This is a genomic window from Duganella alba, from assembly GCF_009674495.1.
GTDB classification, from domain to species: domain Bacteria; phylum Pseudomonadota; class Gammaproteobacteria; order Burkholderiales; family Burkholderiaceae_D; genus Rugamonas; species Rugamonas alba.
In genome coordinates, this window is the sequence record NZ_WKJN01000004.1 from 112,677 (window position 1) to 169,979 (window position 57,303).

General features: G+C 63.1%; 50 protein-coding genes and 1 tRNA gene (2 of these 51 running past the window's edge). 19 read left to right on the plus strand and 32 right to left on the minus strand.

Annotated features, from left to right (window positions below; genetic code table 11):
• Positions 1 to 139: the end of a class I adenylate-forming enzyme family protein gene (locus GJ695_RS05320; protein ID WP_154362632.1), read on the plus strand. It extends 1,403 nt beyond the left edge of the window; the window shows 139 of its 1,542 coding nt (coding positions 1,404-1,542); its start codon lies beyond the left edge, outside the window; it ends in the stop codon at positions 137 to 139.
• On the opposite strand, the gene GJ695_RS05325 is transcribed toward GJ695_RS05320, so the two are convergent.
• From GJ695_RS05325 to GJ695_RS05330, 3 genes are all read right to left on the minus strand, one after another.
• On the minus strand, positions 90 to 401 hold the full coding sequence (locus GJ695_RS05325; protein WP_166455168.1) for a transporter substrate-binding domain-containing protein: 312 nt from the start codon (positions 399 to 401) through the stop codon (positions 90 to 92). The two genes, GJ695_RS05320 and GJ695_RS05325, sit on opposite strands and share 50 nt — an antisense overlap.
• Positions 388 to 720 carry a transporter substrate-binding domain-containing protein gene (locus GJ695_RS29575; protein ID WP_166455167.1) on the minus strand — a complete coding sequence of 111 codons (333 nt, stop codon included), beginning with the start codon at positions 718 to 720 and terminating at the stop codon, positions 388 to 390. Before GJ695_RS29575 ends, GJ695_RS05325 begins: the two co-directional genes overlap by 14 nt.
• A gap of 83 nt (positions 721 to 803) precedes the next feature.
• Positions 804 to 1,787 carry an Lnb N-terminal periplasmic domain-containing protein gene (locus GJ695_RS05330; RefSeq protein ID WP_154362637.1) on the minus strand — a complete coding sequence of 328 codons (984 nt, stop codon included), beginning with the start codon at positions 1,785 to 1,787 and terminating at the stop codon, positions 804 to 806.
• Between the two features lie 26 nt (positions 1,788 to 1,813).
• Here GJ695_RS05330 and GJ695_RS05335 point away from each other — a divergent pair, with 26 nt between their 5' ends.
• The 4 genes from GJ695_RS05335 to GJ695_RS05350 all read left to right on the plus strand — a co-directional run bounded on the left by GJ695_RS05335 (position 1,814) and on the right by GJ695_RS05350 (position 4,789).
• Entirely contained in the window at positions 1,814 to 2,020 is a 207-nt protein-coding gene (locus GJ695_RS05335) for a hypothetical protein (RefSeq protein ID WP_154362639.1), read from the plus strand.
• 2 nt (positions 2,021 to 2,022) lie between these two features.
• Positions 2,023 to 2,922 carry a LysR family transcriptional regulator gene (locus GJ695_RS05340; protein ID WP_166455166.1) on the plus strand — a complete coding sequence of 300 codons (900 nt, stop codon included), beginning with the start codon at positions 2,023 to 2,025 and terminating at the stop codon, positions 2,920 to 2,922.
• Positions 2,923 to 2,985: 63 nt separating this feature from the next.
• On the plus strand, positions 2,986 to 3,975 hold the full coding sequence (locus GJ695_RS05345) for a gamma-glutamyl-gamma-aminobutyrate hydrolase family protein (RefSeq protein WP_154362641.1): 990 nt from the start codon (positions 2,986 to 2,988) through the stop codon (positions 3,973 to 3,975).
• Between the two features lie 88 nt (positions 3,976 to 4,063).
• On the plus strand, positions 4,064 to 4,789 hold the full coding sequence (locus GJ695_RS05350; protein ID WP_154362643.1) for a substrate-binding periplasmic protein: 726 nt from the start codon (positions 4,064 to 4,066) through the stop codon (positions 4,787 to 4,789).
• Here the strand turns inward: GJ695_RS05350 and GJ695_RS05355 are convergent, their stop codons facing one another.
• Together GJ695_RS05355 and GJ695_RS05360 are read right to left on the minus strand one after the other, a co-directional pair.
• Complete coding sequence (locus GJ695_RS05355; protein ID WP_154362644.1) at positions 4,790 to 5,908, minus strand: YbdK family carboxylate-amine ligase; 1,119 nt, start codon at positions 5,906 to 5,908, stop codon at positions 4,790 to 4,792. It abuts the gene before it with no gap.
• Positions 5,909 to 7,096: a cation:proton antiporter gene (locus tag GJ695_RS05360; RefSeq protein ID WP_154362646.1), complete on the minus strand. Its 1,188-nt coding sequence runs from the start codon at positions 7,094 to 7,096 to the stop codon at positions 5,909 to 5,911. It abuts the gene before it with no gap.
• Positions 7,097 to 7,182: 86 nt separating this feature from the next.
• Here GJ695_RS05360 and fghA point away from each other — a divergent pair, with 86 nt between their 5' ends.
• A complete protein-coding gene (gene fghA / locus GJ695_RS05365; RefSeq protein ID WP_154362648.1) occupies positions 7,183 to 8,025 on the plus strand; it encodes an S-formylglutathione hydrolase in 843 nt (280 codons plus the stop codon).
• A 2-nt stretch (positions 8,026 to 8,027) separates the two neighbouring features.
• Here fghA and GJ695_RS05370 read toward each other — a convergent pair whose 3' ends face one another.
• Complete coding sequence (locus GJ695_RS05370) at positions 8,028 to 8,609, minus strand: DJ-1/PfpI family protein (protein ID WP_166455165.1); 582 nt, start codon at positions 8,607 to 8,609, stop codon at positions 8,028 to 8,030.
• Between the two features lie 109 nt (positions 8,610 to 8,718).
• On the opposite strand from GJ695_RS05370, the gene GJ695_RS29580 reads away from it, so the two are divergent.
• A complete protein-coding gene (locus GJ695_RS29580) occupies positions 8,719 to 9,048 on the plus strand; it encodes a hypothetical protein (protein WP_154387889.1) in 330 nt (109 codons plus the stop codon).
• Positions 8,979 to 9,128 carry a DUF4351 domain-containing protein gene (locus GJ695_RS30610; RefSeq protein WP_154362650.1) on the plus strand — a complete coding sequence of 50 codons (150 nt, stop codon included), beginning with the start codon at positions 8,979 to 8,981 and terminating at the stop codon, positions 9,126 to 9,128. The genes GJ695_RS29580 and GJ695_RS30610 overlap by 70 nt, the downstream gene beginning before the upstream one ends.
• A gap of 43 nt (positions 9,129 to 9,171) precedes the next feature.
• Here GJ695_RS30610 and GJ695_RS05380 read toward each other — a convergent pair whose 3' ends face one another.
• Together GJ695_RS05380 and GJ695_RS05385 are read right to left on the minus strand one after the other, a co-directional pair.
• On the minus strand, positions 9,172 to 10,140 hold the full coding sequence (locus tag GJ695_RS05380; RefSeq protein WP_154362652.1) for a chemotaxis protein: 969 nt from the start codon (positions 10,138 to 10,140) through the stop codon (positions 9,172 to 9,174).
• A gap of 159 nt (positions 10,141 to 10,299) precedes the next feature.
• Positions 10,300 to 10,375 (minus strand) — tRNA-Gly (locus tag GJ695_RS05385).
• A gap of 126 nt (positions 10,376 to 10,501) precedes the next feature.
• Between GJ695_RS05385 and GJ695_RS05390 the strand changes: the two genes are divergently transcribed.
• The 4 genes from GJ695_RS05390 (at position 10,502) to GJ695_RS05405 (ending at position 14,906) form a co-directional block, all read left to right on the plus strand.
• The gene (locus GJ695_RS05390) at positions 10,502 to 12,136 is read left to right on the plus strand and encodes a Na+/H+ antiporter (protein WP_154362654.1); all 1,635 of its coding nucleotides are present in this window, start codon (positions 10,502 to 10,504) and stop codon (positions 12,134 to 12,136) included.
• Positions 12,137 to 12,140: 4 nt separating this feature from the next.
• Positions 12,141 to 13,196, plus strand: a complete 1,056-nt coding sequence (locus GJ695_RS05395) for a sensor histidine kinase (protein ID WP_154362656.1) — start codon at positions 12,141 to 12,143, stop codon at positions 13,194 to 13,196.
• Positions 13,184 to 13,915 (plus strand): LytR/AlgR family response regulator transcription factor, encoded by a 732-nt coding sequence (locus GJ695_RS05400; protein ID WP_154362658.1) that lies wholly within the window; start codon positions 13,184 to 13,186, stop codon positions 13,913 to 13,915. The genes GJ695_RS05395 and GJ695_RS05400 overlap by 13 nt, the downstream gene beginning before the upstream one ends.
• A 109-nt stretch (positions 13,916 to 14,024) precedes the next feature.
• On the plus strand, positions 14,025 to 14,906 hold the full coding sequence (locus tag GJ695_RS05405) for a GNAT family N-acetyltransferase (RefSeq protein ID WP_229261280.1): 882 nt from the start codon (positions 14,025 to 14,027) through the stop codon (positions 14,904 to 14,906).
• Here the strand turns inward: GJ695_RS05405 and GJ695_RS05410 are convergent.
• Together GJ695_RS05410 and motA are read right to left on the minus strand one after the other, a co-directional pair.
• On the minus strand, positions 14,863 to 15,381 hold the full coding sequence (locus GJ695_RS05410; protein WP_371866490.1) for a GNAT family N-acetyltransferase: 519 nt from the start codon (positions 15,379 to 15,381) through the stop codon (positions 14,863 to 14,865). The two genes, GJ695_RS05405 and GJ695_RS05410, sit on opposite strands and share 44 nt — an antisense overlap.
• Positions 15,378 to 16,238, minus strand: a complete 861-nt coding sequence (motA, locus tag GJ695_RS05415; protein ID WP_154362660.1) for a flagellar motor stator protein MotA — start codon at positions 16,236 to 16,238, stop codon at positions 15,378 to 15,380. The genes GJ695_RS05410 and motA overlap by 4 nt, the downstream gene beginning before the upstream one ends.
• Before the next feature lie 168 nt (positions 16,239 to 16,406).
• Here motA and GJ695_RS05420 point away from each other — a divergent pair, with 168 nt between their 5' ends.
• Together GJ695_RS05420 and GJ695_RS05425 are read left to right on the plus strand one after the other, a co-directional pair.
• On the plus strand, positions 16,407 to 17,612 hold the full coding sequence (locus tag GJ695_RS05420) for an acyltransferase family protein (protein ID WP_154362662.1): 1,206 nt from the start codon (positions 16,407 to 16,409) through the stop codon (positions 17,610 to 17,612).
• A gap of 149 nt (positions 17,613 to 17,761) precedes the next feature.
• Positions 17,762 to 19,423: a methyl-accepting chemotaxis protein gene (locus GJ695_RS05425; protein ID WP_229260469.1), complete on the plus strand. Its 1,662-nt coding sequence runs from the start codon at positions 17,762 to 17,764 to the stop codon at positions 19,421 to 19,423.
• 16 nt (positions 19,424 to 19,439) lie between these two features.
• Here GJ695_RS05425 and GJ695_RS05430 read toward each other — a convergent pair whose 3' ends face one another.
• Together GJ695_RS05430 and GJ695_RS05435 are read right to left on the minus strand one after the other, a co-directional pair.
• Entirely contained in the window at positions 19,440 to 21,848 is a 2,409-nt protein-coding gene (locus GJ695_RS05430) for a penicillin acylase family protein (RefSeq protein WP_154362664.1), read from the minus strand.
• Between the two features lie 48 nt (positions 21,849 to 21,896).
• Positions 21,897 to 22,838, minus strand: coding sequence for a bifunctional helix-turn-helix transcriptional regulator/GNAT family N-acetyltransferase (locus GJ695_RS05435; RefSeq protein WP_154362666.1), 942 nt, complete (start codon positions 22,836 to 22,838; stop codon positions 21,897 to 21,899).
• 149 nt (positions 22,839 to 22,987) lie between these two features.
• On the opposite strand from GJ695_RS05435, the gene GJ695_RS05440 reads away from it, so the two are divergent.
• The 3 genes from GJ695_RS05440 (at position 22,988) to GJ695_RS05450 (ending at position 24,291) form a co-directional block, all read left to right on the plus strand.
• Positions 22,988 to 23,491, plus strand: coding sequence for a GAF domain-containing protein (locus GJ695_RS05440; RefSeq protein WP_154362668.1), 504 nt, complete (start codon positions 22,988 to 22,990; stop codon positions 23,489 to 23,491).
• Positions 23,484 to 23,891, plus strand: coding sequence for a DNA-binding transcriptional response regulator (locus GJ695_RS05445; RefSeq protein WP_154362670.1), 408 nt, complete (start codon positions 23,484 to 23,486; stop codon positions 23,889 to 23,891). Before GJ695_RS05440 ends, GJ695_RS05445 begins: the two co-directional genes overlap by 8 nt.
• A 70-nt stretch (positions 23,892 to 23,961) precedes the next feature.
• A complete protein-coding gene (locus tag GJ695_RS05450; protein ID WP_154362672.1) occupies positions 23,962 to 24,291 on the plus strand; it encodes a four-helix bundle copper-binding protein in 330 nt (109 codons plus the stop codon).
• Here the strand turns inward: GJ695_RS05450 and GJ695_RS05455 are convergent, their stop codons facing one another.
• The 20 genes from GJ695_RS05455 to GJ695_RS05550 all read right to left on the minus strand — a co-directional run bounded on the left by GJ695_RS05455 (position 24,292) and on the right by GJ695_RS05550 (position 52,556).
• Positions 24,292 to 25,230, minus strand: coding sequence for a LysR family transcriptional regulator (locus tag GJ695_RS05455; RefSeq protein WP_154362674.1), 939 nt, complete (start codon positions 25,228 to 25,230; stop codon positions 24,292 to 24,294).
• A gap of 56 nt (positions 25,231 to 25,286) precedes the next feature.
• The gene (locus tag GJ695_RS05460) at positions 25,287 to 26,228 is read right to left on the minus strand and encodes a glycoside hydrolase family 43 protein (protein ID WP_154362943.1); all 942 of its coding nucleotides are present in this window, start codon (positions 26,226 to 26,228) and stop codon (positions 25,287 to 25,289) included.
• Between the two features lie 37 nt (positions 26,229 to 26,265).
• Complete coding sequence (yjfF, locus tag GJ695_RS05465; protein ID WP_154362676.1) at positions 26,266 to 27,228, minus strand: galactofuranose ABC transporter, permease protein YjfF; 963 nt, start codon at positions 27,226 to 27,228, stop codon at positions 26,266 to 26,268.
• Positions 27,228 to 28,253 (minus strand): ABC transporter permease, encoded by a 1,026-nt coding sequence (locus tag GJ695_RS05470; RefSeq protein WP_308492202.1) that lies wholly within the window; start codon positions 28,251 to 28,253, stop codon positions 27,228 to 27,230. Before GJ695_RS05470 ends, yjfF begins: the two co-directional genes overlap by 1 nt.
• A complete protein-coding gene (locus GJ695_RS05475; RefSeq protein WP_154362680.1) occupies positions 28,246 to 29,784 on the minus strand; it encodes a sugar ABC transporter ATP-binding protein in 1,539 nt (512 codons plus the stop codon). The genes GJ695_RS05470 and GJ695_RS05475 overlap by 8 nt, the downstream gene beginning before the upstream one ends.
• A gap of 4 nt (positions 29,785 to 29,788) precedes the next feature.
• Positions 29,789 to 30,754 (minus strand): ABC transporter substrate-binding protein, encoded by a 966-nt coding sequence (locus tag GJ695_RS05480; protein ID WP_154362682.1) that lies wholly within the window; start codon positions 30,752 to 30,754, stop codon positions 29,789 to 29,791.
• Positions 30,755 to 30,864: 110 nt separating this feature from the next.
• On the minus strand, positions 30,865 to 33,363 hold the full coding sequence (locus tag GJ695_RS05485; protein ID WP_229260468.1) for a glycoside hydrolase family 127 protein: 2,499 nt from the start codon (positions 33,361 to 33,363) through the stop codon (positions 30,865 to 30,867).
• On the minus strand, positions 33,363 to 34,376 hold the full coding sequence (locus tag GJ695_RS05490; protein WP_154362684.1) for an arabinan endo-1,5-alpha-L-arabinosidase: 1,014 nt from the start codon (positions 34,374 to 34,376) through the stop codon (positions 33,363 to 33,365). Before GJ695_RS05490 ends, GJ695_RS05485 begins: the two co-directional genes overlap by 1 nt.
• Positions 34,377 to 34,388: 12 nt before the next feature.
• Positions 34,389 to 35,912 (minus strand): glycoside hydrolase family 43 protein, encoded by a 1,524-nt coding sequence (locus GJ695_RS05495; protein ID WP_371866491.1) that lies wholly within the window; start codon positions 35,910 to 35,912, stop codon positions 34,389 to 34,391.
• Between the two features lie 4 nt (positions 35,913 to 35,916).
• Positions 35,917 to 37,467, minus strand: coding sequence for an alpha-N-arabinofuranosidase (locus GJ695_RS05500; RefSeq protein ID WP_154362686.1), 1,551 nt, complete (start codon positions 37,465 to 37,467; stop codon positions 35,917 to 35,919).
• Positions 37,468 to 37,485: 18 nt separating this feature from the next.
• A complete protein-coding gene (locus GJ695_RS05505) occupies positions 37,486 to 39,423 on the minus strand; it encodes a glycoside hydrolase family 97 protein (RefSeq protein WP_154362687.1) in 1,938 nt (645 codons plus the stop codon).
• A gap of 83 nt (positions 39,424 to 39,506) precedes the next feature.
• Positions 39,507 to 40,274, minus strand: coding sequence for an SDR family NAD(P)-dependent oxidoreductase (locus tag GJ695_RS05510; protein WP_154362689.1), 768 nt, complete (start codon positions 40,272 to 40,274; stop codon positions 39,507 to 39,509).
• Positions 40,275 to 40,299: 25 nt separating this feature from the next.
• Positions 40,300 to 41,868 carry an aldehyde dehydrogenase (NADP(+)) gene (locus GJ695_RS05515; RefSeq protein ID WP_154362691.1) on the minus strand — a complete coding sequence of 523 codons (1,569 nt, stop codon included), beginning with the start codon at positions 41,866 to 41,868 and terminating at the stop codon, positions 40,300 to 40,302.
• Positions 41,865 to 42,857 (minus strand): AraD1 family protein, encoded by a 993-nt coding sequence (araD1, locus tag GJ695_RS05520; RefSeq protein ID WP_154362693.1) that lies wholly within the window; start codon positions 42,855 to 42,857, stop codon positions 41,865 to 41,867. Before araD1 ends, GJ695_RS05515 begins: the two co-directional genes overlap by 4 nt.
• 14 nt (positions 42,858 to 42,871) lie before the next feature.
• A complete protein-coding gene (locus GJ695_RS05525) occupies positions 42,872 to 44,614 on the minus strand; it encodes an IlvD/Edd family dehydratase (protein ID WP_154362950.1) in 1,743 nt (580 codons plus the stop codon).
• A gap of 130 nt (positions 44,615 to 44,744) precedes the next feature.
• Positions 44,745 to 45,803, minus strand: a complete 1,059-nt coding sequence (locus GJ695_RS05530; protein ID WP_154362695.1) for an aldose epimerase family protein — start codon at positions 45,801 to 45,803, stop codon at positions 44,745 to 44,747.
• Between the two features lie 83 nt (positions 45,804 to 45,886).
• On the minus strand, positions 45,887 to 46,834 hold the full coding sequence (locus GJ695_RS05535) for a glycoside hydrolase family 43 protein (RefSeq protein WP_154362697.1): 948 nt from the start codon (positions 46,832 to 46,834) through the stop codon (positions 45,887 to 45,889).
• Positions 46,835 to 46,850: 16 nt separating this feature from the next.
• On the minus strand, positions 46,851 to 48,203 hold the full coding sequence (locus GJ695_RS05540) for an MFS transporter (protein WP_154362699.1): 1,353 nt from the start codon (positions 48,201 to 48,203) through the stop codon (positions 46,851 to 46,853).
• A 68-nt stretch (positions 48,204 to 48,271) separates the two neighbouring features.
• Positions 48,272 to 50,902 carry a TonB-dependent receptor gene (locus GJ695_RS05545; RefSeq protein WP_154362701.1) on the minus strand — a complete coding sequence of 877 codons (2,631 nt, stop codon included), beginning with the start codon at positions 50,900 to 50,902 and terminating at the stop codon, positions 48,272 to 48,274.
• A gap of 151 nt (positions 50,903 to 51,053) precedes the next feature.
• Positions 51,054 to 52,556 carry an AMP nucleosidase gene (locus GJ695_RS05550; protein ID WP_154362703.1) on the minus strand — a complete coding sequence of 501 codons (1,503 nt, stop codon included), beginning with the start codon at positions 52,554 to 52,556 and terminating at the stop codon, positions 51,054 to 51,056.
• A gap of 126 nt (positions 52,557 to 52,682) precedes the next feature.
• On the opposite strand from GJ695_RS05550, the gene GJ695_RS05555 reads away from it, so the two are divergent.
• Positions 52,683 to 56,783, plus strand: a complete 4,101-nt coding sequence (locus GJ695_RS05555) for a Pls/PosA family non-ribosomal peptide synthetase (RefSeq protein ID WP_154362705.1) — start codon at positions 52,683 to 52,685, stop codon at positions 56,781 to 56,783.
• On the plus strand, positions 56,780 to 57,303 hold the 5' portion of the coding sequence (locus GJ695_RS05560; protein WP_154362707.1) for a 4'-phosphopantetheinyl transferase superfamily protein. 142 nt of this gene lie beyond the right edge of the window; the window shows 524 of its 666 coding nt (coding positions 1-524); the start codon lies at positions 56,780 to 56,782; its stop codon lies beyond the right edge, outside the window. Before GJ695_RS05555 ends, GJ695_RS05560 begins: the two co-directional genes overlap by 4 nt.

Sequence of the window (57,303 nt, forward strand, 5' to 3'; positions counted from 1 at the left end):
CTACCTGGCCGAACGTCTGGCGCCCTACAAGCGCCCGTCCGCCATCATCGCCATGGCCGCCCTGCCCGCTGCGGCCACCGGCAAAATCCTCAAGAACCAGCTGCGCCAGATGGCATCAGCACCAACCTGCGGCGATTGACAATCGCGTCATAAGCGCCGCTTTTACGCAACCGTTCCAGGGAGTGGTTGAACCGCGCCAGCAGCTCGGCGTTGGCCGGCTCACGGTGCATCATCATGACGTTCTCGGAGCGGAAGTAAGGCGTATCAAGGCTGTGGAAGCTGCCGGCCTGCTGCGCGAACTGGCTGCGCGCGATGTAGTTGCCGACATTTTCATCGACAATCACGAGGTCGAAGCGCGCCACCTGCAGTTTGCGGAAGTTGATCTGGTCATTGTTCGCCATGCCAGCTGCGGCTTCCATGATCGTAGTAGAAGAATTTGGCCCTGCGCGCATACAGCGTATCGGACAACAGATAGCGCGCCACCCGCTCCGGCGTGGGCACGAACGGCACCACCGCCCATACCTCATGCGCGTCCAGCGCCGCCAGGCAGCGCTTCCATGGCATGAAGCGGAAGGTGAACCTGACGTCCATGTCCTTGCCGATCAAGTCAAACAATTCGGTCATGAAGCTTTGCCGGGGATTGGCGCTGATGTAGGGAGGATACTCGTTGGTGGCCACCACCAGTTCAAGCGTGGCGGCCCACGCGGTGGTACACCACATAACCAGCCATGCTGCGATCAGGTGCCGCATCGGTTCCCCTTCTCCAGAACTGGCATCAGTTATACGCGAGATCCGCGCAAATGTCAGTGACGGATGCGCTCGGAGAAATCGGCGGCCTGGCCGGCGGCGCGCGCACGCGCAGTGATGTGGGCGTTTTGCCGCAGTGCGTCGAAACCGCCCGGGCCTTGCAGCGCGCCGAGATCGTACAGATAGCGGTCCAGGTAGCCGGAAGCCAGCAGCCGCCAGTCGAGCGGCAGGCCGGGCGTGATGCGGCGCGCCATCTGGTAGATGATGGTGGTGCAGTTGCCGGTCAGGGTGTTGTAAAAGCGCGGCGTGGCCTTCAGCTGCTCGCCTTCGTCCAGATACGCCAGGAACAGCGAGCGCATCATTTCCGGCGGCATCTTCAGGCGATACAGCCACATGTCCTCGTCGCGCACATTGGTGCGCACGCGCAGGATGTCGCGTTCGTCGGCGGCGATCAGCACCGTTTCGTATTTCTTGAAGAAGCCGGCCAGGCCGTCGAAACTCTCGCCGCGTTCCTTGCGGATCTCGATCGAAAAGGTCAGGTAGCGGCCGTCGCTGAAGCCAAACGACACCAGCGTATGCGCGATGGCTGGCCCCATCCAGTAGGACATCGCCACATCGACCGAGCGCAGTTGGTTCAGATCGTACTGCCGCTGCTCCCAGCGCACGGTGTAATCGGTATCGCTGCGCCAGTCGAAGTTGCGCACCAGGTCCAGCGTGACGACGCTGCCGTCCACCTTGCCGGTGACCATGCGCGCCACATCGTCGGCCCACACGCGGTCGTGCGACGGCTTGATGGTGCTCCACCACGCCATCAGCGCGAGCAGCAGCACCAGCCACACGGCCGGCGCGACATAGCTGCGGCGCCACAGGCACACCAGCGCCGCGATGCTGAGCACCAGCCAGGCGGCCAGCGCCAGCTTGCGGACGATATCGGCGGCCGGCAGCTGGAACCACAGTGCGCCTGCGCCCCATGCCGCCAGCGCAACCAGCAGCAGAGAGGCGATGAGCATGGCGGCGAAAACGAGGATACGTTTAGTCATGCCCCGATTATGGGGCCTAATCCTCCTTGTCGTCGACTCCGCTGGCGCACCCGATCTGGACGCAGATCAGTTTTACTGCAATACTCAGCACCACGCCGATGACGCCTATCAGTTCCAACATGGCAGGTTCCGTTAAAAAATTTAAAAGCGAAGAAGAGACGCTTCACTTTAACGGCCTGGCCGGATTTGATCCAATATCAAAAACGGCGGCCAACTATCTCGAAACGGCATAACGGTGATTTCGCTCAAACAGTTTAAATATTTTATAGAGATCGTGGAGGCCGGCAGCTATTCGCGCGCCGCCGAAAAATTGTTCATCGCGCAGTCGGCACTGAGCCGGCAGATCAAGGAACTGGAGGACGAGCTGCAAACGCCGCTGCTCACGCGCGACGCGCGCCAGTTCGAGCTGACGCCGGCCGGCCGGCTGTTCTTCGAACGCGGCAAGCGCATCCTGGAAGACATCGACGACACGCTGGTGCAGGCGCGCCACGTCGGCCAGGGTGCGCAGGGTGTGATCCGCCTGCAGCATTCCAGCTCGGTGATCCTGACGCCGCGCATCAGCAACGCGCTGGCGCACGCGCTGGCGCAGCATCCGGGCGTGACGCTGGACGTGTCGATGCTGCCGTCGGAAAACCAGACCATGGAAATCGAGGAAGGCCGGGTCGACATCGGCCTGCTGCGGCTGCCGACCTTGCGCCGCCATCCGCACATCCAGGTGCGCGAGATCGGCAGCGAGCCGCTGATGGTGGCGGTGGCGCGCGATTCGCCGCTGGCGGCGCTGGACAATGTCGAACTGGCGGACCTGAGCGCGCAGGCGTTCATCTCGATTCCGCACAAGGACCGTGGCGGCTTGAGCTACCTGGTGGCCAACCTGTGCCTGGAACAGGGCTTCTTTCCGAAGCCGGCGCGGGCCCTGTCGCGCAAGTCCTCGCAGCTGAACCTGATCGAAGCGGGCCTCGGCATCGCCATCGTGCCCGAATGCATGCGGCTGACGGCGCCGGCCGGCGTCCACTTCGTCAGGCTGTCGCACGGCCGCCTGCTCTCCAGCGTCGGCCTGGCCACGCGCCGCGAAGCGGACCCGCTGGTGGCCGCCTTCACCGACACCCTGGTCGCGCGGCTGGCGCCATCTTCCTAACCGGGCGACTGATGACTCCGACGTATGGCACACTATAGCCATGCGAGACAGACAGGAATCAGCATGAGCGCCGGCCCCGAAGACCAAGATCAGCAATCAAACAATCCACAACGCCGCGCCAGCGACCATGGCGAACGGCGGCAAGACCAGCGCCAGCACCGCGAAACCGGCACGCCGCGCTACCTCGATCCGGGCGACACCGTGTTCAGCCTGTGGGGCCGGGTGATCATGGCGCGCTACCGGCGCATCGCGGCGGCGGCCACGCGGCACATCATCCAGCGGCCGCTGCACATCGGCGTTTCGGCGCGCATCTTCCACCCGGAACCGGGCGCGACCGGACTGCGCAGCAAGAACCTGCAATACCTGGAAGAGTCGATCGCACAGTGGGTGATGTCGCGCGACGTGCTGGTGTTTATGATCCCGACCGTCAATACCGATGGCCTGCTCCATCCTTCCAACATCCGCCTGCGCGACTACGCCAAGCATCTGGACGGCCTGGTGCTGCAAGGCGGCGCCGACGTGTCGCCGCAGAGCTATTCCGAAATGCCGACGCGCCCCGAATGGAGCGGCGACCGTGCGCGCGACATGTACGAGCTGGAACTGCTGCATGAATTTGTCGAGGCCGGCAAACCGGTGCTGGGCATCTGCCGGGGCTGCCAGCTGATCAACGTCGCCTTCGGCGGCACGCTGTACCAGGACATCGCCACCGACGTGCCGGAATCGCTGGCCCACGTCAACGACGACTACGACCGCAACCGCCACGAAATCGCCTTCCCTGCCGGCTCGTCGCTGGCGCGCATGTTCAAGGGCAAGCCGACCGGGCTGGTCAACTCGATCCACCATCAGGCGGTGAAGACCTTGGGGCGCGACATGTCGGTCGAAGCGCTGTCGGTGCCGGACAATATGGTCGAAGCGATCCGCTACCGCAAGGCGCCGTTCGTCATGGGCCTACAATGGCACCCGGAATTCCACCGCGCCGGCGGCGTCGAACTGCTGGATTGCACCGGCATTCTCGACAACTTCCTGCGCGTGGCGCGCGAAACACGGTTTTAGGACGGCGAATTGATGCATCAGGCAAATGTCTTTTGATTGTTTGCCATCCCCGGAGTAGACTGGCGGCTTCCCAATCCGGATCTATTTCATGAGACTGCGTAGCACCGCTGTAATCGCCGCCAACCTGCTGTTCGCCGCACAATCGTGCCCGGCCCAGGATGTCATCCACGTGGCCTACAGCGAACGTCCGCCGTACATGATCACGCAGGCCGACGGTACGCCGGCCGGCCTGACCGGCGCGCCGGCCGCCGCCGCGTTCAGGAACGCCCACATCCCGGTGCAATGGCACAAGGTGCCGACCAACCGTCAGCTGATGATGGTGAAGGATCAGACCAGCCCCAGCTGCGCGATCGGATGGTTCAACACGCCGGAGCGCCGCCAGTACGGCAAGTTCACCAAGCCGATTTACCGCGACCGCACCTGGGTCGTATTGACCAACGCCAGCTTCGCCGCGCGCGGCGTCGCCTCGCTGGCCGAACTGGCGCAGCTGCACGATACCCGTGTCCTGGTGAAGGACAATTATTCCTTCGGCGAGCTGGACGCGTTTATCGCACACTGGCAGCCGGTGGTCGCCGTCTCCACCGCGCCCACACTCAAGATGGTGCAGTCGGTAAGCAAGGGCGTGGTCGATATGATGTTTGTCTCGGAAGACGAGGGCAACTACATCATCCAGCATGCGGGCGAGCTCGCGCCCACCTTGCGTCTGCTGCAATTCAAGGACATGCCGCACGGCGCCGAGCGCTATATCATGTGCGGCAAATCGGTATCCGATGAGGTGATCGCCCGCCTCAACAAGGCGATCACCTTCAAGTAATCAGCGCCCGCGGAAACGCTGGATCGCCGCATCCACCACGCCTTCGACACTGCCGCTGCTGTCGAACTGCTGGCGCAGGTAATGCGCGTCGCTGCCCTCGTGCGTGACTTGCACCAGATGTTGCAGGCCGGCCGTCGCCCCCAGCGCGGCGCCGTAGGGCTCCATCTTGCGCAGCGTGGTCAGGATGTCTTCGCGCAGCGACAGGCTTTCGTAGGTTTTCGGATGCACCACCGTGCCGTCCAGGCCGAAGCGGCAGGCCTGGAAGCGGTTGTAGTTGTAGACCAGGTAGTCATCCTCTTCCGGCGCCGCCTCGCGCCGTTCCAGCAGATAGCTGCACAGCGATTGCAGGTACACCGCCAGCGCGGCCGCCCGCTCCACCGTCAGCGGCGTGTCGCACACGCGCAGCTCGATGGTGCCGAATTCCGGCTTCGGCCGGATATCCCAGTAGAAGTCCTTCATGCTCTTGATCACGCCGGTGTGTTCCATCTTGGCGAAATACTCGTGCTCGAAGGTATGCCAGCTTTGCGTGAACGGCGCGCGGCCGCTCATCGGGAAGGCAAACACGGAATTCAGCCGCGCCGAGTTGAACAGCGTGTCATTCCCCTGCACATACGGCGACGACGACGACAGCGCGATGAAGTGCGGCACGTAGCGGCTCAGCGCATGCAGCAGGAACAGCGCATCGTCGCCCGAGGCGCAGCCGATGTGCACGTGCTGGCCGAAAATGGTGAACTGCTTGGCCAGATAGCCGTACAGCTCCGACACTTCCTTGAAGCGCGGCTTGGAGAAGATGCGGCGGTCCGACCATTTCTGGAACGGGTGCGTGCCGCCGCCGCAGATGCCGATGTTGAGCTGTTCGCCCGCCTGCACCAGCGTATCGCGGATCACCTGCAACTGCGCCAGCAACTCGGTATGGTTGGTGTGCACGTCGCTGTTAATCTCGATCATGCTCTCGGTGATTTCCGGCGTCACGTTGCCGGGGAAAGGCTTGCGGCTCAACAGGTGCAGCAGGTCCGGGCTGGACGCGGTCAGGTCATAATCCGACAGGCTGACCAGTTGCAGCTCCAGCTCCACGCCCATGGTGAGCGGTTTCGATGTTTGAAATTCTTCCAACGCCATTTATCGTTCCTCCTTGGCAGGGGTTTCGTTGGCCCAGATCAGCGCGCGTTGCGTGATGACCGGACCGATCACTTCGAGCAGCAGCGTCATGGCCGTCAACGCGGCCAGTTCGTCGACCAGCACGATCCCCATGTATTTAGTCTGTTCCAGCAGCAGCGTGACAAACACCGACATCGGCGACAGCGCGATCCCGGTCAGCAAGCCCTTGCGCCACGAAATGCCGCCCACGTGCGCGAACGCCGCCACGCTGAACGTCTTGACCACGAAGCGCGCCAGCAGCAGCACGGCCGCCAGGCCGGCGCCATCGACCACGCGTTCCCATTCCAGCGTCGACACGGCAAACACGAACAGCAGCACGGTCAGCAGTTCGCCGATGCCGCCGAAGTTACGCTCGGTGCGGCTGAACGCCACGCGCTTGTGGCGCGCCGCCAGGCCGAAGGTCAGCGTCGCCAGCACCGGCGACACGTCGAACGCGCGCGATGCGGCCACCAGCAGGATCACGCCCAGCGCGAACGCCATGGTGCCGTCCTGCGCCAGCGCGCCGAGGCGGCGCAGCAGCGCCGGTACGACGAAGCCCATCACCACGCCCATCGCGGCCGACACCAGCAGCTCGATGCCGCTGTGCGATACCGCCTGCGTCAGGCTGCCGGAGGTCTGGAACACCCAGAAGCCCACCACCACCTTGAACACAAACAGCGCCACCACGCTGTTGATCGCCACCAGGTGCAGCACGCGCTCGGTGACCTGGCCGGAACTGTCTTCCTCGTTAATCACGCGCAGCACGCCGGCCGGCGAAGACGACATGGCCAGCGAGGCCAGCAGCAACGAGGTGAGCGGCGGCATGCCGGTGAGATGCGAGATCAGGTAGACCACGCCGAAGGTCGCCGCCGATTCCACCAGGCCGCTGACCGCAATCCAGGGATTAATCCGCAGCCAGTGCAGATTGATGCGATAACCAAATTCAAACAGGATCAGACCGAAGGCCATATTGGCCAGGATGGTCACATTGCTTGAGGCGCCACTACTGAGCGCGTCAGGGAATGCCTGGGCGAGTAAAAATCCAACCAAACCGTAAACACTGATGCGCGGCAGGCGCGTCCAGCGATGCACGAATTCTCCCGAGAGCCAAGCCAAGGCAATCGCCAGTGGCCAGCCCATGTCGGCCAAAATGACCTGAATATCCGGCATGTACTTCTCCTTTTTAACAATACTTGTACAATTCTGCGCTAAGACCGCCGCTTTCACTGTGCGCTGGGGAACATAAGGAAACAAATATGCTAGAAATTGTCAGTGAACACGCCTGCTTCGGCGGCGTTCAACGCTTTTACCGTCACGATGCACGCGAGATCGGTCTGCCGATGCGTTTTTCAGTCTTCATTCCGCCGCAGGCGGAGCACGGACCGGTGCCGGCCCTGTTCTATCTCGCCGGCCTGACCTGCACCGAAGAGACCTTCATGATCAAGGCTGGCGCGCAGCGTGTCGCCGCCGAGCTGGGCCTGATGCTGATCACGCCCGACACCAGTCCACGCGGCGCCCATGTGGAAGGCGAAAGCGAGAGCTGGGATTTCGGCGTGGGCGCCGGCTTTTATCTCGATGCCACGGAAGCGAAGTGGTCCAAGCACTATCGCATGTACAGCTATATTCACGAACTGCGTGAACTGGTTGAGAAAGAGTTGCCCGTCGATGCACAGCGCATCGGCATCTTCGGCCACTCGATGGGTGGCCATGGTGCATTGACCATGGCACTGAAACGGCCGGATGTGTTCCGTTCGGTGTCCGCTTTTGCGCCGATTGCCGCGCCTTCTCAATGCCCTTGGGGCAAGAAGGCGTTCACCGGTTATCTCGGCGCGGACACGACCGCATGGGCGCAGTATGACGCCACCGCGCTGATGACGCAAGCCCATGCGCCCTTCCCGGCCGGCATCCTGATCGATCAGGGCCTGGGCGACAAGTTCCTGGCGGAGCAGCTGTATCCGGAAGCGTTCGAGGCCGCGTGCGTGACCGCGGCGCAGCCGCTGACCTTGCGTCGGCATGCTGGCTACGATCACGGCTACTACTTCATTTCGACGTTCGTGGAAGACCATCTGCGCTTCCACGCGAAGAATCTCGCAGCTTGACGCTATAGCTTGATCTCCGTGCCCAGTTTCTGCAGGAACTGGGCGATCCACGCGGGATGCGCCGGCCACGCCGGCGCGGTGACGAAGATGCCGTCGGTGACCGCCTGGTCGACCGGAATGTCGGCATAGGTGGCGCCGGCCAGCTTGACTTCCGGCGCGCAGGCCGGATAGGCCGAGATGCGTTTGCCTTGTATGACCTCGGCGGCGGCCAGCAGTTGCGCGCCGTGGCATACGGCGGCGATCGGCTTGCTGGCGGCGGCGAACTGCCGCACCAGTTCGATCACGCGCGGATTCAGGCGCAGGTATTCCGGCGCGCGGCCGCCGGCGATCATCAGGCCGTCGTAGTTGGCGACATCGGCGTCGGCGAAGGACGCGTTCAACTTGAACAGGTGGCCGGGTTTCTCGGTGTAGGTCTGGTCGCCTTCGAAATCGTGAATGGCGGTCTTGATGGTGTCGCCGGCTTGCTTGTCCGGGCACACGGCGTGCACCGTGTGGCCGACGGCCTGGAGTGCCTGGAACGGCACCATGGTCTCGTAGTCTTCGGCAAAATCACCGGTCAAAAACAGTATCTTCTTGGCTGCCACGGTAGTTCCTTTCCTGAAAGTGAATCAAACAAGGATCGCAACGCCATCGATACTACCGCGTTTACTTTCACCGCGCATTTGCACTTCATCAAAAAGGTAAGCCCTCGTCGTGCTGGCCGACACCGATCCAGGCTGGCGTTCTCACGCTTTCCACAATCGGGTTCTGGGCACGGTGATGGGCATTTCCTTCACCACCGCCAAGCTGCTGGACTATGCCGCAAAAAGTGATGCGTTAATGAATTCGCACAATCCGTTTGCCTGGATTACGCTGGCTCATTTACGCACACAGCAAAGCCGCCACGACCCGGATCAGCTCTACGCAGCGAAGTGGAAACTGACCAAACTACTGTATCAACATGGGAAGGAGCAATGGCGCTGCTGGAACGACAGCTCGTCAGACGCTTCGGGCCGCTGCCGCAAAGAATCCGGAACAAGCTGACCAAGGCCAATGAAGAACAATTAGGCGCCTGGGGCGATGCGCTGCCGGAGGCGGAATCGCTCAAGCAGCTGTTTGGATAAAAAAAACCGCAGCGTCGCTGCGGTTTTGCTGAAGCGCTTGTACTCAGGCGGCCGTGGCAGCCTTGCCCAGCACGCTGCGAATGGTGCCGGCCAGATCCTCGGCCGAGAACTTGGCCACATACGCATCCGCACCAACACCCTTGACGTGATCCTCGTTGGTCTTGCCGGACAGCGAAGAATGTATCACCACAGGAATCTTGCCGAAGCGCGGATCCTGCTTGATCAGACGGGTCAGCGTAAAGCCATCCATCTCCGGCATTTCCAGGTCAGTCAGCACCATGGCCACGCGATCGGTGATCGGCAGGCCTTCGGCCTTGGCGCCATCCGCGATCGACTGCAGACGGTCCCAGGCTTCCTTGCCCGACTTGGTCATGATGAAGTGCACGCCCATCGCTTCCAGACCTTTTTCGATCAGGTTGCGCGCGACAACCGAATCGTCGGCGGCCAGCACCACGGAACCCGGTTTCAGCAGCACTTTCGGGCCGATGGTTTCCGGATCGATATCATCACGCTCCGGCGGCACCAGGTCGCGCAGAATGGTTTCCACGTCCAGCACCTGCGCCAGGCGGGTGTTTTGCGTGTCGCCATCGACGCGGGCGATACTGGTGACCTTGCCGCCGGCAGTGCCTTCGGCGGTCAGCACCTGGCTCCAGTCCAGGCGCACGATTTCTTCCACCGACTCGACCGCGAACGCTTGCGTGGTACGCGCGAATTCAGTGACCAACATAATATTCAGACCGGTTTTTGGGGTCACACCGACGATGCCTGGCAAATCCAGCACCGTGATGATTTGTCCGCGCAGATTCACAACGCCCAGCATGTGTGGCGGGGATCCGGCCACAGCAGTCACTTCAGGCATTGCGACGATTTCGCGGATTTTGAAGACGTTAATACCGAACAGCTCGGAATGTTCGCCATTGGCGTCGCCGCCGAGACGGAACAGGAGGAGTTCGAATTTGTTGGAGTTGGTTAAGTTACTACGCTCATCAACTTCCTGTTGAACAGATTTCATGGATTTCGTCTCCCTTCGGTGGTCCTATCCCAGTATAACGTTTTGCAACAGTCCGCCGTCACATTTTGACGGTAAGAAGTTGTTTTGGAGCACGATAAACAACAAAAAAGGAAGCCCGTGGGCTTCCTTTGTGTTTGCTACTGATTTGCTACTGAATTCTGGAGCGGGAGAAGAGTCTCGAACTCTCGACCTCAACCTTGGCAAGGTTGCGCTCTACCAACTGAGCTACTCCCGCAGAAGGCATGCATTATGACAGAAAGATTTCCATTTCGCCAGTGCCATAGCTCAACTTTTTACCGGACAGGCGATAGTGTAAGCTACCCCTGTTTAGCTATAGCAATCAAGTAGGAAAAGGAAGGGAATGGATTCAATCGAAGTCGTACTGGTCATGATGCTGGCGGTAGTCGCCAGCGCCTACATCCGCCGGGTGCTGCCCGGCTCCATCCCATTGCCGCTGGTGCAGATCGGCCTGGGCGCGCTGATCGCCGCGCAATCGAGCCATGGCGTGGACCTGGAACCGGACTTGTTCTTCCTGGTGTTCCTGCCGCCGCTGCTGTTCCTCGACGGCTGGCGCATCCCCAAGAGCGGCCTGCTGCGCGACAAGGGCACGATACTGGAACTGGCGTTCGGACTGGTGGTGTTCACCGTCATCGGCGCCGGCTACCTGATACACTGGATGATACCGGCCATGCCGCTGCCGGTGGCGTTCGCGCTGGCCGCCATCGTCTCGCCGACCGATCCGATCGCGGTCAGCTCGATCGCCTCCAGCGCGCCGATTCCCAAACGGCTGATGCACATCCTGGAAGGCGAATCGCTGCTGAACGACGCCTCCGGCCTGGTGTGCTTCCGCTTTGCGGTGGCGGCCGCGCTGACCGGCACCTTCTCGCTGCAAACCGCCGCCCTCACCTTCGCCTGGCTGGTGGCGGCCGGCATCGGCGCCGGCGTCGCCGTGACCATGCTGATCACCTGGATGCAGCGCTGGCTGACGCGCCACTTCGGCGAACCGCCAGGCTCGCCGATCCTGGTCAACCTGCTGATTCCGTTCGGCGCCTACCTGGTGGCCGAACGCCTGCACGCCTCCGGCATCCTGGCGGCGGTGGCGGCCGGCGTCACCATGAGCTACGTGGAACTGAGCGGCCACGCCATGGCCAGCACCCGCATCCAGCGCTCGGCCGTGTGGGACACGGTGCAGTTCTCCCTGAACGGCGTGATGTTCGTGCTGCTCGGCGAACAGCTGCCGGACATCTTCCACTCGGCCGGTATGTCGCTGGAAGAAAGCGGCCATATCAACCGCTGGTGGCTGCTGGCCTACGCGCTGGCGATCACCGCCGGCCTGCTGGCGCTGCGCATGGCGTGGGTATGGGCCTCGCTGCGCCTGACCATCTTCAAGCAGAAGTTCCGCCACCAGCCGCGCCAGAAAATCAATCCGCGCCTGCTGCTGGCCACCACGCTGGCCGGCGCGCGCGGCACCATCACGCTGGCCGGTGTGCTGACGCTGCCGCTGCTGCTGCCGGACGGGCGGCCGTTCCCGGCCCGCGCGCTGACCATTTTCCTGGCCTGTTCGGTGATCCTGATCTCGCTGCTGGTGGCCAGCGTCGCCCTGCCGCGCCTGCTGGCCGGCATGACCTTCCCGGCCGAGCCGGAAGAGCGGCAGGAGGAAGACCTGGCGCGCCGCGCGGCCGCCAACGCCGCCATCTCCGCCATCGAGAAAACCCAGGTGGAACTGATGGAGTCCGACGCCTGCATCGATCCCGAAGTCTATCCGCAGGCGGCGGCGCGCGTCATCGCCTTCTACGAGCACAAGCTGAAGGAGGTCGATCCGGAGAGCGAGCAGTCGTGGCGCAAGACCGACTCCGCCGAGAAGGAGCTGCGGCTGGCGGCGCTGGCGGCCGAACGCCGCACGGTGTTCGACCTGGCGCGGCACAACCACATTTCCGACGAAACCTCGCGCAAGCTGGTGCGCGAGATCGATCTGATGGAAGCGCGCTACCGCTAATCTCATGCAAAGAACCCGCACCGTCATTGCGATCGCCTGGGTCCTGTTCTGGATGCTGATGATCAGCACCGCGATCCAGGAATACCTGCGCGATCACCATCACGGTCTGTGGAAGCCGATACTGTGGGAAGGCTCGTCGGCGGTGACGGCCACCCTGCTGCTGCTGGCGCAACGGCGCTTCACACGCAAGCATGACCATCTGCTGCATGCGCCGCTGCGCTGGTTCGGACGGCAGCTGGTGTGGCTGCCGGTCTATTGGGTGGCGTTCGTGCCGCTGGCCTTCGGCATGCGGCACGCCATCTATCCGCTGGCCGGCGACACCTACACGCACGGCGGCTGGGCCGAGATCTTCCTCTACGAAGACATCAAGATGACGGTGTTCTTCTTCATCTTCTCGACCATCACCTTCGGCGTCCTGTCGTTTCACGCCATGCTGGACGAAAAGCTGCGCGTCGAACGCGCCAACGTCGCGCTGCGCGAGGCGCAGCTGCTGCGTTTGAGCCAGCAGATGCAGCCGCACTTCCTGTTCAATGCGCTGAACACGATATCGTCGCTGATGTACAGCGACGTGCAGCGCGCCGACGCCATGCTGATCCAGCTGTCCGACGTGCTGCGCGCGACGCTGGATGTCGGCGAACGCCACCTGGTGCCGCTGGAGACCGAGCTGCGCATCCTGCGCGGCTACGCCGCCCTGATGGCCGAGCGCTTCTCGGACCGCGTCAGCATTGTCTGGCATGTCGACGATGCGCTGCTGGCCTGCCCGGTGCCGGTGATGAGCATGCAGCCGCTGCTGGAAAACATCTTCAAGCACACCGTTGAAAAACGCCGCCAACCGGTGACCATCACCATCTCCGCCCAGCGCCAGCACGACATGCTGATGCTGCGGCTGGAAGACGACGCCGGCGTGCTGCCCGCCGCAGCCACGCCGGACGCCGGCATCGGCGTGCGCAACCTGCGCGAGCGTCTGGCAGCGTTATACGGCGAGCGCGCCAGCTTCGACCTGGTCCAGCTATCGCCTGCCGGCGTGCGCGCGGAAGTGAGGCTGCCATGCGCATCCTGATCGTCGACGACGAGCGCCCGGCGCGCGACAAGCTGCGCCGCATGCTGGCGGCCGAGCCGGACATCAGCGCCATCGAAGAGGCGCGCGACGGCGTGGAAGCGCTGGAGCTGTTGCCGTCGTTTGCGCCGGACGTGCTGCTGCTCGACATCCAGATGCCCGAGATCACCGGCCTCGATGTCGCCGCCTCGCTGCCAACGCCCGCGCCGCTGATCATCTTCGTCACCGCCTACGACGAATACGCGATCAAGGCGTTCGACGCCAACGCCATCGACTACCTGCTCAAGCCCTTCGACCAGCCACGCCTGCAACGCGCATTGCAGCGTGCGCGCGAACGGCTGGCCGTGCCGCGCACAGCCAGCGCGCCGCTGCCGTCCGTGACGCAGCTGCTGGTCCCGGAACGCAACGGCACGCGCATCGTCAAGGTCGAAGCGATTCAATGGATTGAAACCGCCGACAATTACGTCGTCCTGCACACCGCCGACGGCGAGCCGCTGATGCGCCAGACGCTGGCCGGCCTGCTGGACAAGCTCGGCCCGCGCTTCATCCGCTGCCACCGCCGCGCGGCGGTGCAATTGAGCTGGATCGCCGGCATCACCAACCTCGAAAAAGGCGATGGCGAACTGCTGCTGCACGGCGGCGCCCGCGTTCCACTCAGCCGGCAATACCGCGCCGACGTCATCCCGCACCTGGAAGGGCAACATGCATCTCACCGTCACTAGCTGCTGCTCCGAAGAGGCCCATGCCAGGCTCGTCGACTTTTCCAATTCGCTTCAAGATGCACTCAATCCCCTCATTGTCGACGAGTCCTACGGCAGCACCGAACGGCTGATGATCGTCATCGTGGCGGTCAATGCTACGCGCGAGGAAAATCTTGCGTTCTGCAAGGGCTACAACAAGGCCGGCACCTACACGGCCCTGATCACCAAGGAGAAGGTCAAGTATTGCAGCCTGGCCGTGCCCTTCGGCTCCGACGACGTGGTGAACACGCCTGAAGGCATGCTGCGCCGCCAGTTGATCGATGAGATCATTCGCGTCATGGCACATCCTGTGACGAAGATTCCCAAGGCGTTCGAATTCGCGCGGCTGGCGGAGCGCCTGAGACTTCCGCTGGAACTGTATGCACAGGCCACCTACGGCCACCACAACCTGACGACCGAACGCCTCCGTCTACGGCCGCCAGTCATCGACGACCAGAAGCGGGTGCTGGCCTATCGGCTCGCCAACCGCGAGCACCTGCAACCGTGGGAGCCGGAACGCGATGCGTCCTACTACACGCTGGAAACCGTGGAGGCGCAGCTCACGCAAATAGAGCTGGACATGGAAGCAAAGTCCGCGCTGCATTGGCTGATACAGCCGCAGGACAGCGAGGAAGTGCTGGGCATGTGCAGCTTCACCAACATCGTGCGCGGCGCCTTCCAGGCCTGCCATCTCGGCTTCTCGCTGGCCGGCGCGCAGCAGGGCAAAGGCTATATGCAGGAAGCGCTGACGGCGGCGCTCGCGCACGTATTCGAAGTGCAAAAACTCCACCGCGTCATGGCGAACCACCAGCCGGACAACCTCGCCAGCGAAAAGCTGCTGCAACGGCTAGGCTTCGAGCGCGAAGGCTACGCCAGACAGTACCTGCACATCAACGGCGCCTGGGCAGACCATGTGCTGACGTCCCTGGTCAGCCCAGGCGCAGGCACATATGCACCTCATCATAAAACGTGACACCGACTCTCATGCAGCGCGGCTCCAGGCCGAACGCCTGAAATCCCAGCAACTCGTAAAGATTTTTAGCGCGATGATTTTCGGCGTTGACGGACAGGTGGATTTGCAGCACGCCCATCTCGACAGCCTGCGCCCTGATGCGCATGAACAGCTGCCGGGCAATGCCTTCCTTTCGCCACGCCGGGTGCACGAAGACGCCCCACACGCTCGCCTTGTGCGCGACCTGTGCCAGCGTCTCCCGCCGTAAGCCGGCAATGCCGACCAGTTCTGCGCCATGGAACGCGCCAAACACCGCCTGGCTGGCAGTCTGCGCTATCCTGGCCCGCACCGCGTCCGGCGTGCGCGCTGCCTCTTCCTCGGCGGTAGGCCATATGGCGGTGGGGGACTCGGCAATCGCCGTCAGCCGCAGCGCCTTGAACGCCGCGCCATCATCCTCGTCCAGCGGCCGGATAAAAAATTCCCGTTTTGTCGTCACTTGTTTTTTTGCTGCTTGAAGTGGTTTTCCATCGAGGCGAAAGAAGGCCGTTGAACCGCCGAGATGACTTTGCGGCCAAACTCCACCGCCAGCGTCGGCGCGTATCCATTAAGACTGGCGATCATGGTGACTTTGACGCATTGATAGATTTTGGTCGATTCCTGCAGCTTTCGTTCCAGCAGACTGGCGATCGGGCCGAATACGCCATATGACAGCAGAATCCCCAGGAACGTCCCCACCAGCGCGGCGGCGATCAGATTCCCCAGTTCCGCCGGCGGCGCGCCGACCGATCCCATGGTGTGCACCACGCCCATCACCGCCGCCACAATGCCGAACGCCGGCAAGCCGTCCGCAAGCTTGGTGATGGCGTGGATGGGAATTTCACCGTCCTGGTGATGGACGTCGATTTCGTTATCCATCAGGTTCTCGATTTGATAGGGGTCCATATTCCCGGAGACTATCAATCGCAGGTAGTCCGTAATGAACTCCGTGAGGTGATGGTCGGCCAGAATGGCCGGAAACCTGGTGAACAAGGCGCTCTGCTCCGGCGCATCGATATCCGACTCGACCGACATCAGCCCTTCCTTGCGGATCTTGGTCAGGATGTCGTACAGCAAAGACAGCAGATCGAGGTACAGCGCATTGGTCTGTTTCGCGGTCTGAAACAGCGTCGGAATCGCGGCGACGGTTGCGCGCATCGACTTGCCGTCGTTGGAGATGACGAAGGCGCCCAGCGCGCCGCCCGCGATCATCATTAACTCATACGGCTGATAAAGGGGGCCGAGATGTCCGCCCTCCAGCACAAAGCCGCCGAATATCCCGGCCAGCACAATGGCGATCCCCAATAAAACGGACATGCGCACCTCGGACGTATTTAGTTGTAAAGAATTCTACTTTATCACATGCAACTAAAACCGCCGTCGCAGTTTCGCCGGCTGGCCCCACGATCCGCCCAATTCGCCCCACGGCGCTGGACGCCGCATCCCGGCCTGCTTAATCTGATTACATCAAACAAGGAGCCGACAATGACCACGCAGCGCCACTACTTCCTCGACTGGATACGCATCTTTGCCTTCTTCGTGCTGATCTTCTATCACACCGGCATGTACTACGTGACCTGGGACTGGCACGTGAAAAGTCCCTACGCCAGCACCGCCATCGAACCGCTGATGATCCTGTCATCGCCCTGGCGCCTCGGCCTGCTGTTCATGATTTCCGGCGTCGCCACCGCCTTCATGCTGAAGAAGATCCGCATCGGCGCCCTGCTCAAGCAGCGCAGCTGGCGGCTGCTGGTGCCGCTGGTCTTCGGCATGTTCGTCATCGTGCCGCCGCAATCGTATTTCGAGGTCGTGGAAAAAGTCGCCTACCAGGGCGGCTATACGGAATTCATGCGCCTCTACGTCAGCGGCTACCACGGTTTCTGCCGCGGCGACGACTGCCTCCGCGTGCCGACCTGGAACCACCTGTGGTTTGTGGCCTACCTGTGGGTCTACACCATGATCGGCGGCTTGATCGTCTGGCTGCTGGGTGCGCGCTTCCAGCGTATCGCCGACGCACTGGGCAAGCTGCTCGCCGGCTGGCGCATCATCGTGCTGCCGACGATCGCACTGGCGGCGGCGCGCTACCTGCTGGCCGACAGTTTCCCCGCCACCCACGCACTGACCAACGACTGGTACAACCACGCGCAATATTTCTACCTGTTCGCGCTGGGCGCCTTGCTGGCCATGCAGAACAATTTCTGGGCCCGCATCGAAGCGCTGCGCTGGACCAGCCTGGCGCTATGGCTGGCCAGCTGGGCGCTGATCGTCTGCTACTGGTCGATCCCGGACGCGCTGGCCTCCGCGCCCGAAGTCACGCGATGGAAGCCGGCGATGCGCGCCGTGTACAGCCTGTGCCAATGGGTGCCGATCCTGACCGTGTGCGGCTTCGGCCACCGCCACCTGAACTTCGACAGCGCCAAGCGCCGCTACCTGACCGAAGCCGTGTTCCCGGTCTACATCCTGCACCAGACGCTGATCGTCGCCATGGCGCACTGGATGAAGCCGCTGAAGCTGGCGCCGGTCACCGAAGGCATGTTCCTGATCGTGCTGACCTTCACCATCAGCCTCGGCGTGTTTGAAGTGGTGCGCCGCATCGCCGTGCTGCGCCCGTTCTTCGGGCTGGGCAGGCTTGCGGCGCCCCTATCGGCAGAAGCGCCGGAAAACTCCCTGCGGGCGCGGTCCGCCGCCTGAAAAGTCAGCGGGGCAAAGCAGAAATAATTGCCTTATGTTACTATTGGTTTCCCTTGAGAAATATCACACATTCTCACTATTGACCTCTAATAACACACAAGGGCGTCGCCGGAACGCGCGTCGCCCACTGCTGCACAAGGAATTGTTTTATGAATTTGTTACGTAATTTGAAGCTGGCCACCAAGCTCGGGCTGGCTTTTGCGCTGGTATTGACGCTGGCTGCCGCAGTGGCTATTTTTGCCATCATCAAACTGGCGCAGGTGAATGGCGCCTCCACCGAGCTGTCTTCCCGCTGGATGCCGGCCATGCGCGTGGTGCAGGATCTGAAGTCGCAAATCGCCCGCGTCCGCACCCGTGAATTCCAATACATCATTTCCAACGACGCGGCCCAGATGGACCAGTACGACAAAGTCATCGCCAACGATCTGGTCGAACTGGGCAAGATGCAGGACACCTACGCCAAGCTGATTTCCACGCCCGAGGAGAAGGCGCTGTATGCCGACTTCCAGTCGATGTGGGAGCGCTACATGGTCGAAGACGGCAAGATCCGCGCCGCTTCCCGCCGCAACGACGACGAGGCCGCCAAACAGCTGATCCGCGGCGAATCGAACAAGCTGATCGTGGCCCTGCGCGGCCAGGTCGACAAGCTCGTCAAGCTGTACGGTGACGGCGGCGACGCCGCCTCCCAGCGCGGCGACGCGCTTTACGCCTCGGCACGTTTCTGGATCATCACGCTGCTGATCGGCTCCGTGGTGCTGGGCGCCCTGTGCGCCACGCTGATTACCCGCTGGCTGGTGCAGCGCCTGGGCGGCGAGCCGGATTACGCCGTCGCGATTGCCGGCAAGATCGCCGACGGCGACCTGACGGTGGCCATCGACACCCGCGACGGCGATCATAACAGCCTGCTGTTCGCGATGAAATCGATGCGCGACAGCCTGGCCGGCCTGGTCCACCAGGTCCGCGCCGGCACCGACACCATCGCCAGCGCGTCGCAGCAGATCGCCGCCGGCAATGTCGACCTGTCGGCGCGCACCGAGCAGCAGGCCGCGTCGCTGGAGGAAACCGCCGCCTCGATGGAAGAGCTGACCACGACCGTGAAGCAGAACTCGGCCAGCGCCAGCGAGGCCAACGAACTGGCGCTGAACGCGTCGGCGGTGGCGCAGAAAGGCGGCGCCGTGGTGTCGCAGGTGGTCGAGACCATGGGCTCGATCAACCAGTCCTCGCGCAAGATCGTCGACATCATCGGCGTGATCGACGGCATCGCCTTCCAGACCAACATCCTGGCGCTGAACGCCGCGGTGGAAGCCGCCCGTGCCGGCGAGCAGGGACGCGGCTTTGCCGTGGTGGCCACCGAGGTGCGCAGCCTGGCCCAGCGTTCGGCGGCGGCGGCCAAGGAAATCAAGGAGCTGATCAGCGACTCGGTGCAGCAGGTCGAGAGTGGCAGCAAGCTGGTCGAAGAGGCTGGCGTCACCATGGAGGACGTGGTGGTCAGCGTGCGCCGTGTCACCAATATCATGGGCGAAATCAGCGCGGCCGGCGAGGAACAGCGCGCCGGCATCGAGCAGGTGAATACCGCCATCGCCGGCATGGACGCCGTCACGCAGCAGAACGCCGCGCTGGTGGAGGAAGCCACGGCCGCCTCGCAAACCATGCAGAACCAGGCGGCGGCGCTGAGCGAACTGGTATCGGTGTTCCAGCTGACCCAGCAACCGACTGGCGCCGCAGGCCGCCATCAGCTGCACGCGGTGCAAGCGACCGCGCGCCAGCCAGCCGCGCCGGTCGCGGCCCTGCCAATGCGCCGCCGCGCTTGAGCGCAGCGCCCAAGGCCTAGCGCACAAACGTCAGCGTGTGCTGCGCAGGCCCCGGCAACAGCGGCGACTCGCGCCCGGTAAGCCAGTCGATGCGGCCGTCGAGGAAGTACGGCGACAGCGGATGGCCGCTCTGACCGCCCGGCATATTGAAGATGCCCTGCTCTTCGTGGCCAGGCGAAACGGTCAGCCGCTCGGACTGGCCGAAGGTCGGTCCGGCCACGCGCGGCATGTGCTGGTCGCCCGGCAGCATGTCCGGCGCCACCTTCAGGTATTTGCCCAGCAGTGGAATCGCCGACGCCATCGGATGCGCGCTGGCCGCCGTGTTGCGCTGGCCCCAAGTGGCGGCCGCCAGCGGCTGGCCATCCTTGGTCAGCTCGGCGATCACGCGGTCCAGCGCCGCCAGTTCCAACGCCTGCCAGTCGGGATACTGCGACGGCAGCCAGCCGGCGGGCTGCTGATCCAGCAAGCGCGCCAGCACCACCGGCCAGCGCGCGCTGACCGCGCCCATGGTGGCCTTCGGATCGATCTTCGCCAGTTCCGTATTGGCGCCGCCGTACAGGAGGTCGTACACCGCGTACATGAAACCGCGCGTGATGCGGTAACCGGCAGAATCCACGCTGGCCTTGCCGCTCCAGCCGTCCTTCAACAACGCCCGCGCTTCGGTGCGCCGCGCATTGCCGGCGATGGCCCTGGCGTCCAGCGCACCGATGGCCCGTTCGCGCCACGCGGTCAGGAACAGGGCGCGATCATCGAGGCCGATGGCGTAGACTTTTTTCACATCCGTCTTCGGTCCCAGCGAGGCCAGGTCGTCGCGCACCTGATGCGTGCGTGCGCCAAGGTCATAACCGCCGTCGCCGATCAGGGCCGCGCCCTCGCCCGCCAGCTGGCGGCTGTTGGCGGTGGCCAGGTGGCCCTCGGCGGGATTGACCACTTTCGGGTACGCTTCCGGCGCCAGCCAGCCCTGCCATTTGCCCGCAGCGTCGTCCGCCGTCAGCGGGTAAGTCGATACGAGACCGTGCGCCTCGCGGCGCGGCAGCGGGCCGGCCACCGTCCAGCCGATGTTGCCCTTGTCATCGCCAGCGACAAAATTCTGCGCCGGGATGCCCAGCGTCGGCGCAATCGCCAGCGCCTGCTCCAGCGTATCGGCCGATTCCAGCTTGCCCGCATTGAAGTTGACCGCGCCCGGCAGATGCGCGGTCCAGTGCACCGCATAGCTGTGCCCATCGACATCGCGAATCGGACCGAGCGAAGTTTCGCGCACCACCAGCCTGGCGGCAGGCGCGCCCTTGACCAGAATGGTTTCCTCATGCGCCACCGGTGTTTCCCATCCGGCCTGGGTGCGCACCTGGCCCGGCCTGGCGGGATCGCTGTCAAGCGCGATCAGGTCCAGGTAATCGCCATAGCTGTTGGTGAAGCCCCACGCCACATGGCCGTTGCTGCCCACCACCACGAACGGCGCACCGGGCAGCGTGACGCCGACCATGCGCCGCTGTCCGCCCTTCCCGTCCGGGAACTGCAATGCCGCCCGATACCAGATGGCCGGCAGCTGTATGCCGAGGTGCATATCGTCAGCCACGATGGCGGCGCCGGTGTCGCTGCGCGTGCCCGCCACGGCCCAGTTGTTGCTGCCGACCGTATTGAAGAATTCCGCCTGCGCCACCTTGGCCGGCGCCGGCGTGCCGGCGGCTTGCGGCTGGCCCCACCACGCCGGCGGCGCGGCGGGAATCACCACGTCGCCGGTGGCGATGCCTTGCGCATCGAGTGGCGCATCCCACGGCGTGGCTTCGGGCGACAGGAAGGCGCGCTGCTCTTCGGTTGCATGCTCGCGGAACCAGCCGCGCGCCAGCTCGCGCGATTCCAGGTTGCCCTGCAAATCGAAGTACATGGCCCAGATCACCAGCAGCGTATCGGCCGGCGACCATGCGCGCGGCGCCAGGCCGACCAGCGCATACTCGAACGGCCTGGCGCCAAGCGCATTCAGGCCGTCATTGACGCCGGCCACATAGCGGTCCAGCAGCGCGCGATCCGCCGCCGGCATGGTCTTGAGCGCCAGCTCGCCGCGCGCGCGGAAGCGGTGCATCCGGTGCGATTTATCGAGCGGCAGCGCGCGGTCGCCAAACAGTTCGGACAATTCACCGGCCGCCACGCGGCGCAGCAGATCCATCTGGAAGAAACGCTCCTGCGCATGCACAAAACCGGTGGCGTAGGCGACGTCGCCGCGACTGCCGCCGCTGATGACCGGCACGCCATGCGCATCGCGCGCGATGCTGGCCGTGGTTTCCAGACCCGCCGCCCGGTGCGTGCCGTCCAGCTGCGCGAGGCTGCCGCGCAAATACAGCCAGCCGGCGGCAATCGCCAGCACCAATAATCCCACTGCGATAATCAGTACACGTCTGGACCACACCAACAGCCGGTTGTTACGCATAGCTCCCCCGTTGTTATAAGCATCACTTTGCCCATAGTGCCAGAGAGCTTAGTCGAGGTCCAGTTCCCACGTTTCGTTGACCATGTCCTTGCCGAAGGCATGAACTGGCTCCTCGGCCACCAGCCGGTAGCCCTTGCTCTGGTAGATGTGGCGCGCTTCCTTCTGTTGGTCCGTGGTCCACAGGCGCATCTTGCGGTAGCCGGCTTCGCGCGCGAAGCGGTGGCATTCGTCCACCAGCCGCGAACCGAGGCCGTAACCGCGTGCCTGCTCTTCCACCAGCAGCAGCCGCAGTTTGGCCACGCCTTCCTCGCCGCTGCGCGCCAGTGCGATCGAGCCGACCGGCTGGCCGTTCATTTCGGCGATCCAGCAATGTTCCAGCGCCGGGTCGAAATCGCGTTCGAAGTCGGCGCAGATCTGGCCGACCAGCGCCTCAAAGCTGCGGTCCCATCCCTGCAGCGTCGCATACAGCTCGCCGTGACGGCGCGTGATCCACGCCATGTCGCCGGACCGGTGCGCGCGCAGCACGAACGGCTGGGCGTATTTGAGGCCGGCCTGCGCCTCCAGCAGTTCGCGGATGGTGCGCATCGCATCCAGCATGCGCAGCTGGTCGGCTTCTTCAAAGCGCGCCAGCATGTCGCCGACCTCGTCGCGCGAACGGCGGTCCAGCGGTTCGTAGACGGCGCGGCCCTGCTCCGTCAGGTGCAGCAGCTTGGAGCGGCCGTCGGTGGCGGATGGCACTTTGCTGACCAGGCCAGCGCTTTCAAACTTGGCAACGATGCGGCTCAGGTATCCGCGATCCAGCCCCAGGTCGCGGCACAGCGAGGACGACGGCTGATCTCCCTGATGCGCCAGTTCGTACAGCACGCGCATCTCGGTCAGCGTGAATTCGCTGTGCAGCAGGCCTTCGCGCAGCACGCCGATCTGGCGCGTGAAAAATCGGTTGAACGAGCGGACTGCGGCAACGCGGTCATTAAAAACGGGGACAGGCATGGAAACTCCGGCAAATCGATACGCGCCGATTGTGCGATAATTTGCTGACTCAGTCAACAATGTCGCACCGCTGCACTGAAACATGCCTGACGCCACCGTTGATGTTAGAGTAAGGACAACACGACTACACGGCCACCGCCGTCTTCGCCATGTTAGCTGCGCCGATTCCAATCTACGACAGCGAGCGCCTCGCCGCCCTGCGCGAGATGCTCATCCTCGACACGCCGCCCGAAGAACGCTTCGACAAGGTGGTGCAATTCGCGGCGCACGAGTTCGATGTGCCGATTGCACTGATCTCCCTCATCGACGAGAACCGCCAGTGGTTCAAGGCACGCGTGGGACTGGACGCCTGCGAGACCGGCCGCGATATCTCCTTCTGCGGCCATGCGATACTTCAGCCGGACATTTTCGTGATCCCCGACTCCCGCGCCGACGAGCGTTTTGCCGATAACCCGCTGGTCACCGGCGAACCGCACGTCATCTTCTACGCAGGGGCGCCGCTGCCGATGCCGTCCGGCTTCGTCATCGGCACGCTCTGCCTGATCGACCACAAGCCGCGCGACCTGGACGCCACCGAACTGGCCATCTTCGCGTCGCTGCGCGATCTGCTGGTGGAAGAACTGGCCAACCGCGAGGAGGCTTCCCATGAATGACGCGTCCAGGAATCTGAACATGCTGCTGGTGGAAGAGCAAACGCTGTTGCGCAAAACCGTGTCGATGACGGCGCGCTCGCTGGGCATCGGAACCGTGCACGAAGCGGCAACCATGCAGGCCGCCGAGCGCATGCTGCGCGAACGCGCATTCCAGGGCGCGGTGATCTCGATCGATTGCGGCGCCGACAGCGATTGTCATTACAACCTGGCCTTGCTGGACAAGGTCCGCAACGGCATGTCCGCCAGCGATGCCAGGATCCCGATCGCCGTCATGGTCGACCAGGCCACCACGGACCTGATGCGCGAGCTGCGCGACCGGCAAGTCAGCCGCGTCATCCTCAAACCCTTCCGCGCCAGGATACTGCTGGAAGCGTTTGAGTCCTTCGGCGCAAAAAGATAGTCAACGCACAGAGTCGGCCCGCATCGCGGCCTAGCATGGATGTTTTCCACGCCATGCCGAAGGAACCGCAATGAACGACATTCCCGATATGCAGGACTGCATCGACGCCTGCACCAACTGTCACCAGGCCTGCCTGCAAACCGCGTTGACGCACTGCCTGCAAATGGGTGGCAAGCATGTCGCGCCGGACCACTTCCGATTGATGATGGACTGCGCCACCATCTGCGAAGCCTCCGCCAACCTGCAACTGAGCGGATCGCCCTACAGCCGGCAACTCTGTGCGCTATGCGCGGAAATCTGCCACGCTTGCGCCCTCAGTTGCCTGGAGCTGGACGGCATGGAGGAATGCGCCCGCGCCTGCGAGGCGTGCGAGCACACCTGCCGCGCCATGGCGGCGTGACTAGTAGATTTCCCGCGCCACTTCGCGCACGGATTTGAGCAGCAGCTGCGCGCCCGGCGAGAGAATGTGGCCGTCGACCATGATGATGCCGTAGGCGTCCATGCGGCATGGCAGCTCGATCGGCAGGATGTTCAGCACACCCTGCGCTTCGTAATACTGCGCTACCGCGATCGGCATCACGTTCAGCGCGTCGGTTTGCTGCAGCAGTGGTTTGATCAGCAGCACCGCCGTGGTGTCGACCACGTTGACCGGCACTTCCAGGCCCGCGCGGCGGAACATCAGTTCGCAGCGCGCGCGCAGGATGCTGCCTTGCGGCGGCAGCACCCACGGCTGGCTGGCGATGTCGCGCAGTTGCAGGTTCTTTGCCTTCAGCAGCGGATGGCCGGCACGCACCACCGCGCACGCCGGTTCATCGCCCAGTTCCTCGTAGCTCAGGCCCTCGGCACTTTCGCGCTCCGGGATGCGGCCGATCATGAAGTCCAGCCGGCCGCGCTGCAACTGCTCCAGCAGCACGTTGGACTGTTCCATCTCGACCCCGATGCGCAGCTTGGGCGCATGCTGCTTGGTGCGCGTTATCGCCTGCGGCAGCAGCGCAATCCCCGGCGTCATGATGGTGCCGATGTCGACCTGCCCGCTCAAGCCGGCCTTGATGGCGACGATGTCCTCGTGCGCCGCAGAGAGGCTGGTCAGCGCCATGCGGGCGTGACGGATCATGGTCTCGCCGTAGATGGTCGGCTCCATGCCGCGCGGCAGACGGTCGAACAGCTGTACGCCCAGCATCTCTTCCAGGTCCTTCAACTGCTTGGACGCGGCGGGCTGCGTCATGTGCAGCTCCTCGGAAGCGCGGTGGATATTGCGTTGTTCGTCCAGCGCGATCAGCAGCAGCAGCTGGCGCGTTTTCAGGCGCGCGCGCAGGAACCAGTTAGGGTTAGTATCCATATTTTGATGATATCATGTGCGATATTGATTAATGGACAATATCGTTTATATCGATATCACTTGCAAGCAGCACTAGGGTTGGCCGCAGGGCCTTCCTTGGTCTGCTTGATGAACGGGATGGTGCCGTCTGCGTTGTAGGCAAACTCCTCGATCGCCACCGAACGGCGGTACTCGCCGCCACCCGGCAGTTTGGCGTTGTGGTAGATGATGTAGTTCTTGCCGTTGAACTCAATGATGGCCTGGTGGATGGTCTTGACCTTGACGTTCTTCGACATGATGACGCCCTGGTACTTCCACGGACCGGTGGCGCTTGGGCCGGTCATGTAGGCCGTCTCCTCCGGGAATTCGCGCGAGTACGACAGGTAGTAAGTTCCGTTATGCTTATGCAGGTAAGAGGCTTCGGTGAAGCGCTCCACGCCGACGGTGTGAATCGGACCATCCAGTTCGATCATGTTCGGCTTCAGCTTCGCATACTTCAGCACCGAGTTACCCCAGTAGAGATAGGCCTGGCCATCGTCATCCTGGAAAATCGCGGGATCGATATCGTCCCAGGCGATCTGCGTTTCCAGCGTCATGTCGTTGGTGATGAGCGCCGAACCACGCGCATCGACAAACGGGCCTTCCGGCTTGTCGGAGACGGCGACGCCGATGGCGCGGCCCGGAATGCTGGCGTGATCCACCGTCGCGTAGAAGTAGTATTTTCCATCGCGCTTGGTGATGTCGGCAGCCCACGCATCGACCTTGCCGATCGCCCACTTGAAGGCCGATGGTGCAATTGGCGAGCCACGGTCGGTCCAGTTCTTCATGTCGCAGCTGCTGTACATGCGCCATTCCTTCATGACGTAGTCCTTGTCGGTCGGCGACGCCTGGTCGTGACCGACGTACAGATAGGCCACGCCGTTTTCCACGAACGCCGCCGGATCGGCGGTGAACAGTTTCGGCAGGATCGGATTGGCGGCGTGCGCCGCGCAAGCCAACAAGCTCGCCGCTGCGAACATCAAACTCTTTTTCAAGATACTCTCCAGTGTTGTAGGTTTATTTTTTATTACCGCGCATCGTCATCACGCGCTGTACGACGCAGAAGATGAACAGCAGGCCGCCGATGACGATCTTGGTCCACCATGAACTGAGCGTGCCATCGAAGGCGATCAGCGTCTGGATGGAACCCAGCACCAGCACACCGGTCAGCGCGCCAGCCACGTAGCCGTAACCGCCGCTGAGGAGCGTGCCGCCGATGACCACGGCGGCAATCGCATCCAGCTCCGTGCCTTGCGCATGCAAGCCGTAACCGGACAGCATGTAGAACGAGAACAGCACACCGGCCAGCGCTGCGCAAAAACCGGAGAAGGCGTAGATCAGCACCTTGGTGCGCGCCACGCGCAAACCCATCATCAGCGCCGATTGCTCATTGCCGCCGACAGCGTAGATGGCGCGGCCAAAGGGCGTGCAGTGCGCCACATAGATCGCGGCAGCCAGGGTAAGCAGCGCAATAAACGCACCCGGCGACAGGAAGCAGTCTCCAATCGGCAGCTGCGTTTGCGACATCGCGACAAAGAACGGATCGTCGATGGTGATCGAGTTAATGCTGATCAGGTAGCACAGCCCGCGCGCCAGGAACATGCCGGCCAGCGTCACAATGAACGGCTGCAGCTTGAAATAATGGATCAACGCGCCCATGGCCGCGCCGAACACCGTGCCCAACACCAGCGCCACGGCAATCACCAGCAACGGCGGCCAATGCAAGGTTTGCAGCATCCACGCGCAGATCATGGTGGTCAGTGCCAGCACCGAGCCGACCGACAGGTCGATGCCGCCGGAAAGGATGACAAAGCTCATGCCGACCGCGATCACCAGCAGGAAAGCATTATCGATCAACAGGTTGAACAGCACCTGAACGGACAGGAAGCCCGGATACGCGGCGCCACCGGCGCCCAGCAACACCACCAGCAGGAATACGGTAATCAGCGATGTAAAGTATGGCGAAGACGTGAGCTTCATTACGCATTACCTCGCACGCTACGGCGCCACATGTTTTTAAACTCCGAGGACTGCGACACGCAAACCAGGAATACGACCACCGACTTGACCACCATGTTCACCTCCGGCGGCAGGCCGATGGAATAGATGGTGTAGGTCAGCGTTTGAATAATCAGCGCGCCGATCACGCTGCCGGCCAGGCTGAATTTTCCGCCGGCCAGCGAAGTGCCGCCCAGCGTCACGGCCAGGATGGCGTCCAGCTCCAGCAGCAGGCCGGCGTTGTTCGCATCCGCGCTCTTGATATTGGAAGTGATCATCAGGCCCGCCACGCCTGCGCATGCGCTGCAAAACACGTAGACAAAGAAGATCAGCACCGCGGTCTTCAAGCCGGCCAGCCGCGCGGCCACCGGGTTGATGCCGACCGACTGGATGAACAGGCCAAGCGCAGTCCTGCGCAACAGCAGCGCGGTGACAATGAACACGGCAGCCACGATGTACAGCGAGAACGGCAAGCCAAACAGATAGCCGCTGCCGAGGAAGAAGAACGGCTTGTAGTACACCGTGATGATCTGGCCATCGGTGAACAGCTGCGCCAGGCCGCGCCCCGCCACCATCAGGATCAGCGTGGCGACAATCGGTTGCAGGCCAAGACCGGCCACCAGTGCGCCGTTCCAGGCGCCGCACAGCAGCGCCGCACCCATGGCGGCAGCCAGCGCAAGCCACATCGGCGTGTTGGCGACATATTCCGGCACACCGTTTTGCATGACCATGGTGCCGCCAATGAGCATCGCCGCGACCGTGCCACTGATGGCCACCGTGGCGCCGACCGAGATGTCGATGCCGCGTGTGGCGATCACCAGCGTCATGCCGATGGCGGCGAGGATCAGCGGTGCGGCGCGGTTGGCGATGTCGATCAGGCTGCCATACAGGTGACCGTCCTTGATCTCCAGGTGAAAGAAGCCGGGAACCATGATCAAATCAATCAGCAGCAGAATCGCCAGCGCGGCCAGCGGACGGAATAAGGGGTGGTGCAACAACTTATGCATTTGCATCTCCAGCGGCAATCACGTGCAGCACGGTGGTTTCGTCCAGCGCGCCGCGCGGATACTCGCCGCCTGCCTTGCGGTCCCGCATGACGACAATGCGGTCGCTCACGCGCAGCACTTCCGGCAGCTCGGACGAAATGAACAGGATGGACATGCCCTTGCGGCACAGGGCCGACACGTAGTCCATGATCTCCTGCTTGGCGCGCACGTCGATGCCGCGCGTCGGCTCGTCCAGGATCAGCAGCTTCGGATCGGTCACCAGCCAGCGCGCCAGCAGCACCTTTTGCTGGTTGCCGCCGGAGAGCGAGCCGATAGGCGTTTCGATGCTGGCGGTCTTGATGCCCAGCGCCTTCACGTATTCTTCCGCCAGCTGCTGCTGACGTTTCAAGGGAATGGCGCGCATGATGCCCATGCGGGCTTGCAGCGCCAGGATCAGGTTTTCGCGCACCGACAGTTCGAGGATGGCGCCTTCGTGCTTGCGGTCTTCGGAGCAGAAGCCGATGCCGGCGGCGATGGCGTCGCGCGGCGATGCGAAGCTTTGCTCCTTGCCGTCGATGGTGATCGTGCCGCCATCCGCCTTGTCCGCGCCGAACAGCAAGCGCGCCGCCTCCGTGCGGCCGGAGCCCAGAAGGCCGGCAAGACCCAGCAACTCGCCTTTGTGAATGTCCAGATCCATCGGTAGCAACGCGCCCCTGCGGCTCAAGCCGACCGCGCGCAGGAAGGATTGCAGGCGCGATGGCTCGGCCGCCACGGCCGCAGCAACCGGCGCGGCAGCTTCGGTGGCCACTGGTGCGCCGACCATCTTGTTGACCAGTTCAACGCGCGACAGGTCGGCGGCCAGGTACTCCCCTTCCCGCTCGCCGTTGCGCATCACCGTGATGCGATCCGAAATCGCATACGTCTGGTCCAGGAAGTGCGTCACGAACAGAATCGCCATGCCCTGCTCGCGCAGGCCGCGCAAAACGCTGAACAGCAGATCCACTTCCTTTTCATCCAGCGAGGAAGTCGGCTCGTCCAGTATCAGCACCTTGGCCGACACCAGCAGCGAACGCGAAATGGCCACCATCTGCTGGATCGCCAGCGGATAGTGCGCCAGCGGCAGCGTCACATCGATCCTGATCTGCATCCGCTCCAGCAGCGCGGTCGCCTGCCGGGTCATGGCCGACCAGTCGATGCGGCCAAACTTGCGCGGATAACGGCCAATGAAGATATTCTCCGCGACCGACAGGTTCGGGCACAGATTCACTTCCTGATACACGGTGCTGATGCCGTGGTTCTGCGCATCCAGCGTGGACTGCGGCTGTATCGCCTGGCCGGCCAGCAGGATCTGTCCATGGTCCGGCGCATACACGCCGGTCAGCACCTTGATCAGCGTGGACTTGCCGGCGCCGTTCTGGCCCATCAGCGTATGCACTTCACCGGGGAAGAGATTGAGCGACACGGCATTCAAGGCCTGCACACCGGTGAAGGCCTTGCTGATGCCGCGCAGCTCCAGCACCGGAGTCGCGGGTGCGGAAGAGATCATCGTCATCGCATCAGTATTTACGGTTCGGGAATTCCTTGGCCGCGACTTCTGCCGGGAATACGCTTTCCTGCGTCACCACGCGCTTCGGCACAGCCTTGCCGCCGACGACATCCCTGGCGATCTGCATCAGCTGGGGGCCGAGCAGCGGATTGCATTCCACCGTCACGTTCAGCTTACCGGCGATCATGGCTTCAAACGCGCCTTTCACGCCGTCGATGGAGATGACGATGATGTCCTTGCCCGGCTTCAGGCCAGCCTCCTCGATCGCCTGGATCGCGCCAATGGCCATGTCGTCGTTGTGCGCGTACAGCACGTTGATCTTCTTGCCTTCGGCTTTCAGGAAGGCTTCCATCACTTCCTTGCCCTTGGCGCGGGTGAAGTCGCCGGTCTGCGAGCGGATCACCTTCAGCTTCGCATTACCGGCGATGGCTTCTTCAAAGCCCTTCTTGCGGTCCAGCGCGGGCGCGGAACCAACGGTGCCTTGCAGTTCAACGATATTCAAAACGGCATCAGGCGTCTTCTTTTGACGCTCGACCAGCCAGTTGCCGGCGCGACGCCCTTCCTCCACGAAGTCCGAACCGAGGAAGCTGACGTACAGCGAAGGATCGCTGACCTTGACGGCGCGGTCGGTCAGAATCACCGGGATCTTGGCGCGTTTGGCTTCCAGCAGCACCGTGTCCCAGCCCGATTCCACCACCGGCGAAAACGCGATCACGTCCACGCGCTGGGCGATGAAGGAGCGGATCGCCTTGACCTGGTTTTCCTGTTTTTGCTGGGCGTCGGCGAATTTGAGGGTCACGCCCTCCTTCTTCGCGGCGTCCTTGATCGATACCGTGTTCGCGGTGCGCCACTCGCTTTCGGCGCCCACTTGCGAGAAGCCGATCACCAGCGGCTTGGCGGCGAATGCAGCCGGCACGCCCAGGGTGAAGGCGGCGGCGAGGCCGGCGGCCAGTACGGTTCTGCGATGGATTGTCATGGCAATGTCTCCAGATGAGTTTTTTATAGTGTTATTCGGATCAATACTATGAGAAACACAAATATCTATCCAATGATATTTTCGCGTTCTGCAATATCATTTTTGGTATGTCAGCGCAGCAGCCGCAGGCCGTACAGGCCGCCGGCGACCGATCCGTCGCGGGCGACGAACTTCACTACCAGCTTGCCAGCCGTTGCCGTACCGGGCGGCACGGGGTAATCGCGGCTGTACAGCTCCTGCGGGGCGCTGGCGTCCAGCCGCACTTCGGCCAGCAGCCTGTCGTTGATCAGGATATCGAAGCGGCGGCCGGCGTCTAGTTTTGAATATGTCAGCCGCAGGATGCGGGCTTCGCCTTTTTTGTCGGTCAGGTCGTAGCTGAACCAGCTGGTGGCGTGGCGCCAGTGTTTACCCTTGTTGATGCCGGCGTCCGCGCCTTCGGCCTTGAAGAAGTGATCGGATTCAGGCTGCTGCTCGCCCGGCGCCACCTGGTCGATTGTCTGGGCGTCAAGCGCGAGGCGTTCCTTTTCATCCTGCGCGGCTTGCGCGCGGCGGCGCGCCAGGTCGCCCGGCGTGGAATACGGCCAGTAGACGACGTAGCGCGCATCGTGCACGCGGAAGAATGGGACGAAGGTCGTCGGACCGGCGCTTGTCGACTGCACCAGCCCCGGCGCGGTGAAGGTCAGCGGCCGGCCGGGCACACGGCGGAATCGGCCGGCGAAGGCCGGACTGTCGCTCACCAGCACCGGGGCCCGCTCCAGCGGGCATACCGGTCCGCTGGCGATGTGCCCCATGCGCGAGTCGTCGGCCAGGTAATTCAGCTGCTCGCCGGGGAACGGATTGGTTTTCGCCGCCAGCACCAGGGGACCATGCAGCACCGCGTAGTAGGCGGATTTGTCCGGCATCTGCTCCAGGCGTGTGGTCATCGGCAGGTGGACGACGACTTTGTCGCCATCACGCCAGGCGCGGCGCACGTTGACGTAGCGGTCCGCGCCAATGGCGGCGGCCACTGGCTTGCCGTTGACGGTGATGCGCAACGCACCCTGCGCCACCCATTCCGGATAGCGGATCTTCAGCGTGAAGGTCTTGTTGCCCTTGACGGTGATGGTGCTGCTGTCTTCATCCGGGAAGCGGTTGGACTGGCGGATTTGCACGCCCTGCTCTTTCCAGTCCAGCGTGGATGGGATGAACAGGTTGACATACAGACTGTCGCCGCGATGCGCGTAGATGAATTCTCCATACTTGGCGTGGCTTTCGAGGCCGGAGCCAACGCAGCACCACATGGCTTTCTGCGGCTGCGAATAGACTCGGTAGTGGTTCGGCCGCATCGGCGTAAAGTAGACGAAGCCGCCGCTGCCGGGCCGCTGCGACGACAGGATGTGGTTGTACAGTGCACGCTCGTAGTAGTCGGCGTAGCTGCCCTTGGCGTCGCCGGTGAACAGCAGCTCCGTGAGCTTGAGCATATTGTAGGTATTGCACGTCTCCGGCCCTTCGACTTCTTCGATCATCGATGAGAAGTCTTTGTCGTCGTGGAAGTGCTCCTTGACGCTGTTGCCGCCGATGGCAACGGTGCGGTGATCGTGGACGGTCTGCCAGAAGAACGCCGCCGCACGCTGCCAGTCGCGGCGCGACGTGATGTCGCCGATGCGCTTGAAGCCGATGACTTTCGGGATCTGGGTATTGGCGTGCAGGCCAGTCAGTTGGTCCTTGTCTTCTTCCAGCGGCTGCAGGATGGCCTGGTGCGAGAAGCGGATGGCGAGGTCCATGTATTTCTGCTGGCCGGTCATTTGCGCGACATCGGCCAGGACTTCGTTCATGCCGCCGTGTTCCGCGCGCAGCATGGACTGCATCTGCTCTTCGGTCAGGTGCGAGGTCAGGTCCAGCGTCCAGTCGCACAGGGCGATCAGCGCGGTGCGGGCATCCTGGTTGCCGGCGTAGACGTAAGCATCGCGCAGGCCTGCATAGGTTTTGTGCAGGTTGTACCATGGCACCCACTTGCCGTTGACGGAGAAGTTGTCGGCCTGGAGTTTGCCTTGGACGATGTCCCGCCACGCGCTGGCGCCACCGGGGACGCCGCCGATGTAGCCGTCGCCGCTGGCGTGCTGGCAACGCTTGAGTTCCGCAACGAAGTAGTTCAGGCGCTTGAGGACTTCGCTGTCGTCGGTGGCGGCGTACATCAGGGCCAGCGCGGAGAGATAGTGGCCGCCCATGTGGCCATCGAGGCCGGTGGATTCCCAGTTGCCGTAAGTTGGCTGCTTGAGCGGCAGGCCGGCTTCACGCAGGAATGGCGCCAGCAGGCGGTCGGCGTCCAGCGAGAGGATGTAGCGCAGGTCGGTCTGCTGGGCTTCCAGGAATGGGCTTGGGCCGAGACGCACGGCGTTCAGCGGGAAAAGGGCGACCTGGCCGCTTTCGCGCGCAGCAGCATTGCCATCAGCTGCGTTGGCCGCGCCGCCCGTCGCCGATTCCGAGCCGCCGGCCAACGCGGCTGCCGGCATGCCGTTTTGCGCGGCCGGGGCGGTTGTGCCTTTGGCGAAAACGCCCTGCGACGCGACTGTGGCTGCGGCGCCGGCGGCCAGCTTCATTGCGCGGCGGCGCGAGGACTGGCTGGCCATTATTTCGCCGGCAGCTGGTTGCTGCGATACTTGTTCAGGTCCGCCTGATCGACGCTCGGCCAACCGGCGGCATCGAACTTCATTTCCATGATCTTGAGCTTTTGCAGATAATTGTCCGCTGTCTCGTAGGCGTGCAGCACCAGATAATCCTTGCCGTCCATGGTGTAGGCGCTGTTGTGGCCCAGGCCTTTCCAGTCCTTGTCGCCGGCGATCAGCAGCGAGCCGCCGCCCTTCACCATGTCGACGCCGTTCTTGTCCAGGTAGGGGCCGGTCACCTCTTTTGAGCGGCCGACCATGACGTGATAGGTGCTGTCAGCCTTCTTGCAGCACAAGCCGAACGACACAAACAGATAGTAGTAATCGCCTTTCCTGAAAATGAACGGCGCCTCGATCTCGCCCGGCCCCGCCTTCTCCGTGGCTGCGGCTTCGCCGCTGGTGCGGCTGGCGATGGCGTGCCACTCCTGCGGCTCGGCCAGGCCGGTCCACTCCCTGTTCAGCTTCACCAGTTTCAAGCCGCTCCAGAAAGAGCCGAACGACATCCAGGCATTGCCTTTGCCATCCTCGATCACATTCGGATCAATGGCGTTCCAGTCGTCGCGCACCGGCACCGACTGCAATACCATCCCCTGGTCCTCCCAGCGGTAATCGGGCGAGCGCGGATTCAACGTTTTATTGACGGTGACGCCGATGCCGGACGTGTTCTTGCCAAAGCCCGAAACGGAATAGTACAGATAGTATTTCCCGTCATGGAACTGCACGTCCGGCGCCCAGATATGATCGTCAAACGTCGGTGCGGCCTTCTTCGCCCACGTAGGCTGGCCCTTGAACACGCGGCCCTCCGGCGTCCAGTTCTTCATATCCTTCGAACTGTAGAAGGTGATGCCCGGCCCCGTGCTGAACACGTAGTAGGTATCGCCCTCCTTCGCCATCACCGGATCGTGCACGCTCACTTCCTTGGCCGAGCAGCCCATCGCAGCCAACACCAGCGCCACCGTCGATAAAACATACTTCATTGTGTACTCCGTTTAATTGCCAGTCCGCGCGCCCCAGATGGACACGCCGTCCACCGATTGCGCCGTCCACGTCACCACAAACGCACTGGCGTTGGTGTTCCACTGGCGCGACAGCACGCCAGCAAAAGTCCCGGTGGCTCCGAGCGCAATGGTGATCTTGTTGCCGCCGTCATGCTTCCACGTGCCGCTGGCCGTACCGGACACCGTACCATCCGCCGCCAGCACCACACTCTGCGACGCCTTGATGGCGGTCGAGATGTCCTTGCCGTGATTGATCATCTTGTACGTGCCCACCACATCCGCCGCCGTCACTTCCGCCGACAGCGTGGTCGAGTTCTTGCTCAACGGCGCATAACGGAACGGCGACACCACCAGCCAGCCGTCCGCATTGATGAACATCTCATGCACGCGGATCTGGTGCAGCTCACCGGTGCCAGGGAAGCGCGTATGGAAGATCAGGAAGTACTGGCCGGTGGACGCTTCATAGTAGGCCGAATTGTGGCCCGGCGATACGTAGCCCAGCGGCGTTCCCGTCTCGCCGGCCGCCAGCGCGAACTGGTAATTGCCCATGATCTTCTGACCATATGGCGCGATCGACGCATCGTCAAACAGCGGCAATGCGGGATTGGCCTTGACGTTGGCCATATCGTTGTCCTTGGCGTCCAGATACGGGCCGTCCGGATTCAGCGACCGCGAAACGCGCATGTTGTATGCACCGTTGGCATCCAGCCCGCCAAAGGACGTGAACAGGTAGTAGTACTTCGACTGCGGGCTGTACATCACATACGCGCCTTCGATGCGCGCGTGGTTGCCGCCCATCAGATGCTTGCCATAGCCTTGGCCCGGCTTCTGCAAGCCGGTGGCAGTGTCCATCTCCAGGATGAAGATGCCGCCCGAGTAGGAGCCGTAGATCATCCACAGCTTGCCGCTCTGGTCGAAGAAGGTGTTCGGATCGACCACATTCGGCATCGTCAGCGCATCGTAGATGGTGACGCCGTCTTCGCTCGGCAGGCCCCACATGCCGGACTTGAGCAGGATCTGCCTGTTGACGTAAGGGCCTTCCACCTTGTCCGCCACGGCGATGCCGAGGGCAGAGCGCGGCGAGTCGCCCTTGCAGGCGCAGTAGTAGTGATAGAACTTGCCGTCCGCGAGCTTGACCACGTCCGGCGCCCACAGGTCGGTTACCTGTGCCCAGGCGAAGGTGTCGGCCAGCGCGGTCACCACGTTGTTGAACAGCGGGTTGGTTGCGGTGACGTTGTCGGCGATCTTGGTCCAGTTCATCAGGTCAGTCGACCTGGCGGCGGCCAGGTGCGAACCGAATACGTAGAACGTGCCGTCCACCTTGATGACGGACGGATCGTGGACCGAGGCGTCGCCGAACGTGATGGTGGTTGGCGTCGGCGTCGGTGTGGTGGTCGGCGCAGGTGTCGAGGTGGCGGCGACAGTCCCGCCGCCTCCCCCACCGCCGCAACCGGTCAACAGCAGCGCAACGCCGCCCATGATGGCGCTACGGCGCGTGATCGGAATATCGTCCACGCGCTTACTCCACCGCCACCACGATCACGGCCTTGGCCGGAATCTTGACCGTCAGCTTTCCATCCGCGCCAGCGGCGGCGCTGAACGGTGCAGGCTTGATCGCGTTCGGCGACTGGAAGGTATTATGCGTATCCATCGCCGAGGAAGTCAGCACATTGCCCTTCACCGACTTGATGGACTGGCCCGGAATATTCAGCGCCACATCGGCATCCTTGTTCGGATTGGTGTTCACCAGCGCCAGATACAGCTTGCCGTCCGTGCCGCGCGCGGCCGAAGCGCTGATCTCCGGCACCTTGAAACCGCCGGCGCTGTAGTCCGGATTATCCTTGAGCGTCACCGGCAGCGAAGTCGCGCCCTGGAATGGAACGTACATCTGGTAGGCGTAGTAGGTTGGCGTCAGCAGCATCTTGTCCTTGTCGGTGATGATCATCGACTGCAGCACATTGACCATCTGCGCGATATTCGTCATGCGCACGCGCTCGGCGTGAGCGTGGAAGATGTTGAAGTTAAGCGCCGCAACCACCGCATCGCGCAGGGTATTCTGCTGGAACAGGAAGCCGGGATTGGTGCCCTTCTCCACGTCATACCAGGTGCCCCATTCGTCAACGAACAGGCCCAGTTTTTTCTCCGGATCGTTCTTGTCCATGGCGGCGCTGTTCTTCTGGATATGGCTTTCCATGCGCAGCGTGTTGGCCAGGGTGGAGATCCACTCATTTTCCTGGAAGCCGGTGGACGCGCCCTTCACTTCCCACTTGCCGGTCGGGATGGTGTAGTAGTGGAAGCTGATGCCGTCGGTCTGCTTTTTCACCTCCTTGCTCAGGACTTCGGACCAGGTCACATCATTGTCGTTGCCGCCGCTGGCGATGATCTTCGGACGATACTGCTTGGGCGCGCGCAGGAAGGTTTCCACCTGCTTGTACACATCCGAGTAGTACTGCGGGCTCATATTGCCGCCGCAGCCCCAGGCTTCGTTACCGACCGCGAAGTAAGCCACCTTGAACGGCTTGTCATGTCCATTCTTGCGGCGCATATTGGCCAGCGTGGACTTGCTGTCCGATGTCATGTACTCGACCCACTCCGACATCTCCTGCGCGCTGCCGGTGCCGAGGTTGCCGTTGACGTAGGCGTCCGCGCCCAGCATCTCAACCAGATCAAAGAATTCGTGCGTGCCGACGGCGTTGGATTCATCCACGCCGCCCCAGTTGGTGTTGACCTTGACCGGACGCTTTTCGCGCGCGCCGATGCCGTCGCGCCAGTGATATTCGTCGGCGAAGCAGCCGCCCGGCCAGCGCACCAGCGGCACGTGGATGTTCTTCAGCGCGCCGACCACGTCGTTGCGCCAGCCCTTGGTGTTCGGGATCTTCGATTTCGGGCCGACCCACAGGCCTTCATAGATGCCGGTGCCCAGGTGCTCGGCGAACTGGCCGTAGACGTCCTTGTTGATGACGGCGCCAGGCTTGGCGGCATCAATGGTCAGGCTGACCGCATCGGCCGCGAAAGCACCGCCGGAAGCCAGCATGCACAGGGCGAGTACGCCACGTTGGATTTGATTCATATCTCCGTCTCCTTGATTTTATAGTTGGATGACAAAGCCGCCATGCGGCTTGATGGTTACGACCACTTTTTTTCCGGCAGCGATGCTGCGCTGGCTGAAATCACGCTCGCCTTCGCCGTCGGTGATGACGACGCCTTGCTTCTTGCCGACGAAGGACAGATCCAGCGTCAGCGTTTTATCGGCCGTGGTGGCGTTGATGCCGGCGATGTACCAGGTGTCCCCGGCACGGCGCGCGATCACGGCGTACTTGCCGGGATAGCCGTCCACCAGCCGGCTGTCGTCCCAGCTGCGCGGCAGCTCTTGCATGAACTGTTTGACGTAGGCCGGCACGGTGGCCATGCCCTCGGGGATTTCCACAAAGTGCTGGATTCCCGACAGGTACAGCACCGATGTGGCCAGCTCAAAGCCGTTGCGGCTGGCGCGTTTGATCTTGGGGATGTCGCCAAACACCACCGGCGTAAAGTCCATCGGGTCGAACAGGTTGCGGGCAAAGGGCAGCATGGCGGCGTGGGCCGGCATCTTGTCTTCGTCCACCTGCTCGAAACTGGTGAACTCGAAGCCGCGCACCGCCTCCATGGTCATCAGGTTGGGCCAGGTGCGCGTCCACCCGCGCGGCAGCGTGGCGCCGTGGAAGTTGACCAGCAGGCCGGCGTCGGCGGCGTCGCGCAGGATGTCGACGTAGTAGGCGATCATCGACTGGCCATCGCCACCAAAGAAGTCGATCTTGACGCCCTTGATTCCCATATCGCGGATGCGCTTGAATTCCTTCACGCGCTGGTCGTGCGTCAGCAACTGGCTCTTGGGCGAGTATTCGGTCTTGTTCCAATCGCCCGACGAGTTGTACCACAGCAGAAGGCCGATGTTTTTTGTGGCGGCGTAGTCCGCGAGCTGCTTGATCTTGTCGTAGCCTATCTTGCGGTCCCAGTCGGCATCGACCAGCGTGTAGTCCCAATGCATGTCGGCTGCGTAGTCGATGAACTTTTTCTGCACATCGTAGACGGTGGCGTCATCCTTGAGGATGCCCCAGCTCCATGATGCGTGGCCGGGCTTCACCAGCGATGCGTCGAAGGCGATGGCCGGTGCGGCCAGGTCGGTCCCCAGCGTGGAGTTGGTGACCGCCGCCAGCGAGCCGAGGGCGACCAGGCGCCACGGTGACGTCAGCGTGCCTTCCACTTCCGCCATCAGACCGCCGTTGGTGTAAACCTCTGCGGGCATGGGATTGCCGATGCTGTATTTGCCGCCACTGGCGTCCTGCGCGAGGCGGGAGGCTTGCCAGGTGCCGTCCATATTGGCTTCGGAGATGGCGATCCAGTTGGCGCCTGCCTTGAACAAGGCCGGGAAGACCCAGCCTGCTTCCGTCGGCGACCTGGTGCCGGCCGGGATCTCCATCTGGTAGTGTTCTTCGTAGGATGGATTGGTGTTGCTCCATCCGGTTTGTGCGACAGCCATCGGCTGCAGCCAGGCCTTGGCGCCGGCAGGCAGCGCGAACGTGGTGTGCTCCTGTACCAGCTTTTTCAGCGGCAGCGATGGTTCGGCAACCACGTAGCGGAATGCAACGCCGTCGTTCGATACGCGGAAGGTGATGTCCATCTTCTGCTGCCTGGCGTTTTGCAGCGACCAGGTTTGTTCGTTGGCGCGGTAGCTGATGTCCTTGCGTTTGCCGACGGCCATCTGGTAGTGGTCTTCCACCACGCGCGGCGTACTTGTGGCGGTCAGTGTCAGGTCGTCGGTCAGATTGGCGCCGGCGAGTTGCAGGCCAAGATCGGAGGCCAGCAGGACAGGCTTGCCGTCGCGGGCGATGGCGTAAGTCAGTTTTCCATCCGCCTCGCGCACGGTGACAGCGATGTGCTGGTCCGGGCTGCGGAGCGCGGCGGTTTGTGCGGCAGCGGTCGGCGTGATGCCGACAAGGGATGCGGCGGCGCAGGTCAGCGCCGTGACTAAGGTTGTCTTCACCATGTTCCTACCATTTTTATGGTTGCTATACCCCGCCGCATCGATGTGCGGTGTCTCCGGGGGCGAACGGTGCTACTGCAGGCGGTTTATACCCAGCCTGCGTCGACGATGAATTCCTGCGCGGTGCACATGGCGCCGTCGTCGGCGGCCAGGAACAGCACCATCGATGCGACGTGCTGCGGCATCAGTTTGTTTTGCAAACACTGGTTGCGCTTGATGTCTTCCTCGCCGGCGTCGTCCAGCCACAGGTCGATCTGGCGTTGCGTCATGACCCAGCCTGGCGTGACGGTGTTGACACGGATGCCGTGCGCGCCGAATTCACGCGCCAGGCCGCGCGTCAGGCCGTGCGTGGCCGCCTTGGTGGTGGCGTAGGCTGGATAGCCGGCGTTCTTGACGTGCCAGGAGATGGAGCCGACGTTGATGATGGAGCCGGCGCCCTTCTTCTTCATGCCTTCCAACACCGCCTGGCAGGTGAAGAACATCGGACGCTGGTTGACGGCGATGCACTTGTCCCAGAATTCCTGCGTGACGTCGGCGGTTTCGTGGCGCTGGTCGTTGGCGGCGTTGTTCACCAGGATGTCGAAGTCGCCGACAAGGCCGGATAGTTCGGTCATCGTGGCTTGCAACGCCGGGATGTCTGTGATGTCACACTGGCGGAACAGCGGTTCGGGATAGCCGGCTTCCTTCACGCGGCGGATCAGCGCCAGACTGGGATCGCGGGCGATGTCGACGAAAGCGACTTGCGCGCCCTGCTCGGCGAACGAAATCACCATCGCTTCGCCGATGCCGGTGCCGCCGCCGGTGATGAATACGCGCTTGCCGCGCAGGCTGCCGAACTTGGCCAGTTGTGTCATACAGTCTCCGTTATGTACGTCTATTTTATTTTCGAGTCAATTCGCCATCGCGGCGCAGCCAGGTGGCCGAGCCGTTGTCGCGCAGGACTTCAGGCAGCAAGGCCTGCGACAGGTTCTGGTAGCTCACCGGACGCAGGAAGCGCGAGATCGCGCCCGTTCCAACCGACGTCGAGCGGCCGTCCGAAGTCGATGGGAACGGACCACCGTGCACCATGGCGCTGCATACTTCCACGCCGGTCGGATAGCCGTTGGCCAGGATGCGGCCGACTTTACGTTCCAGCACTGGCAGCAGCGACTGCGCCGCTTCCAGATCGCCCTCGTCCATTTGCAGCGTGGCGGTCAGCTGGCCTTCCAGCTTCTCCGCAACCTGGCGCAGTTCCGCTACGTCCTTGCACGCCACCACCAGCGAAGCCGGTCCAAAGATCTCTTCCTGCAGCGCATGCTGCGACAGGAAGGACGCAGCGCTCGACACGAACAGCGCCGGAGCACCCTTGCCTTCCGCCTGCGGCGCCAGCGCCAGAGTCTTCACATCCGCATGCTCCACCAACTGGCTGACACCGCGCGCGAAGTTGCCGGCGATCCCCGGCGACAGCATCGAGCAGGCCGCACCACCCACCAGCGCCTGCGACGCTGCGGCGGTAAAGCGGTCCAGATCAGGGCCGGCGATCGCCAGCACCAGACCAGGGTTGGTGCACAGCTGCCCGACGCCCAGCGTCAGCGAACCGGCGAAACCAGCGGCGATATCTTCGGCGCGGTTTTTCAGCGCCTGCGGCAGCAGGAACACCGGATTGATCGAACTCATTTCCGCATACACCGGAATCGGCACCGGACGCGCGGCCGCAGCGGCCATCAACGCCATACCGCCGCCACGCGAGCCGGTGAAGCCGACCGCCTTGATGGCCGGATGACGCACCAGCTCAATACCCAGCTCATTGCCAACGCCGGTCAGCAGCGAGAACACGCCAGCCGGCAGGCCGCAGATCTCGACCGCTTTCACCACAGCGCGGCCGACCAGCTCCGAGGTGCCCGGATGCGCAAAGTGCGCCTTCAGCACCACAGGGCAGCCGGCGGCCAGCGCCGACGCGGTGTCGCCACCGGCCACAGAAAACGCCAACGGGAAGTTACTGGCAGCGAAAACAGCCACAGGGCCAAGGCCGATCATGCGCATGCGCAGGTCGGGACGCGGCGGCGTCCGATCCGGCAGAGCTTTGTCAAAGCGCACATCGTGCCACGAGCCTTCGCGCAGCAGGTTGGCAAACATTTTCAGCTGACCGACGGTGCGGCCACGCTCGCCCTCGATACGGACGCGCGGCAGACTGGTCTCCGCCATCACGCGCTCCACCAGCTCATCGCCCAGCTCCATGATCTGGTCGCCGATAGTTTCGAGGAAGTAGGCGCGCTTGTCGTCGCTCAGCGCACGGAAGGTGTCGAACGCTTCGTCGGCCAGGCGGCAAGCCTGGTCGATCTGCGCTGCGTCCACGGTGCGGAACTCAGGTTCGATGACCTGGCCCAGCGCCGGGTTGTAGGCACGGACGCCAGCGCCCGTGCCCTTGACGGCTTTGCCGCCGATGAGTGCATCACCGGTAATGATCATAGGGTTTTCACTTTCGCGACTTCGGTTTTAAACACGGCCAGCTTGTTGCGCAGGGCCGGACCAAATTGCGGCGAGTCGATTTCAAAGGTTTCGCCAGGCTGCACGACAATGTTATCAGCCACGCTCAGGGTTGCGGTGCCGAAGAAATGCACGTGTACGTCGCCCGGACGCTTGAACAGCGGGTACTTGAAGTGGTGATGCTCCAGGTTGGCGATGGTGTGCGACATATTCTGTTCGCCGCTGAAGAACGGCTTCTCCCAGCGTACCTTGCCTTGCTTGTCGTAGATGCGCGAAGTGCCTTCGATGCTGGCGGGCGCTTCGCCGACCAGCAGCGCAGGACCCAGGCCGCAGACGCGCAGCTTGGAGTGCGCCAGGTACAGGTAGTTCTGGCGTTCGGTCACGTGGTCCGAGAACTCGTTACCGATGGCGAAGCCGACACGATATGGCTGGCCGTCGTCGCCGATCACATACAGACCGGCGACTTCCGGTTCTTCACCGCCATCCAGCGCGAAGTCCGGCATCGCCAGATCCTGGCCGCTGGCGGCAACGATGGAACCATCGCCCTTGTAGAACCATTCCGGCTGCACGCCGGCGCTGCCGGCGGCTGGCTTGCCGCCTTCCACGCCCATGCGGAACATCTTCATGGAGTCGCTCAGCGATTCGACGTCGCCGCCGATTTTCTTGTGCATGGCGTCGCGGGTGTCGGCGCTGCCCAGGTGGGTCAGGCCGGTGCCGGTGACGTAGGTGTGGGCGTCGTCGGTGTGATCCAGCGGCGACAGCAGGCGGCCGGCCGCGGCCACGGCGTCGAAGGCCGTGGTTTGCGCACCAACCGATTTGTCCACCAGCGCGGCCAGGCCGACCGATTTGCGGATCGCATCCTGGGCCAGCGCGTAGGTCGTGCTGTAGCCGCCGATGATGCGGATGGTGTTCTGTTCCAGCACGCCGACCTGGCGCGCGCCTTGTTCGTTCTTGAATTGTACGAGTAGCATGAAGAGTCTCCGGATTAATGCGAGTGGCGTGGCACGGCGGAACCGCGATTCCCGACCAGGAAATCGAAGTCGCAGCCTTCATCGGCTTGCAGCACGTGCTCGATGTACAGCTGCTGGTAGCCGGTCTTCGGTCCAGGCGCGCTGCCCTGCACGCGAACCGCCTGGCGTGCCGCCATCTCTTCGTCCGAAATCTCCAGGTTCAGCAGACCGCCGGCACAATCCAGCGTGATCCAGTCGCCATCCTTGACGATGCCCAGCGGACCGCCGGCCATCGCTTCCGGCGCCACGTGCAGCACCACGGTGCCGTAGGCGGTGCCCGACATGCGCGCATCCGAAATCCGCACCATATCCTTGACGCCAGCCGCCAGCAGCTTCGGCGGCAGGCCCATATTGCCCACTTCCGCCATGCCCGGATAACCTTTCGGGCCGCAGTTCTTCATCACCAGTACCGAGTCCTTGTCCACATCCAGGTTCGGGTCCATGATGCGCGACTTGTAGTGCTCGAAGTCCTCGAACACCACGGCCTTGCCGCGATGCTGCATCAGCTCCGGCGTGGCGGCCGATGGCTTCAGCACCGCGCCGCGCGGCGCCAGGTTGCCGCGCAGGATGCAGATGCCGCCGTCCTTGCGAATCGGATTATCCAGCGTGCGGATGACTTCCTCGTCGTAGATCGGCGCGTCGTTGCAGTTTTCCCAGATGGTCTTGCCGTTGACGGTAAGCGCGTTCGGGTGCGGCAGGATGTTACCGTCGCCCATGCGGCGGATCACGCCCGGCAGGCCGCCGGCGTAATAGAACTCTTCCATCAGGAAGCGGCCCGACGGCAGCAGGTCGACGATGGTTGGCGTGCCACGGCCCACGCGGGTCCAGTCTTCCAGCTCCAGATCGACACCGATACGGCCGGCGATGGCCTTCAGGTGGATCACGGCGTTTGTCGAACCGCCGATGGCGGCGTTGACGCGGATCGCGTTTTCAAAATTCTCCTTGGTCAGGATCTTCGACAGTTTCAGATCCTGCTTCACCATCTCGACGATGCGGATGCCCGACATATGCGCCAGCACATAGCGGCGCGCGTCAACGGCGGGGATGGCGGCATTGTGCGGCAGCGAAGTGCCCAGCGACTCGGCCATGCAGGCCATGGTCGATGCGGTGCCCATGGTGTTGCAGGTGCCGGCGGAACGCGAGTGGCCCGCTTCGGCGCCGATGAAATCGTGCATCGAGATTTCGCCAGCCTTGACCTGCTCGTGCAGTTGCCAGACGGCGGTGCCGGAGCCGATGTTCTTGCCGTTCAGTTTACCGTTCAGCATCGGGCCGCCGGTGACGACGATGGTTGGAATGTCGACCGAGGCGGCGCCCATCAGCAGCGCAGGCGTGGTCTTGTCGCAGCCGACCAGCAGGACGACGCCGTCCATCGGATTGCCGCGTATGGATTCTTCGACGTCCATCGACGCCAGGTTACGGGTCAACATCGCGGTGGGACGCAGATTCGATTCGCCGTTGGAGAAGACCGGGAACTCGACCGGGAAGCCGCCGGCTTCGTAGATGCCGCGCTTGACGTGTTCCGCCAGTTTGCGGAAGTGGGCGTTACAAGGGGTCAGTTCAGACCAGGTGTTGCAGATGCCGATAATCGGCTTGCCTTCGAATTCGTGATCAGGAATGCCCTGATTTTTCATCCAGCTTCGATACATGAAGCCATTTTTGTCCTGGGTACCAAACCACTCGGCGGAGCGCAGCTTCACCTTTTTGTCATTCTCAGACATCATTTCTCCTCAGTATTTTCCTGTGCGGAAGCCTGAATATCACGCCTCCGCATCGATAAGGGATACTAAGATGTACTGAGATAACTTTCCAATAAATTGTTTATCGATATCGATACCGAAATCGATATGCCTACACCGTGGAGAAGCGGTAAGCCATCACCGTCGAATACTCCTCGTTCGGATGCAGGATCGCCGACGGAAAATCGGGGCGATTCGGCGAATCCGGGAAGTGCTGCGGTTCGAGACAGAAGCCGCTGCGATAGCCGTAGATACGCCCTTTTCCGCTGATGCTGTCATTGAGGAAGTTGCCGCTGTAGAACTGGATACCCGGCTCCTGCGACAGCACTTCCAGCACCCGGCCGGATGCGGGATCGACCACGCGGGCCGCCACTTCCAGCGCTTTGTCAGCGGATTTATTCAGCACGAAGTTGTGGTCATATCCCGAGCCGTAGCCCAATTGCTCATCCTTTTGGCCGATCCGTTCGCCGATGGTGTGCGGCGTGCGGAAGTCGAACGGCGTGCCTTCGACGGCCGTCGGCGCGCCGGCCGGAATCAGGCCGCTGCCCACCGGGGTGTAGGCGTCGCCGAAAATGGTCAGCTCGTGGCCGAGGATATCACCCTTGCCGGCCAGGTTGAAATACGCGTGGTTGGTCAGATTCATCGGCGTGGCCTTGTCGGCGACGGCGTGGAAGGCGATACGCAATTCGTTATTGTCGCGCAGCTCGTAGATGACCGTGACTTCGGCGTTGCCAGGATAGCCCTGATCGCCGTCCGGGCTGACGTAGCTCAGGATCAGGCCCGCGGACTTGGGCGTGTTGAAGGTCTCGGCGTCCCACAGTTTGCGGTGGAAGCCCTCGGTGCCGCCGTGCAGGTGGTTGGCGCCGTCGTTCAGGTCGAGCTGATAGGTCTCGCCGTCCAGCGTGAAGCGGCCGTTGGCGATGCGGTTGCCGTAGCGGCCAATCAGCGCGCCGAAGTAGTTCGACTCGCCCATGTAGGCCGCGAGGTCGTCGAAGCCGTGGCAGACGTCGGCCAGCACGCCGTCGCGGTCCGGCACGTGCAATTCGGCGATCACGCCGCCGAGGTTGCTGATCTTTGCCACCATGCCGTTGGCGTTGGTCAGCGTGTAGAGCGTGGCTTCGCGGCCATCCGCCAGTGCGCCAAATGGGGATTCAGTAATCGTTGCTTGCATGTTGACTCTTTAATGACGCGGCGGCCGGCGGGAATATGCTTCCACGCCGGCCGCCGCCGATGTTCTATGGGACAGGAAGGTCGTCAGGCGATCGACGGCTTTCCAAAAACGGGCATACCCTGCGCGTCCCACTTCAGCGGTTTGACGAAAGTGTGACGGTCCGGATTCCACAGCGGATCGCCGATAATCTCGGTGTAGGTACGTGCATGATAAACCAACATCACGGTTTCGCCATCATCCGCCACGGTGAAACTGTTGTGGCCCGGGCCGTAGATCTTGTGTTCGAAGTCGGTTTGCAGCACCGGTTCCTTCATCTTGGTCCACGATGCAGGGTCCAGCACATCGGCGTTTTCGTCCGCCCACAGCAGACCCATGGCATAGTTTTCGTCGGTGGCGCTGGCCGAGTAGCTGATGAAGATCTTGCCGTTCTTCTTCAGGATTGACGGGCCTTCGTTGACCCAGAAGCCGCGTATCTCCCAGTCGAATTCCGGCTTGCTGAGCATGACCGGCGGGCCGCCCAGCTGCCACGGCGTTTTCATCGGCGCGATGTAGATGTTGGAATTGCCTTCGATGGCCACGTCCTTCTGTGCCCACACGTAGTACAGCTGGCCCTTGTGGGTGAAGGTGGTCGCGTCCAGGCAGAAGGTGTCGATACCGGTGTCGATCTGGCCCATGAACTCCCACTCGCCTTCCAGCGGATTGGCGTTGGTGTTGCGGATCGCGTACATGCGGTGCTGGAACAGCTTGTACTTGATCTCGCGGCTCGGCGCGGCGGCGAAGTAGACGTACCAGGCGCCGTCGTTGAAGTGCAGCTCCGGCGCCCAAACCAGTTCGCTGTAGGCGCCGGTGTCCGGCTTGTGCCAGACATCGACCTTTTCCGCGTCCACCAGGCCGGCGATGGTCGTCGCGCGGCGCAGTTCGATGCGGTCGTACTGCGGCACCGAGGCGGTGAAGTAGTAATACCCGTCGGTGTGACGGTAGATATGAGGATCGGCGCGCTGCTCGATCAGCGGAGTGAGGATGTTTTCCATTTCAGATTCCAAAAAATTAGACTGCCACATGACCCTTGGCTCCCATCTGCGCCTTGACCTCGGTGTAGTACGCATCGTCGATGCGGTACTTGAACATCAACAGTCCCATTACAGTGTGGAAGAAGCCGGGAATCAAGGTCAGCATCAGCACGATGCCATGCAGGGCAAAGGCGGTCTGCTCGTGATTCGGCTGGTACTCAAAATACGTCAGCAGCACGCCCACCAGCGCGCCGGCGATGCCCATGCCGGCCTTCTGGCAAACGGAGATGCCGCCGAAGGCGAAGCCGGACACGCGCTGGCCGGTCTTGACGGTGCCGTAGTCGATGGCCTCCGCGATGGCCGACCAGAACACCGGCGCATGCAGGTCCACCACGAACGACAGCAGGAAGTACAGCACGAAGGCCAGCATGGTGTCGCCCGGTTTGACCAGGAAGTACATCGCCGCGCTGATCACGCCAACGCCGATCTGGGTCCAGCGGAACAACTTGACCTTGCTATAGAACTTGGTGATCCAGGTCGAGGCGATCATCGACAGGATGGCGGCCGCCACGCCGGTCGACAGGAAGGCCGACACGGTGGCCGCATCGGCGCCAAGATAATACTTGGCGTAGTAGATGGCGACCGAGCCGCGCACCACGTAGCCGATGGTGCCGGTGACGCAGACGGCACACAAAATCAGCCACTGGTCGTTTTTCATCAGCACCTTGATCTGCTCGGACAGCGACTGGCGCTGCACCTTGTGCACCACGCGCTCGGTGGTGGAGAAGAAGCAGAACAGGAACAGCAGCACGCCCATGACGGCCATCACCGCCATCGCCGCCTGGTAGCCGGTGGCCGCGTTGCCGCCACCCCAGCGCTCCGACAGCAGCGGCACGATCACCGTCACCATGAAGGCGCCGACCTTGGCGAAGAACAGGCGGTAGCCGTTGGCCGACAGGGTCTGCTGCGGGTCGTTGGACAAGGCGCTGGGCAGCGAGATGTACGACACGCCGACGCCGGAAGTCATCACGGTCATGATGATGTAGGTGGAATAGGCCCATACCAGCTTGGTGCTGTAGCCCCAGTCCGGCGTGGAGAAGACGAAGAACACGCTCAGGCCATACGGCACGGCCAGGAACAGCAGCCACGGGCGATAACGTCCCCAGCGCGTCAGCACGCGGTCCGTTATCTGGCCCATCACCAGGTCGCTGGCGGCGCCGACGATCTTCACCAGCACGAACAGCAGCGCCAGGTCGGTGGTCTTCAGGCCGTAGATATCGGTGTAGAAGAAGGTAATGATCAACATCATCGACGAGATCACCACGTTCAGCGCCATGTCGCCCGCGCCAAAACCGATTTTCTCCAGTACCGACATTTTTTGATTCGACATCTTATTCCTCAAAGTGCGAGGCCGCGCCCTCGCTCAGGCGGGGACGCGGCCGGATAACGACAGGCTGCTTAGATCTTCCAGTTCAGGAACACGCCAACCGAACGATCATAGCGACGGGTATCGCGTGGGTACAGCGCCTTGTTGCTCCAGTAGTCGGTGTACTTGAAATTCAGCAGATTGGAACCGGTCAGCGTGACCGTGGTGTTCTCGTTGATCTTGTAGCCCAGCGAGCCATCCAGCGACGACATCGGCGACGCGATCAGATCCAGGCCCGGACCGCCGTCGTTGTAGGTCTGAACGAACTTCGAACGCCAGTTATACGCCAGGCGGGCCGACACGCCATACTTCTCATACAGGCCCACCACGTTGTACGACCATTTCGACATGCCGGCAAACGGCTTGCCGCTCAGGGTCGGATCGCTGGCGGTGCTGGTCTGGCCTTCGGTGTAGGTAGCATTCGCCTCCACGCCCAAGCCGCTCCAGACGCCCGGCAGCTTGTCGAAGAAGGTGCGGTACGCCACCTCGGCCCCCTGCAGATAGCCATCGTCCGTATTGAATGGACGGGTGGTGTCGTAGGTCGCACCGTTGAAGGTTTCCTTGACGACCTTGGTCTGGATATAGCCCTTGAACTCGTGGCGGAACAATGCCACGCTGGCCATGCCGGTCGACGAGAAATACCACTCCAGCGAACCGTCATAGTTACGCGCGGTGAACGGCTTCAGATCCGGATTGCCGCCCGACGCCGTCGCCAGGTTGGTGGTGCCATTGGCGTTGATGTAGGCCGTGCCTGGATTCAGCTGGGCGAAGTCCGGACGGGTCAAGGTCTTCGATACCGAGAAGCGCGCAATCACGTCCTGGCGCAACGATGCCTTGAAGTTGGCGCTCGGCAGATACGCCGTGTCGCTCGACGTTTTCGAGGTCGGCACATAGGCGGTGCCCACCATCGAGTTACCCAGCAGGTCGGAGTCGGTCTTGGTGATGCGCATGCCCAGCACGCCGTCGATTGGAATACCGGCGGTTTCCCAGCCGATGTGCGCCTTGCCGTACAAGGCGTAGTTCTTCTCTTCGTCGGCGAAGTAGGAGCCAGGGTCGAGCGCCTTGCCGGCCGAGGTGCCGGTGATCGCCTGGCGCACCGCGCCGGTATTGGAGATCAGGTAGCTGGCGCATGGCGTGTACCAGGCGGTGGTGCCCCAGTTGTTTTGCATGCTGGCGGTGCAGTTCAGGCCGGGCAGGCTGGTGACAGGAATGCCATCCGGCGCCAGCACCGAACCTTCAAACGACTTGATCGACGCGGCGGTGCGCTTGGCGGCGCGGACGCCGAAGCCGAAGTCCTTGAACAAGCCTTCGTCGGCCATGGTGTAGGTGCCGTCGGCGCGCCAGTCGGTCGACGAGCCGTGGTCGTGGCCATAACGGTCGAACAACTGGTCAAGACGGTAGTTGGCCGGATTGGTGATGTCCTGGCCGCTGTACGAAATATTCGCGCCGCCGCCGGCGTTGGTGGTCACCACCGAATTCGGCATCACGGTCAGCGTATCCAGAATCGGGTTTTGCCAGTCGTAGTCAGACAGCGTGCGCGAAATTTCGCTGCTCAGGCGCAGGCCCGGCGCGGCGTTCCAGCGGGCGCCGATGGCGTGCTGCTGGGTGACGTTGTCGGCGCGGTTGGCCTGGGTCGACATGATGGTGTTGACGTTGTGCGACGTCAGCGTTTGCAGCTGGTTCGAGCCAGGGATCTTGGTGCCGGACATGGTGTCGCCAGGGCCCCACCATGGCAGCGCCACCAGGTAATCGGTTTCGAAGTTGTTCAGGTAGTGGGTGGCCAGACCTTCCGCGTACACTTCCAGATCCTGGCTCGGCTTCCATTGCAGCGCGTAGTTGGCGGCGGTGCGGCGACGGTCGCCATGGATGGACTGCAGGCCCATCAGATCCGGACCGGTCAGGTTCGGCAGCAGCCAGCTCTTGTCGATCGGCTTGGTGTTGAAGGCACGTTCTTCCGAATAGTGGTTGCGCACATACGAGACGCCAAACAGCGCGCCGACTTCGCCGATCGGCGTCTTCCAGCGGTTGGAGATCATGCCGCTGACGTTGGGATCGGTGCGGTCGGCCTGCGAGTTGTTGGTGGCGCCGCCATTCACCGCAGCGGTAAAGCCCTTGAAATCGAACGGACGGTTGGTACGCACGTCGATCACGCCGGCGATGCCGCCCTCCGGCAGGTCGGCGGACTGCGATTTGTACACGTCCACGCGTTGCAGCATGGCCGACGGAATGTCCGCCAGCTGGATGTAGCGGCCGGTGGTGGTGAACAGTTCGCGGCCATTCAGCAGCGTGGCGATGCCCGGCAGGCCGCGGATCAGCACCGTGTTGGCTTCGCCGCCGTCGCGGCGCACCTGCACGCCGGTGACGCGGGCCAGGGTTTCAGCCACGTTGGTGTCCGGGAACTTGCCGATATCGTCCGCGACGATGGAATCGATAACGTTATCGGCATCCTTCTTGATTTTCTGGGCGCTTTGCGCGGCGCGGCGGACACCGGTCACGGTCACGGTGGCTTCGGGCTGCACGGCATCGGCGGCCGCTGCGGTTTCCTGCGCAATAACCGGGAAGGCGGTCAGCAGGCCGGCGGCGGCCAGCACGGCAACGCCGGATTTCAGGACGAGACGATGCTTTGCCTGGGACTCGCAAGTCCCGCAGATACTGTGTTTCATAGGTCTCCAGTGTTGTTTGTTTTATATAGAGCTGCGTCATAGCAGCGCCAATTGAACAAATCTTATGGGCTGGAGAAAAAACAAACCAATCAATTTTTTCGGGTTTTCGATACCGAAAAAAGTATCAAGCCCGCTGGCGCGGGCTTGGAGGCTATTGAAATGCAACTTCCGTGAAGCTGCGTAACTTGCGGGAGTGTAGTTTATCCACACCCAGGGCGCGCAAAAGTTCAACTGCGCGAATACCGATGCGTAAATGCTGGTCAACACGGTCGCGGTAAAACTGGTTAGCCATGCCCGGAAGTTTGATCTCGCCATGCATCGGTTTGTCGCTCACGCACAACAACGTACCGTAGGGAACGCGGAAACGGAAACCGTTGGCGGCAATGGTGGCGCTTTCCATATCCAGCGCGATCGCCCTGCTCTGGCTGAACCGGCGCTCCGGCGTGCGTTGCGGCATCAATTCCCAGTTGCGGTTGTCGGTGCTGGCGACGGTGCCGGTGCGCATCACGCGTTTCAGGTCGTGGCCGGTCAACTGCGTGACTTCGGCCACGGCGGCCTCGATCGCCACCTGCACCTCGGCCAGCGGCGGAATCGGCACCCACAGCGGCAAGTCTTCGTCCAGCACGTGATCCTCGCGCACGTAGCCGTGGGCCAGCACGTAGTCGCCCAGCTCCTGCGTGTTGCGCAGGCCGGCGCAGTGGCCCAGCATCAGCCAGGCGTGCGGGCGCAGCACCGCGATGTGGTCGGTGATGGTCTTGGCGTTGGCCGGACCGACGCCGATGTTGACCATCGAGATGCCGGCGCCATCGGCGCGGATCAGGTGATAGCCCGGCATCTGCGGCAGGCGTGGCAGCGGCGAGCCGTGGGCGTCGCCCGGCGCCACCGCCTGCCCCACGCGGCGCATCACCAGATTACCCGGTTCGACAAAGGCGATGTAGTCGTTGCCTGGCTCGCCGGCCGGACTGGCCATCAGCTCATGCCCCAGCTTGATGAATTCGTCGATATAGAACTGGTAGTTGGTGAACAGGACAAACTTCTGGAAATGCTCGCACGAGGTGCCGGTGTAGTGGCGCAGGCGTTGCAGCGAATAGTCCACGCGCGGCGCGGTGAACAGCGACAGCGGCTGCGCCTCGCCCATCGGCGGCTCGTGGGTGCCATTGGCGATGCCGTCGTCCATGGCGGCCAGGTTGGGCAGGTCGAACACGTCGCGCATCAGCAAACGGCGCTCGGCGGTCAGACTGCCTTCGATGTGTTCATGCTCGGCAAACGAAAAATGGATCGGAATCGGCTGCGCGCTCACGCCCACTTCCAGCTTGACGTGGTGGTTGCCGTGGTTCTTCAGCAGCAGCTTGAATTGCTGGAGGTAGTAGCGGGCGAACAGGTCCGGCCGCGTCAGCGTGGTTTCGTAGGTGCCGGGACCGGCGACAAAGCCGAAGGCCAGGCGCGAATCGGCGCGGGCCACGGTGTCCGTATGGACGCGAACGAACGGATAGCAGGCGCGCACGTGCTCGCCGACGTTTTCGCCTGCCACAAAACGCTTCATGGCGTCGCGCAGGAAGGCGATATTGGCGTCATAAATGGCCAGCACCTGGTCGTAGGCGGCCTGGGCGTCGTCAAACTGCATGGGGGCGATGAATGGACGGGTGGTAGACATGCGGCTCCTTCAGTTTTGGCTGGTATTTCCTATTGTAAAGGCTGTAAGCAGAACTTGCATTCTCCCTCTATGGGAACCATCTGGCGTACCGTACAATGGCACCCTGACACCAATCAAAGCACCCGCATGAATCAACCAGTAACACCGCACATCGCAGACGTTCTTTTTGGCCCGCAGCAGGAGAGTTTGCTGCGCGAGGAAATCCTCGCCGACCTGCTGGAAGCCAGCGCCGCGCGCGATCCCGAACAGATCGCGCTGATTTTCGGCGAACGCTCGCTGACTTACCGCGAACTGAATGCGCAGGCCGACCTGGTTGCGGCGCGCCTGATCGCGGCCGGCGTGCAGCCGGGGCAGATTGTCGGCCTGTGGCTGCCGCGCGGGATCGAGCTGCTGGTGCTGCAAGCCGGTATCGCCAAGGCCGGCGCGGCCTGGCTGCCGGTGGACGAGGATACCCCGGTCGAACGCTTGCAGGTGTGCCTGGACGATGCATCCGGCGCCGGTGTGCTGACCAGCGCTGCGTTTGCGCCGCGCCTGTCGTCGCTGGCCGGTTTCGACCGCCCCATCTGGACGGCTGAAGCGGTGCTGGCCGCTCCGGCCGCCGGCGAAGTGCTGGCGCGGCGCGGCGAGGTGTCGCCGGACGTGCCGGCCTATGTCATCTATACCTCCGGTTCGACCGGCAAGCCGAAAGGCATTCTCATCACCCAGCGCAGCATCTGCCACTTCCTGCGCAGCGAGAACGAAGTGCTGGGCGTGCAAGGCGGCGACAAGGTGTATCAGGGCTTTTCGGTGGCCTTCGACATGTCGTTCGAGGAGATCTGGATTTCGTACCTGGTCGGCGCCACGCTGTGGATCGGGCCGAAGGAAATCAGCGGCGATCCGGAGACGCTGCCGCGCATGCTGGAGCAGAACCACGTCACCGTATTGCATGCGGTGCCGACGCTGCTCGCGCTGTTCAACCAGGAGGTGCCGAGCCTGCGCCTGATTAACCTCGGCGGCGAGGCGTGCCCGGAATCGCTGGTGCAGCGCTGGTCGCGCGAAGGCCGGCAGATGTTCAACACCTACGGCCCGACCGAAGCCACCGTCTCCGCCAGCCTGGCGCGCCTGCAACCCGGCTATCCGGTCACCATCGGCCGGCCGCTGCCCAACTACGGGCTGCTGGTCATCGACGCCAACACCGAGCCTGCCGCCCACGCCCCGAACGCCGGTGACGCCGCCGGCGGCGCTGCGCCCTCCCCGGCCGGCACGCCAATGGCCGGCCCGGTCCTGCGCCTGCTGCCGCACGGCGAAGTCGGCGAGCTATGCATCACCGGCCCGGGCCTGGCGGCCGGCTATCTCGGCCGCCCTGACCTGACGGCGGAAAAATTCCTGCCCAATCCATGGTCCGCCGGTCCGCACGACGCGCGCCTGTACCGCACCGGCGACCTGGCACGCATCGGCCCTGACGGCGAAGTCACCTGCCTGGGCCGCGCCGACGACCAGGTCAAGATCCGCGGCTTCCGCGTGGAACTCGGCGAAATCGAAGCCCTGCTCGCGCAGCAGCCCGGCGTCGGCACCGTCGCCGTCCTGCTGCGCAAGGACGACGGCATCGACCAGCTGGTCGCCTACCTGGTGGCCGACGCCGGTGTCACGCTGGACAACCGCGCGCTGCGCGCCGCCCTGACGGAAAAGCTGCCGCCCTACATGGTCCCCGGCCGCTACGAAATGCTGGATGCCATGCCGCGCCTAACCTCCGGCAAAATCGACCGCAAGACACTGAAAGCCACGCCACTCAGCGCGCCGCCAGCCGGCAGCACCGAAGACTCCGACCTGCCCGAAACGCCGGCCGAAGAAGCGCTGTTCGCCGCACTGGCCGCGCTGTTCCCCGGCCAGCCTATCCAGCGTCAGGCCGACTTCTTCACCGACCTTGGCGGCCACTCCTTCTTCGCCGCACGCCTGGCCTCCTCGTTGCGCGCCGATCCGCGCTACGCCCACATCACCGTGCGCGACATCTACCAGCAGCGCCAGATCGGCAAGATCGCGCAGGTGCTGGGCGAAGCGCAGGCCGAATGCATCGAAGAACAAGACTGGACGCCGCCGTCCCGGCTCAAGCGCTGGACCTGCGGCATCGCCCAGGCGGCCGCCATGCCGCCGCTGGTCACGCTGCGCATGGCGCAGTGGCTGGCGCCGTTCTTCACCTACCACTTCTTCACCGGCGATCCCGGCGACTCGGTGGCGGTTGCCATCGCCGCCTCGGTCGGCGTGTTCCTGCTGGCGACCATCGGCGAATTCGCCATCGCCATCCTCGGCAAGTGGCTGATCGCCGGCCGCCTGAAAGCCGGCGTGTATCCGCTGTGGGGCCTGACCTACTACCGCTGGTGGCTGGCCGACCGTCTGGTCGAGTCGGCGCCCGCCTACCTGTTGAGCGGCTCCTCGCTCAATGCCTGGTGGCTGCGCGCGCTCGGCGCCAAGGTCGGCAAGGAAGTCATCATCGGCTCGATGACGCTGCGCGCGCCGGACCTGCTGGACATCGGCGACCAGGTCAGCATCGGCAACGCCGTCAACTTTGAAAACGCCCGCGTCGAGCGCGGCCAGCTGCACCTCGGCCAGATCACGCTGGGACGAGACGCCTGCGTCAGTTCCTTCGCCATCATGGAAGGCAATACCCGCGTTGAAGCGCTGGGGCACCTGGAAGGTCAGTCGGCGTTGAGCGACGGCGGTGTGGTGCCTGCGGGCCGCATCTGGGCCGGTTCGCCGGCGCGCGACATGGGCGCCTTCGACACCAACCGCCTGCCGCCTCGGCCGCCGGTCACCGCCATGCGCCGCGCCGCCGAAGCGCTGTTCTTCGTCCTCGGCATCCTGGGCGTGGTCACCCTGTTCTTCATGCCGGTGTTCCCGAGCTTCGTGCTGATCGACTGGTTCGACGAAGCCGGCTGGCTGCCGTGGATACAGGGTGACGACATGCGCATCCAGTTGCTGCGCTACTTCCTACTGGCCTTCCCCGCCAGCACGGTGCTGATCGTGCTGACCGCGCTGGTGTCGGCCGGCATCCGCTGGAGCGCGCTGCCGCGCTTGAAGCCGGGCCGGTTCCCGATCCACGGCAACACCTACTGCGCCAAATGGTTGGTGAGCCAGATCCAGGAATCGAGCCTGAACGTCCTGCACGGCATTTACGCGACCGTGTTCGCGCCATACTGGTATCGCCTGCTGGGCGCCAAGGTCGGCAAGGACGCCGAAATCTCCACCGCGCTGGGCGTGGTGCCGGACATGCTGACGCTGGGCGACGAAACCTTCATCGCCGATGCGGTCATGCTGGGCGATGAGGAAATCGATGGCGGCTGGATGGTGATGAAACCGACCGTCATTTCACACCGCAGCTTCGTCGGCAACGGCGCCTACATCCCGGACGGCACCGTGCTGCCGGAGCATGTGCTGATCGGCGTGCATTCGCGCGCGCCGGACAACGCGCAAATGAACAGCGGCGACACCTGGCTAGGCTCCCCGCCGATCAACCTGCCCGCGCGCGAGCAGACCAGCGGCTATCCGGAGTGGCTGACTTTCCATCCATCGCCGCTGCGTCGCCTGGGGCGCGGCCTGATCGAAGCGTTCCGCATCGTCGCGCCGCATGCGCTGGTGATCGCGGTGGGCTACACGCTGGTGCTGGCGGTGATGCCGGCCGCCGGCGCGGGCCGCTGGGGCGAGGTGATCTGGGATCTGACGCTGGCGGGACTGGTCTACGGCGTGGGCAATTACTTCTTTGTGGTGCTGCTCAAGTGGCTGTTGATCGGACGCTATCGCAAGCAATCGGAGCCGATGTGGACGCCGTTTGTGTGGCTGTCGGAAGGCGTGACCAATCTGTACGAAGGCATCGCCGTGCCGAACTTCATGCGCTACCTGCGCGGCACGCCGTGGCTGCCGATGGCGTTCAACCTGCTGGGCGCGCGCATCGGCAAGGGAGTCTACATGGACACCACCGACATCACGGAATTCGACTGCGTGCAGATCGGCGACCATAGCGAACTGAATGCCCTCACCTGCCCGCAGACCCACCTGTTCGAGGACCGCGTGATGAAAATCGACGATGTGGTCATCGGCAAGCGCGTCTACATGGGGCCGCGTGCGGCGGTGCTGTACAGCGCCGCCGTCGGCGACAACGCCCGCCTTGGTCCGCTCACGCTGGTGATGAAAGGCGAGCACATACCGGCCAACGGCAACTGGGCCGGCTGCCCGGCCGCGCCAGCGCGCAAATGAACACCCTGGCCGTCCAACGCTGGCCCGGCCCCGCGCCGGCGCCGCAGGACGGCCTGTTCGCAATCCTGATCGACACATCCGTCGCGCCTGGCGCGCCAGCAGCGACGTCCTCGCCGCCGGCATTGCTCCGGCAGATGGACGCCGCCAACGCGTCATCGACGCGCACCGGCGACGCAGGCGCCCAACGCGACGACGCCCGCCGCCGGATCCGCCTCGCCGCGCGCGAAGCGCTGGCCGCCGTGCTGCGCGTACCGGTGGACGCTATCGCCATCGCCTCATCGCCCGGCACGCCGCCACGCATCCTGCTGGCCGGCGCGGAAAGCCGCATCGGCTGTTCCTTCACTTACGAAGACCATCACGCGCTGGCCGCCTTCAACCTGCAAGGCCCGGTCGGCGTGGACATGATGCGCATCCAGGACATCCCCGACTGGCAAACCGTCGCCCGCGACTACCTCGGCTCCACCGCGACCACGGCACTGCAAGCCGCCGCCGACCGCCCACGCGCATTCACCAAAGCGTG

Excerpts from the sequence above, each read along its gene's own strand:
- GJ695_RS05545 (WP_154362701.1), bottom strand. The coding sequence starts at position 50,902 with ATGAAACACAGTATCTGCGGGACTTGCGAGTCCCAGGCAAAGCATCGT.
- GJ695_RS05380 (WP_154362652.1), bottom strand. The coding sequence starts at position 10,140 with ATGAAATCTGTTCAACAGGAAGTTGATGAGCGTAGTAACTTAACCAAC.
- GJ695_RS05530 (WP_154362695.1), bottom strand. The coding sequence starts at position 45,803 with ATGCAAGCAACGATTACTGAATCCCCATTTGGCGCACTGGCGGATGGC.
- GJ695_RS05325 (WP_166455168.1), bottom strand. The coding sequence starts at position 401 with ATGGCGAACAATGACCAGATCAACTTCCGCAAACTGCAGGTGGCGCGC.
- GJ695_RS05395 (WP_154362656.1), top strand. The coding sequence starts at position 12,141 with ATGCAAAGAACCCGCACCGTCATTGCGATCGCCTGGGTCCTGTTCTGG.
- GJ695_RS05485 (WP_229260468.1), bottom strand. The coding sequence starts at position 33,363 with ATGGCCAGCCAGTCCTCGCGCCGCCGCGCAATGAAGCTGGCCGCCGGC.
- GJ695_RS05555 (WP_154362705.1), top strand. The coding sequence starts at position 52,683 with ATGAATCAACCAGTAACACCGCACATCGCAGACGTTCTTTTTGGCCCG.
- GJ695_RS05405 (WP_229261280.1), top strand. The coding sequence starts at position 14,025 with ATGATCGTCATCGTGGCGGTCAATGCTACGCGCGAGGAAAATCTTGCG.
- GJ695_RS05505 (WP_154362687.1), bottom strand. The coding sequence starts at position 39,423 with ATGGTGAAGACAACCTTAGTCACGGCGCTGACCTGCGCCGCCGCATCC.
- GJ695_RS05425 (WP_229260469.1), top strand. The coding sequence starts at position 17,762 with ATGAATTTGTTACGTAATTTGAAGCTGGCCACCAAGCTCGGGCTGGCT.
- GJ695_RS30610 (WP_154362650.1), top strand. The coding sequence starts at position 8,979 with ATGGCGCTGCTGGAACGACAGCTCGTCAGACGCTTCGGGCCGCTGCCG.
- GJ695_RS05475 (WP_154362680.1), bottom strand. The coding sequence starts at position 29,784 with ATGACGATGATCTCTTCCGCACCCGCGACTCCGGTGCTGGAGCTGCGC.
- GJ695_RS05350 (WP_154362643.1), top strand. The coding sequence starts at position 4,064 with ATGAGACTGCGTAGCACCGCTGTAATCGCCGCCAACCTGCTGTTCGCC.
- GJ695_RS05460 (WP_154362943.1), bottom strand. The coding sequence starts at position 26,228 with ATGTTCGCAGCGGCGAGCTTGTTGGCTTGCGCGGCGCACGCCGCCAAT.
- GJ695_RS05500 (WP_154362686.1), bottom strand. The coding sequence starts at position 37,467 with ATGAATCAAATCCAACGTGGCGTACTCGCCCTGTGCATGCTGGCTTCC.
- GJ695_RS05345 (WP_154362641.1), top strand. The coding sequence starts at position 2,986 with ATGAGCGCCGGCCCCGAAGACCAAGATCAGCAATCAAACAATCCACAA.
- GJ695_RS05330 (WP_154362637.1), bottom strand. The coding sequence starts at position 1,787 with ATGACTAAACGTATCCTCGTTTTCGCCGCCATGCTCATCGCCTCTCTG.
- GJ695_RS05360 (WP_154362646.1), bottom strand. The coding sequence starts at position 7,096 with ATGCCGGATATTCAGGTCATTTTGGCCGACATGGGCTGGCCACTGGCG.
- GJ695_RS05355 (WP_154362644.1), bottom strand. The coding sequence starts at position 5,908 with ATGGCGTTGGAAGAATTTCAAACATCGAAACCGCTCACCATGGGCGTG.
- GJ695_RS05455 (WP_154362674.1), bottom strand. The coding sequence starts at position 25,230 with ATGGATACTAACCCTAACTGGTTCCTGCGCGCGCGCCTGAAAACGCGC.
- GJ695_RS05535 (WP_154362697.1), bottom strand. The coding sequence starts at position 46,834 with ATGGAAAACATCCTCACTCCGCTGATCGAGCAGCGCGCCGATCCTCAT.
- GJ695_RS05440 (WP_154362668.1), top strand. The coding sequence starts at position 22,988 with ATGTTAGCTGCGCCGATTCCAATCTACGACAGCGAGCGCCTCGCCGCC.
- fghA (WP_154362648.1), top strand. The coding sequence starts at position 7,183 with ATGCTAGAAATTGTCAGTGAACACGCCTGCTTCGGCGGCGTTCAACGC.
- GJ695_RS05525 (WP_154362950.1), bottom strand. The coding sequence starts at position 44,614 with ATGTCTGAGAATGACAAAAAGGTGAAGCTGCGCTCCGCCGAGTGGTTT.
- GJ695_RS05470 (WP_308492202.1), bottom strand. The coding sequence starts at position 28,253 with ATGCATAAGTTGTTGCACCACCCCTTATTCCGTCCGCTGGCCGCGCTG.
- motA (WP_154362660.1), bottom strand. The coding sequence starts at position 16,238 with ATGTCCGTTTTATTGGGGATCGCCATTGTGCTGGCCGGGATATTCGGC.
- GJ695_RS05435 (WP_154362666.1), bottom strand. The coding sequence starts at position 22,838 with ATGCCTGTCCCCGTTTTTAATGACCGCGTTGCCGCAGTCCGCTCGTTC.
- araD1 (WP_154362693.1), bottom strand. The coding sequence starts at position 42,857 with ATGCTACTCGTACAATTCAAGAACGAACAAGGCGCGCGCCAGGTCGGC.
- GJ695_RS05420 (WP_154362662.1), top strand. The coding sequence starts at position 16,407 with ATGACCACGCAGCGCCACTACTTCCTCGACTGGATACGCATCTTTGCC.
- GJ695_RS05450 (WP_154362672.1), top strand. The coding sequence starts at position 23,962 with ATGAACGACATTCCCGATATGCAGGACTGCATCGACGCCTGCACCAAC.
- GJ695_RS05550 (WP_154362703.1), bottom strand. The coding sequence starts at position 52,556 with ATGTCTACCACCCGTCCATTCATCGCCCCCATGCAGTTTGACGACGCC.
- GJ695_RS05490 (WP_154362684.1), bottom strand. The coding sequence starts at position 34,376 with ATGAAGTATGTTTTATCGACGGTGGCGCTGGTGTTGGCTGCGATGGGC.
- GJ695_RS05480 (WP_154362682.1), bottom strand. The coding sequence starts at position 30,754 with ATGACAATCCATCGCAGAACCGTACTGGCCGCCGGCCTCGCCGCCGCC.
- GJ695_RS05510 (WP_154362689.1), bottom strand. The coding sequence starts at position 40,274 with ATGACACAACTGGCCAAGTTCGGCAGCCTGCGCGGCAAGCGCGTATTC.
- GJ695_RS05430 (WP_154362664.1), bottom strand. The coding sequence starts at position 21,848 with ATGCGTAACAACCGGCTGTTGGTGTGGTCCAGACGTGTACTGATTATC.
- GJ695_RS05400 (WP_154362658.1), top strand. The coding sequence starts at position 13,184 with ATGCGCATCCTGATCGTCGACGACGAGCGCCCGGCGCGCGACAAGCTG.
- GJ695_RS05540 (WP_154362699.1), bottom strand. The coding sequence starts at position 48,203 with ATGTCGAATCAAAAAATGTCGGTACTGGAGAAAATCGGTTTTGGCGCG.
- GJ695_RS05515 (WP_154362691.1), bottom strand. The coding sequence starts at position 41,868 with ATGATCATTACCGGTGATGCACTCATCGGCGGCAAAGCCGTCAAGGGC.
- GJ695_RS05445 (WP_154362670.1), top strand. The coding sequence starts at position 23,484 with ATGAATGACGCGTCCAGGAATCTGAACATGCTGCTGGTGGAAGAGCAA.
- GJ695_RS29575 (WP_166455167.1), bottom strand. The coding sequence starts at position 720 with ATGTGGTGTACCACCGCGTGGGCCGCCACGCTTGAACTGGTGGTGGCC.
- yjfF (WP_154362676.1), bottom strand. The coding sequence starts at position 27,228 with ATGAAGCTCACGTCTTCGCCATACTTTACATCGCTGATTACCGTATTC.
- GJ695_RS05390 (WP_154362654.1), top strand. The coding sequence starts at position 10,502 with ATGGATTCAATCGAAGTCGTACTGGTCATGATGCTGGCGGTAGTCGCC.